The organism is Halorubellus litoreus, from assembly GCF_037081675.1.
Classification (GTDB): Archaea; Halobacteriota; Halobacteria; order Halobacteriales; family Natrialbaceae; genus Halorubellus; species Halorubellus litoreus.
In genome coordinates, this window is sequence record NZ_JAZAQL010000002.1 from 1064280 (window position 1) to 1117329 (window position 53050).

The following is a 53050-nucleotide window of genomic DNA, read 5'->3' on the forward strand; positions in this document are numbered from 1 at the left end:
GGTACGAGTCCCCATGACCGAATCACTGGAGTTGGAGACGATGCGGCCGAATCCCGCGTTCTCGCCCGGTGCGTACGAGGACACCGTCGCGACGTGGGAGGCGCTCGCTGACCGCGTGGTCGTGAAGGTGTGGGGCGGCGACTGGTGCGTCGACTGCCGCCAGCAGCTCCCCGACTTCGGGGCGCTCCTCGACGCGGCCGGCGTGGACGCCGTCGAGCACTATCCCGTCGAGCGCGAGGACGGCGAGAAGGTCGGCCCCGGCGTCGACGAGTACGGCATCGAGTTCATCCCGACGGTCGTCGTCGAGGACCGCGAGACCGGCGAGGAGCTCGCTCGGTTCGTCGAGGAAGCCGCCGTCCCCGTCGGCGTTGCACTCGCCGAGGACCTCGAAGCACACGTCTGAACGGGCACTTTCGGGACGAGGGCTGCGAGTTTCTCCCAGTCGGTCAGGGCTGCGCGCAGCGCCCGGGTTCCTCGTCGGTCGAGAGGTAGACGTCCTCGGACTCGACGGAGAATCGGAGGTTGATGTCGCCGGAGCACTCGCGGAAGTACGCGGGGCGGTCGACGGTCACGGTCGTCGAATCACCGGCCGTGGAGACGACGAGCGTGAACTCGCCGGTGCCCTGGAGGCGGAGGACGCGCTCGAAGGACGCGTTCGCCGCGAGCGACCGCTCCATGACCGTGCGGTCGTTCCGGAGGAGCGTCACGGAGACCTGGGTCGCGTCCTCGCCGAGCGCTCGCACCTGGACGTCGTGCGTGCGCGGCGGCTCGTCGGTGGGCGTCGGCGTCAGGTCGACGGCGGCGCCCGAGAGGAAGACGTACCCGAGGAGGCAGCCGACGAGGACCGCTCCGAGGAACGTTCGCTTCACTGCCACGAGATGCGTCGTGTCGACGCAAAACCGTTGTGGCTGAATCGAGCGTCGATTTCTGTGACGGCGTCGTGAACGGCACCGTTCCGGCGCCCCGGGCGCGCCGGGTTAGTCGTCGAAGAACGCGATGGCGTCGGCGAGCGCGTCCGCCGGTGGCGAGCACGCGAACGACCGGCACGCGTACGCGGTCGGGCCGTCGCGGGCGTCGCGACCCGCCCAGATGGGTGGTGCCTCGTCGAGTCCGAGTTCGTCGAGCCACGCGTCGAGGCGGTCTGCGCTCGCGGGGCGTTGCGCGACGACGCGACGCGGGAGGAAGGTTTCGGCGAGCGTCTCGCGGAACTCCGGGGGGCGGTCGTCGCACGCGAGTGTGAGTTCAGCGTCGCCGCGCCGGTAGCGGTCGGCGACGAGCGCGAGCGTCGGGTGCTCGACGGGGCTGGCTTCGATGCGGGCGCCGTGGCGTTCCAGGACGGTCTCGACGACGGACTCGTAGCGGTCGTCGGTCGCGAAGTGGTCGAGGCTCAGGAGGACGTCGCACGCGACGCCGAGGCTGGAGGGCGTGGACTGGTCGCGGACCTCCTGCGGACGGACGACGAGGGATTCGCCGGACGCGGGCGTGAAGAAGACGCTCCCGGCGTCGGCGTCGTAGAACTCCTCACGGACGACGTCCGCGAGGTCGAGCGCGAACGCGAGCGACTCGACGGCACCAGTTGCCTGGTAGTGGTCGAACGCGCCGCGAGCGAGGAACGCGTAGTCCTCCAGGTAGCCCTCGCCCTGGACGTCCAGCCCGCCCTCGGCGTCCTCCATTGGAACTGCACGTCGCGAGAGCCGCTCCTCGGCGTCGTCCCAGAGGTACTCGCGGACGAACGCGAGCGCGTCACCCGCGAGTTCGGCGTGCCCGTCGTCCTCGAGGACGATGGCGCTCTCGGCGAGCGCGCTGACGGCGAGGCCGTTCCAGCCGGCGAGCACCTTCCCGTCGCGCCGCGGTCGCGGGCGCTCGTCGCGAGCGGCGAAGACGGCCTCGCGAGCGCGTTCGAGACGCTCCCGGACCGGGGCCGCGTCCAGGTCGTGGTCGTCGGCGAGGTCGTCGACGGACGCCGAGATGGTGAGCACCGTCTGGTCGTCCTCGAAGTTCCCCGAGTCGGTGACGCCGAAGCGCTCGCAGAACAGGTCCGCGTCCGCGGGCTCGCACGATTCGCTCGCCGCGACCGCGTCGGCGACCGATTCGGGCGTCCACACGTAGAACGCGCCCTCCTCGTGGTCGCCCTCGGCCGTCTCGCTCTGCGCGTCGAGCGTCGCGTACAGCCCGCCGTCGGGGTGGCGGAGTTCGCGCTCGATGAAGTCGACGGTCTCGCGGACGACGTCGGCGTACCGCTCCTCGCCCGTGACCTGGTAGCCCGCGAGGAAGACCCGGGGGAGTTCGGCGTTGTCGTACAGCATCTTCTCGAAGTGCGGAACCGTCCAGTCGCGGTCCGTACAGTACCGGTGGAAGCCACCGCCGACGTGGTCGTAGAGCCCGCCGTCCGCCATCGCGTCGAGCGTCTCCCGGACGACGTCGCGGGGCGCCTCGCGGGCGCTCTCGTGGTGCGCGGCCAGGAGGACGTGGAGGCGAGCGGCCTGCGGGAACTTCGGGCCCTGGTTCCCGAACCCGCCGTACTCGCGGTCGGCGCCGCGAACGATCGCCGCGGCGGCGTCCGCGAGCACGTCGTCGTCCGGCGCGTCCGCGCCCGCCGACGGCACGTCCTCGAGGCGGTCCTTCGCCGCGGCCGTCCACTGGTCCGCGCGATTCTCCATCTCCCGGCGGTCGTCGTCGTTCCCCCAGGAGTCAGCGATGCGCTCCAGGAGGTTCTCGAACCCGGGCATGTTCCGCTGGGGTTCCTTCGGGAAGTACGTCCCGACGTAGAACGGCTTCCCCTCGGGCGTCAGCCACGCTGACAGCGGCCAGCCGCCCCGTCCCGTGACGGTCTGGCAGACGGTCATGTAGATGGAGTCGACGTCCGGGCGTTCCTCGCGGTCGACCTTGATGGGGACGAAGTGCTCGTTCAGGAGTTCCGCGACGTCGTCGTCCTGGAAGCTCTCGTCCTCCATGACGTGACACCAGTGGCACGCCGAGTACCCGATGGAGAGGAAGATGGGTTTGTCCTGCTCGCGCGCCGCGTCGAGCGCCGCGTCGTCCCAGGGCTGCCAGTTCACGGGGTTGTCGGCGTGCTGTCGGAGGTACGGCGACGCCTCCTCGTCGAGGCGATTCCGGTCCGTGGGCTCGGTCATACTCGCTGGTTGGAGGCGATGGCGGGTAAAGGCGTTCGTCGCGGTCGCCTCGCCCGCGACCGAGTCACGACCGAGGTCCGTGGTCGGAAGAGGACCGGAATCCCCGTGCAGGACAGGGCCGAAATCCCCGTGCAGGACGGGACCGGGATCTCCGGGCGGGCTTCGACCCCTGGAAACGCAGGCTCTTTGAGGAGTGGCGGCGATGCTGGGGTCGTGAACGACGACCTCCTCCCATTGAAGCTGTTCCTCGTCGGGTGCACCGTCCTCGTCGTCGCGCTCGGTGTGCTCGCACCCGACCTCGCGAACGGGTTGACGGACGTCGGCCCCGTCGCCATCGTCGTCGGCGCGGCCGTCGTCACGTTCGTCGTCGCGAAGCGTCGCGGCGACGACGATGACGGCGAGCGCTCGCTCGCTGAACTCCGCCGCGAGTACGCTCGCGGGAACGTCGACGAGGACGAGGTCGACGCTCGCCTCGACGAACTGACCGACGGCGACGGCGGACGATAATCACGCGGTCATCGCGCGCCCAGACCCATTCGGTACGCACGTCCGTGGATACTCTCGGCGCGTGGAAGGGCAAACTTTACAGCGTCGTGCGTACCGGTTTCGCGTATGACAGAGACCGTCCTGCTCGTCGGCGGCGGTGGCCGCGAGCACGCCATCGCCCGAGCGGTCGACGAAGCCGATGAGCCCGCCGACCTCTACGCGTGCGCGAGCAACCGCAACCCCGGCATCGCGCGGCTCGCCGAGGACTTCGAGACGCTCGACGAGAACGACCCCGACGCAGTCGTCGACTACGCGCTCGAAGTGGGCGCGACCATCGCCGCCATCGGCCCGGAGTCCCCGCTGCAGGCCGGCGTCGTCGACGCGCTCGAGGACGCCGACGTGTACGCGTTCGCACCACGCGAGGCCGACGCGCGCATCGAGACGGACAAGGCGTTCCAGCGAGAGTTCATGGAGCGCCACGAGATCCCTGGCCGCATCGACTACGCGACGTTCGAGGACGTCGACGAGGCGTGCGACTACGTCGAGGAGTACGACGGCGACGTCGCCGTCAAACCCGTCGGCCTCACGGGCGGGAAGGGCGTGCGCGTCACCGGCGACCAACTGACCAAGAGCGAAGCGGTCGACTACATGCGCGACAGCGACTGGGACGACTGGGTCGTCGAGGAGCGTCTCGTCGGCGAGGAGTTCACCATCCAGGCGTTCGTCGCCGGCGACGACGTCCTCGTCACGCCAGCGGTGCAGGACCACAAGCGCGCCTACGAGGGCGACGAAGGCCCGAACACGGGCGGCATGGGGAGCTACACCGCCCCCGAGTTCCAGTTGCCGTTCATGACGGAGGCGGACAGCTTCGAGGCGCTCCAGGTCCTCGAAGCGACCGTGGACGCGCTCGACGACTACCGCGGCATCCTCTACGGGCAGTTCATGCTCACGGCGGACGGTATCAAGGTCGTCGAGTTCAACGCGCGCTTCGGTGACCCGGAAGCGATGAACACCCTCCCCGTCCTCGAGACGGACTACGTCGAGGTCATGCAGGCCGCGCGCGACGGCCGCCCGCTCCCCGAGCTCGAGTTCCAGAACCGGGCGACGGTCTGCAAGTACGCCGCTCCCGAAGGCTACCCCGTCGACCCCGAGGCCGGGACGAAGGTCACCGTCGACGAAGCCGGTGCGCGCGAGGTCGCCGCCGACTACGACGGTGACGCACTCCTCTTCTACGCGAGCGTCGACGAACGCGACGACGGCATCTACACCACCACGAGCCGCGCGTTCGCCGTCGTCGGCATCGCCGACACCATCAGCGACGCCGAAGCCGTCGCCGAAGCCGTCCTCGACGAAGCCGGCGACGAAGGCCTCCACGTCCGCCACGACGTCGGGAAAGCCGACCTCGTCCAGTCCCGGATCGACCACGTCGAGGAACTCCGCGGCGACTGAGGGACGAACCCGCGCTCGTCGGTCGCTTTCGCGCCACGCGCGATATCGGGCACTGCCCGGGATGGATTCAAGACCCAGCGTCGGCTACGAGGTAGCGTGAGCGACGAGGAACGTGCGGGCGACGACGACCAGGACAGCGCGGGCGACGCCGAACCACGACACGACCGCGTGCGGAGCTATCCGACGCAGGGGCCGCTGAACTCGCTCCAGCACTGGACGAGCGCGAAGTCGCCGCTGCGCGTCGCACTGAACTACGTCGTCGTCTGGCTCGTCAGGATATCACCGAGCCTGAAGTTGAAGACGTGGCTGTTGCGACGCATCGGTGTCACCGTCGGGGACGGCGTCTCGTGGGGGCTGGAGGCGACGCCCGACGTGTTCTGGCCCGAGCACATCACCATCGGGGACCACGCCATCATCGGATACGACGCGACCCTGCTCTGTCACGAGTTCCTCCAGGAGGAGTACCGCGTCGGCGACGTCGTCGTCGGAGAGCGGGCGATGATCGGGGCCGGCGCCATCGTCCTCCCCGGCGTCGAGATCGGCGACGGCGCGCAGGTCGCCGCGAACTCGCTCGTGACTCGGGACGTCCCACCCGGCACAACCGTCGCCGGCGTTCCCGCGCAACCGATGACCGAGGACGACCTCTCGGAGGACTGAGTACGGACGCAGTCGGCCGCGGAAGCCGTCGGTCCCGCCCGGTCAGCGCTCGCGGGCGACGCCCTCGCGGAGGACCTTCCGGTTCGGGACGACGTACTCCATGTCGTCGTCCTCGACGCGCGTCACGAACAGGTCGACCTCCTGGACGACGCCCTCGCTCTCCCCGATGCGGACGCGGTCGCCGATACTGTACGGCTGCTCGAGGAGGAGGTAGACGCCGGCGGCGCCCGACCGCAGGAAGTCCCAGAGCGCGACGACGCCGAACACGACGATACCGAAGAAGTACACGAACAGGAGCACGATGAGGGCCTCGGTCGCGACGCCGAGTTGACTGAGCGAGATGAGCGCCGCGACGTAGAGGACGCTGTACTTCACGACGCGCGGGATGAACGCGACCTCGGGGAGTTTCACCCCCCGCAAGCGCTCGCTGACGACGAGTTCGGCCTTGTCCGCGACGACGAACCCGACGACCAGCACGAGCACCGCGACGAACAACTGCGGTACCATCTCGACGATGACCGCCCAGAACAACGCCGCGTTCAACCCGGCGACGTACACCGCAACGAGTATCGCGAACCCGTACACGAACCACGAACTCAGCCGCGAGATGATGTCGACCGTCGACGTGCCGAGACTCTGCGCGGTGCGCTCGAACGACGTTCCCTCGACGGCGTCGTCGACGTCCGCCGCGTTGAGCGCCCGACGACTGAGCTTCCCGATGAGGAATCCGACGAGGAAGCCGATGACGACGACGACGCTCGCGAGCACGAACCGGTTCGAGACCGCGTTCTCGAGCCACCGGACCGCGTCACCGACCTGTAGGAGCACCATCAGTAGTCCTCCGGGTCGATCTCCAGGACGAGTTCACCACCCTTGAACGCGCGAACGAGACCGTCGCTTTCGGAGAGCACGATCGCGGTCGCGTTCGTGTCCCGCGTCACCGCACCCGCCGCCATGTGACGCGTCCCCAAGCCTTTCGGGATGTCGACGCCCTCCGCCGACGGCTCCAGGTACCGGTACGCGCTCACGATCTTCCCGGAGTCGGAGATGACGAACGCACCATCAAGTCGCGAGAACTCCTTCAGCATCACGTTCACGATCGGGTCGCCGACGTGGACGTGACTCTTCTCGAAGGGATTGTACGAGAGCGGCCGGGACTTGTTCATGACCTTCCCCGCATCACCGACGACGAACAGCGCGCCGACGGGTTCGCCCTTCTGGCCTTTCTTCCCGAGTTCCACGACGAGCTCGAGGACGTTCTTGATGACGGCGGCCTCGGCGCGCGAGTTCGCGAACAGGTCGTAGACGCCCGAGCGAACGTCCTCGTCGGCGCGAACGCGCGAGACCGTGTCGGCGGTCCCGTCGAACACGCTCGTCGCACACACGACCATGTCACCGCCGTCGATGAAGCCCTGTTCGAGCGCGCCCTCGAGGCCGAACTTCACGCGCTGAGAGACCTCGTCGAAGTCCAACGGCAGTTCCACGAACGAATCCGCACCAACCGAGTTCTCCGTCGCGATGACGACGACGTCCGTCTCCTCCAGGTCGTCGAACCGCTCGAAGTACGAGCCGCTCGGCGAGAACAACACTACGGCGTCGACGTCAGCGAACAACCCGTCGAACAACTCGCCGATATCCTCCATGACCGAGACAGAATCGCCCACGCGTCAAAAAGCCTTGTGCAGCGTCCGACGGGAGTCAGACGACTGTCACCCGCCACCTGTCACGTCGAGAGATTGTCCGACCGACGAGTGGCTCGCGGTCAGTCGATACCGTACACCGTCGTGTCGGGGTGGAACTGGAGCCACGCCGCCCAGTAGAGCTGACTGCCGTCGGCGGCCGACGCCAATCGCTTGCCTGCGTAGGGACCATCGAGCGCGTCGCCGGTCGCGACGCGCCACCGCGACCCGCCGGCGCGCACCACGCCGTCCTCGGGCGTCTGCCGGAACCGTAGCGTCCGGCCGGCGATACGCCGGTCGTACGCGTACAGCGTCCGGTCGCGACCGACCGCGACGACGACCGTGCGCCGCCGTCGTCGATGGAACGCCCGTCGACTCACCACCCGACTCACGCCCGAACGACACACACCCCGCTACCGACCCCAACACACCACCGACTGCCGCCCCAACGAACGAACGACGTCGCATACCCCGACAAACGACAACACCACCCAAAAACACGCCCCCGTCTGGCACACCCCACGCACAGCAGCCCACAACACCCCACAGGAACACGCCAGACCAGATTCGAACCACGGTCACCCGACGGTGGAATCCCATCAGGGACCGGATTTGAACCACGGTCGCTCACTTCGTTCGCTCCCTGATTCAAATCCGCTCGTCGCGATGCCTCCCCTCACGTTCGTCCGAAGGTGGAATCCCATCAGGGACCGGATTCGAACCACGGTCGCTCACTTCGTTCGCTCCCTGATTCAAATCCGCTCGTCGAGATTCCCGCGGCTCACGGTGTGTTCGCCGCGGGAATGCGCGGGACCGGATTTGAACCGGCGGACTCCTACGAGACAGCGTCCTAAGCGCGCGGGAGCGCAAATCGGTGGCTTGAAGGCCTGTCGCGCCGGTTTGCGGCTTCTCTCGGGTGTCGTTTAAGTAGTACGGAAGCGAAGTATATAAAGAATCGGCCATACAGCGCGTACCGCTGTTTTGGTTTTGCCGGGAATATCACCGAGTTGCCGGCGTTATTTGCCTGTTTATTCGTCAGCACACTGGAACAACCGCGCCGCCTGCGGGAGCGTCACTATCTTATCACCCTTCTGAAACCACTCCGCATCAACCGGCAGGAGACACTCACACCGCGAACAGGACACACCAAGCGCGTTCTCTCGCGTGTGAAACTCCGAGGGCGGAGCGAGACACCACGGACACCCATGCTCGGGGTCAAGCGGTCGACCGCTGTAGCCCGGCGGTATCGGTGGCTCCGGGTTCCCTGGGTCGTGTGGGTGTCGGGGTCCGGGTTCCTGCGGGAAGGGTGGGTCACCGGCTTCTCGCGGATTCCCAGTGATGTCGTCCCACGTCAGTTGCGTCATTGGCGTGGGTCACCCGGCGCGAACACGAACTTGTGGTCGGTCCCGTTGTGTTCCGGTGGGTACAACCAGTAGACTTCTGACGCTGCGAGGTTCGCCAACGACGACACACTCGCGGCCTCGACCGTCCAGATGTTCTTGTACGCCGTCGTCTCCAAGTTCCGAGCGCACCGTATCTTCGCGCCTGGAATCAGGGGCTTCTCGTTGGCAATCGGTATGCGGTTCTCCTCTCCAAGTTTCACAATCTCGAATTTCATTTTCACTTACTCCTGTTCTGATAACCACTCTCGCGCCAGGGCGAGACTGACGTGCTTCGATAGCCGCGACTTACATGGATCGCACTTGTAGACGGCGAACCCAATGCGAGTGTACTCCTGAAACTCCATGGACTTCGCGCACCGACCACAGGTTTCCTTAGGGGCCAATTCGCTCATCAGTAATACTCCACGTAGTAATCGCTCTCGGGGTTGAGCTGGTGCGGGCGTACCCAGTAGCCCATCGCCTCGAAGAACGCCTTCACTTCCGGCGTCGGTTCCCAGTAGAACGTCGCCGTAACCTGCTGTCGTTCGTAGTCGAATACCTCCCAGTCAGTGCTTCCCATTATTCTGATTCCTCCTGTTGTTGAAAGTCGATGTTACACTCGCAGAACGGACAGACGAACAGGCCTATCGCGTTCTTCACATGGTAGAGGCCATGTTCCTCGCAATACTTCGCTCGTGTCTGCGGGGGCAGGTCGTCGACGTTGACGCTCATAGGAACGCCCCCAGGCCGGTCTGCGTCTGCCCGCGGATAGCCGCGTGAACGTCGATGTCGGCGGCGTCCAGAATATCCTCCATCGGGCTGATGATTGCCGCGCCGGTCATGCGCTGGACGTCAACGCGGACATCATCGGGAAGCTCGTGTGCCTCCTCGAACGCGAGAACGTCAACCTCCGTCCCGACCCCCTCATTGAACTTCGGCTGGAGGTACACCCGCTTGGGCTTACTCCCCTTGCCGAACTCGGTCCCGATGAGGTGGTTACTGAACCAGGCCGCCCGCGGGTGGGCGTCGGTCGGGTGGTTGTTCTCATGGTTCCAGCGGTAGCAGTCGTCACACGACGGCGTAGTGCAGTCCGGGTTAATCTCTTTCCCGAGGCCACCCGGAATCCCGATTATGTCAGCGTCAGCGGGGTCTGACGTAATCTTCGCCGCGGCCTCCTGAACCATCGTCCCGATCTTCGCCTGGTCGCCGCCGTGCCGAACGATGTTCCAGAGAACGTCGTTAATCAACTCCTGGGTGAGCGGCGAGACGTCCGACCGCTGGTAGCCCGTGATCTTCTCCTTGTCGACGTCCTTGCCCTCGTCCCACGTAATCCGCATGGCGTACTTCTTCTTCTTGCCGTGCTGGAAGTACGTCACCGCGTAGGATTCAACCTGAATCTCCCAGCGGTTCATCTCCGGGGGGACACCGAAGGTCTTCCCGAACTCGGGGTACAGCTCGTCGTTGAGGTAGTCAGCGGCGGCCATGGCCGCGTCAAGCACCTGGTCCTTGAGCCACTCCTTCGGCCACGCGACGTAGTTCGAATCGGTGTCGCCGTATATCACTCGCCCGTCAGTTTCCTCGGAGATGTACCGGGCCGTTTCTTTGATGCAAGCGACCCCAGCACTGGTGATTGCGAGTGCGACGTCCCTGTCGTACAGGAAGAAGTGTCGCCATCCCAACACGCCGTAGAGCGAGTTAGTAACAGCCTTTGCCGCCGCGTATTTTACGGATAGAGCGTCTCTCTCCGCACCTGACGCCTTATCCTTCGCTTCGCCATAGCCTTCCTTGAGTCCAATCGCCTTGTCAACGAGGCCCGCGAAGATACCCGGCTTGTCCAGATTGAACCACGTCCCGTTCGGGGCGCGAGCGAGATTCATCCCGAGCATCGACCCAACCGCAGACGGGTCAGCGTCCTGCATCGCCTCAGGAACCTCGACCTTCGTCTCGGGACTCATGTTGAACATCGCCATCGTATTCGGGTACAGCGAAGCCAAGTCCATCCCCGTCACGTTCTTCGTGAGGCCCTTGAACGGCTCAAAGACGTGCGCGCCATCGTACTCGTCGACGTCCTCGTGGCGGGCGTCCGGGGCAACCAACCCACGCTCGAACAGCTCGCGCCGTGCGAACATCTCGATCATCGTGTGGTTGTCCCGCGTCTCCCCCAGCGAGATACCGACCTCATGGCGGAGGGCCTGCTTGAAGTCGAAGACACCAGCCTTCCCGTCGATGCCCACCGCGAGTTGCACGTCCATCACGTTGTAGCGGACGAACAGCTCCGGGTCGTCGCGGTACATCTCGTAGTAGCCCATCCCCGAGTGGTCGACCTTCTCATGACCCAACTCAGCCTGAGCGACCGAGTTGAGCGAGTACGACGGAAGTTCGTTGAGTTGGGACTTCTTGTACGCATACAGCAAGTCGAAGCACTCCCGGCCCAGGATACGCGCCTCACCGGACTTCAGCAGGAACGACCGCCCGTTGCGGGCCAGCCGCCCCGAGTCCACGCCGATAGCGTCCATCCGCCCGACGAGCTGTGACGCGTCGAAGTCGATGTTCCACGCCGTCAGAACGTCCGGGTCAACCTCCTGTATGTACTCCGCGAACCGCTTCAGCATCGACGCTTCGTCGCGCTCGAACAGGAACCCGTCAACGTCACCGATGTCCAGGTCAAGGTCCGAGAGCTTCTCCGGTACGTCACACCCGAAGCGATCCTCAAAGGAGTCACCGTCCAGGTCGTAGAACGCAACCGTCTCGTCGGTGTAGTTGTCGTGTGCGACCAACCCGAGGATGTGTGCCTCCCCAGGTTCGGGGAAGTCACCGCGGTCGTCCGTCTCGATGTCGAACGTCACGATACGCAGGTCAGCCGTGAAGTCCACCGCCGTTACTTCGTCGTAGAAGACGTCACGCGACGGTACCTGCATCCCCGTCTTGATACCCATGTCAATCAGGAACCGGTTCGTGTAGGAGACGTCCGACTCGTACACGGTCCCCTCGGGGAACAGCGTCTTCAGTTCGCGAGCGGTCGACGGCCACGGCGTCTTGTAGTACACCTTATCGAGCGTGTCGCCGAACAGCGACTCCCCGACGCCGTGTTCAATCGCGTGAAGCTCCGAGTGCTGGGACGCCGTAACGCCGTGTCCTGGCTCAACGTAGAAGTACGGGTAGAACCCGCGGACCTTGATGTGTTCAGCGTAGTTGCCCTCGGTGCGGCCCCACACCTGCACAATCGGTTCGATGGGGTTTCCCGCTCGGTCGTACTCGCAATCCGGCTCCGTCTTGGTGATGTATAGTGTAATGTCGTCACTCATGGTTTGGTTGTCAGCCCCACTGGGGCGGGTTAGTTCAGCCAGCGGTCGCCGTACCCTGGCTGGGTCGTCGGTTCCTCTCGCTCGCGGTCGGGTGCATCATCGAACGTCGGTCCCGGTCCACCACGGCACCCCCACCGACTCGAACAGATACGGTAGAAGTCGCACTCGTTGTCCTTGCCGGGCTTCCACTTGCACAACGGCTGTTCCTCGATGGGGAAGTCCGCCATCTTCCGACTCCCAATCATCATCTCCACGGCGGCATTGATGACCTCGCGCCGGGCGTCGTCCAACGGCGCGACAATGAAGTCGTCGTTCATCGGGTAGTAGCCCGCGACCGCCGCGATCTCCAGCTCGTCTTCGAACAGGCACGCGTAGAACTCGCCCTCAAGGAAGATGCCTTCCTCGCGGTACTTCGGGTCGGGCGTCTTCCCGGTCTTGTAGTCGAGGATAACGTACCCCTCGTCGCGGTCAACATCGGGAACCGACGCCGCGTGAAGGACCGCATCCGCGTATCCCATCCATGGCGGGGAGTCCGCGACCGGCGGTTCGTCCAGCCAGCCCTCGGCCTCAACCTCCTGGGGGAGCCACAGTCGCGCGGGGTTCTCCGAGTGCTTGCAGGCTTCGTGCCAGCGGCGTTCCTCGAACCTGATGAAGTTCACCACGAACGGGTCAACCCAATCCAGCCACAACCCCACCTCGTCGTAGGGCAGGTATTGCTCCAGGTAGCTCGCGTCGAACGTCCCAGCGTCAATCGCGGCTTCGGCGTTCTCGTGGAACAACTCGTAGGTCTTGTGCAGACGGGTCCCGCGCTTCGTGTAGAACGTGTCGCCGGTTCGGTACCCGAAGATGTACTGGAACCAGAACTTCCGGGGGCAGGTCTTCCAGGTCTTGACTCGCGACTTGGAGATGTGCGGGAGCTGTTCGTCGCTGTTCTCGATCTCGTCAACGAATCCCATTAGTCGTTCACCAACCGCTCCAATTCCGCTACGTGGTCCGTGATCTCCATGGCGAACACCTGGTCGCCGCGCCGCGAGAACTCGATGACCGTCCGCTCTTGCTCTTGGGCGAGCATCAGCAGGTCAATCACCTGGTCGCGGGGCGAGAACTTCGCGGGTTCCCGCGGTTGTTCACCGGGTGGCATAGTACCCCTCGTGTAAGTACGTCGCCCGCTGGAAGTCCGTGTCTTCGTCGTGGTTCACCACCCGGAGCGCCTGGTCGTTGGCGTCAATCATAGCGTCCAGGCGTTCTTCGATGTCGGCGAGCTGGGCGTCCAGGCGGACCAAACGCTCAAGTTCATCATCGGGAAGCTCGTGGCACATCAGTCCACAATCTCCTCGGCGTTCTGGTTCTCGTAGACCGCGCCCTCCTGTCGGTAGTTCCGTAGCGCGTCAAGGGACTCGTCGCCGTCGTCCATGTAGCCCGGAACGTAGAGGGCCGCAATCGCCGCGTACCCAATGGTATCCCGGTAGTGGTCCAGGTCCATCCCCCCGACGTGCTTGCGGGAGAGCTTCAGGAGAATCATCAGGTCCGCCACCTCGTGACCCTCCAGGGGGCGAGCCAGGAGGTTGTGGGCCGTCGAGTCTCCCTCCTGTCCGACCCCGAGATACGCCGACCACAGGTCTGCTATGTGGTCGTGGTTGTCAACGGGGTCGCCGTGGGTGCCGTTGCGCTCGCCGATAACTTCGCCGATCTCCTTGGGGAGCTGTGCCGCTTTCTCTGCGTTGGTGATTTCAGTCATATGTATTGTCGCTTGATTCGCCTGATGTCGCCCCCGGCGAACGGGGCTTTCACGGGTGTCACGGTGTCGTCGTAGAAGGCCAGGATTCGACCGTCGTGGAGTCGCATGACCTTCCCGATGTGTTCCTCTTTGCGGGTTTCACCACCAGTGGTGACCCACACCTTCAGGCACCCGGTTGCCTGTACGATGGTGCCAGCGTGACCGTGCTGGACACCACCCATGTCGATACGTTGCAGGGACCCATCGGGAAGGACGAGTAACTCCGCGAAGTCGTCCTGTCCGAAGGTAACGAACTCGCCGCTGGGGTCCCGAATCGTTACTTTGTATGCCGCTTGCGCGGCTTGAAATGCTTCAGCGAACATGATTGGTAGGGTGGCCGCCCGGCTGGGCGTTTCATGAATTTTCAGACTACCACCGAGTTGCGTGCTACGTCAACAGAGCGTCTATGTCGTCGTCGAGCGTCTCGCTGAACGAGTTGACGGCCTTGTCATCGACGTAGACGTGTGCGCCGCCCTTCTGCATCTTCAGGCCATTGAACGGGACCTCCCACATCGTGAGAAGCCCGGCAACGTGGCTCGCGTGACTCCAGGGCCGCGCGGTCCAGATGATGATGTCGTGTTGGCCCTTCTCCTTGAGGGCGCGGACACGCTCGATCATCTCCCAGTTGGGTTCCTCGCCGCCCGTCTTGTACGGGTTCGGTGAGCCAGCCGTGAGCGTCATGTCGAAGTCGACCGCGACCGTCCAGGTTCGCTTGTCGGTCATCGTTCCTCAACGGCCACCGGTTCGCACGTCAAGCGCGCGGTCCCATCAGGGCCGTCGAAGACGAGTTGGAGGCCGTCCCAGGCGTCGTAGCGGTCGATGGTGTAGCGGTCGGGGTCGAACGTCACCTCGACGAAGACGCCCTCTCCGAGTCGAACGTAGCGGTGTTCACTCGGCATCGTCTTCCTCCGGGTGTTGCCAGCATCGGTCACCAACGTCGTCGACCTCGCGCGTACACCGGGAACCGTCGCCCTTCATCCCGATGCAGTAGTGGGTGTCCTCCGCCTTCCCGTCGTCTTCCACGGGGTCGGCCAGCACTGCCTGATCCACGTCCACCCGCAACAACACAGTCATACGACTCTGGTTGTGGTTGGTGTGGAGAACCGCCAGGACTTCGCCGGGAACCTCGAACGGCTCCGTGCCGTCGTAGGTGATAGTCTCAACGCGGACGAGGCTCATGCGTCCACCTCCTCTCGGAGTGCGGCGTCACCGTGTTCGACGCGCTCGTAGACGAGTGACGCCAGGTCGCGCGTGTCCATGATAAGGCCGTACTGTTCGTTGAGTAGTTCCGCTTCGGTCGTCTCGTCTTCAACCGCCAAACGAGTCGCGGATACTGCATCGAGGTTGTGGTTCAGTCGGTCCACGATGTTCGCCGCGTCTTGTTTGAGTTCGGTCAACAGCTCGTGCGTCTGTCGGACGTCCGCTCGGAGGTCCGCAAGTTCAGTGAGAGTTAGGTCTTCAGTCATAGTTGTGTAAGGATTGTCTTAGGTCAGCAGTATCGGCCAGCGGACGACCGGGAGTAATCCAGGGGCCGCCCCTGGGGTTCGGCGATGCCACCACAGTCGTTGAGACAGGCTTGCATGGCGCGGTGGTCGTAGCGGGTATCACCGCCACACTCGGGGCACTTCGACGTGTAGAACGTGACCTTCTTGTGGATGTGCTTCTCGTGCCAGCGCCCATCGGACGTCGTGTATGCGACGAAGACGGGTTGCCCGCTGTCGAAGTAGAGTTCGTCAGGGTGGGCGTTTTCGAGAGCGTAGTGATCGCACCGCTTGCCGACTTTAGAGTGGTTCGTTGCCATTAGAGTTTGTGTAAGGGTTGTCTTAGCTATGCAGACTATGCAGGTCGTTTAGAGTTCTTCCAAATCCAGGTCTTTCAGCACGCTTCGCGGCGCTCCGAGACGGTCAACCGCGACCAGGAGCTTGTTCCAGGCGCACTCCCGGTCGGGAGCCGCGACGTGGATACCAACGGGCACACACCCGTTTCCGGTGTCAAGATTGACCTGATAGGCCGTGACATCAAGTTGGTCAACAACGTCTGATAACCGAACTGGTTCTGCATCTACCTCAAGTGTGTTGGAGGACACATCTATAGGATTCGTCATACTTAGTATATATCTGTATGGGTGCTTGTTAGCTGTCTGTAGCGGCGCTTGCTTGCGATTAGCGTGTCACGCTGAGACAGGATATGACACCCACTCCTTGAACGCGAGCGGCTGTTCGTCGGTCGACCCGAACACGACCCCAAGCGGGACACCGTAGATGCCCAACTTGGCTTCGTACTCGCCCGTGTCCTTGATACTCGGCAGGAGATGCACGGGCACACCGTTCACGCGTTCCTCCTTCGACTCGTGGTAGTGACACCGGAAGGCGAAGTCGAAGTCCCACCGGTTGACCTGCGCCTGCCACCACTGGAGCGGTGACTTCGTACCAATGTGGTACGGGACGTCTTCACCGTGAACACCGAAGCCCGTCCACTTCCCGTTGCGAGTCGTGAACAGGATATGGTCGTCGATGTCCGACCGGATGAACGTCACGTTCTCCAGGCCCATCGCCTGAACCGCTAACTCCAGGCGGTCGTAGAGAAGGTCGTCGGCGTTGGCGTGGTGTGACTGCCCGCCCTGTCGGAACTCGCCATGGTTCCCGTGGAAGCACGGCACGACAACACTCGGGAAGCGAGCGGACGCCCTGGCGATCTCATACGTGTAGACGTCCGTCGCAACCTTGAGTTGCTCTCGGATGTGCATACGTGGCTCCAGGTGCCACTTCTGTTGCTCGTAGATGGCTTCGTTCGTAACGTGGTCACCGAGCATCGGAACCACGAACGCATCAATCGTGTGTCCCATGGCCTCGCGAGCGTCCGCCACCTGGTGTGCGTGGTCGAACTTCGCGTGGATACGTTCGGACGCGATCTCCGCGTCGAACAACGGCTGGGACTCATACGGGTTCGGTTGCGTGGGGTCAGCAACGAGGTCGCCGTAGTGGTCGTCCGAACACGGGACGATAATATCCATCCCACCAGGGGTGTACGTGACACCACCATCGGCGATAACGGGACCAACCTCCTGGCGGTAGGCCCGAATCTCGTGTTCTAATTCCGCGAGAAACGCCTTCGTCTTGCGACTAACGGCGGCTTTCTGAGCGGCGGTTGTGCGAACGGGCGCGGAGACGTTGATGACGTCGTTTTCCACGCGACCGCCGCCGGGTTCGTAGTATTCGCCCGCATCGTTCTGCGCGAGATGTACCCCGCGCTTCTCGATGTCGGACAGGTGGTCGTAGACCGTAGACTCCGTGATGCCCAGCGAGAGCGCAAGGGCGGGAACGGTCTTCGGAAGCTCCGCGAGAACATCCAGTTGTCGCGGCGTGAGTTTCGCATACGCTGTATTCTTCATTGATAGATGATAGCTGAATAGCTGTAGGTTACGCAATCGGGTGCTGAGGGTCGTAGAGGCCGCAGACCTCCCCGAGACAGAACATCGGCGCTTCTGCCCATATCGTCTCGCAGTTGAATCGCCGTGCCCAATTCGCGGCGATCACATCAGCAATCCGTGACCGGGTTTCGTCTTCATTAAACCCCGGAATCTCACGAAAGAGGTCAACGATGACCTCAACCGGAACGTGCGCGTCAACCAGCTCGTCGATGACGAACACTTCGAACTTATGCGAAGCGTGGCCGTACTCGAACTGGTCACCGTCGCGCTCAAAGTACGCGAACACACAGGGCTTGTGTGCCGTGACGAACGCGACGTCTTCTTTCGTTTTTATCTTGTGATTGGCTACCTCGTTCTCGTACTCGTTGAGCGAGAGCGTCCGCGTCGACGACATTGACGGTCGACCGCTCGACCCACCAACACTCGCCGTGCGAACGTACTGGGTGATTATCTGTCCCGCGCGCTCGGACTCAACTCGATGGTATTCATCGGGAAGGGGGCGCGGTTCAGATGTGAGTTTCTCATACTCGTCGGGCGTGATGGTCGCAAGTTCTCTGAGCGACACGGGAACGCAGTATCGCTCGTCATTGAAGAACGCCGTTGCCCCAGTGTGAACCGTGTTCGGGTGCCGGGTGAGCCGCCCCAGGTCGGACGAGTCAACGTCAACCCAGTCACGAATCGACACACTGGTTTCACTCTCTAAGAACGCAAGGAACTCGTCGGCGTACCGACCCAACCCTGCCTTGAATTGGTTGTATGAGCCTTCATCGGGGTTAATCGCCGGGAAGTCCAGGTAGAGATGGACGCCCTTGAACCCCGAGAGTGACCCACGCCAATACTGGTCCGCGCCCGCGTCGATCAGGAAGCGAGCTATCATACGGACCCGAGCCAGCAGGTTCGATTGGTCGCGCCGCCACGCCGCAACGTCACCAGGGCGGTACTCCTTGGCGTCGGGAACATCCAGGTCGAACATCAGTGTGTTCACCTCGGGGATGTTCCTATCGCGTGAGTGCCCTCGTGGGAAGCTGTACACGGAGACGAACCCCGCGTTCTTCCCGTTGACCGCCACCAGCGCGTCAACCAATTCGTCGCGAGTGTTCACGGCGAACTGTCGTTTGGACGCGTCAACGGTTTGGCGCGGGAAGTCGGGTGCCCACACCTCGGACGCTTGCCGAATCAAGTCGCGGTCGGTCATGGCCTACAGGTACCGCTCGATGAGTTCTTCGATGGTTGCCTTGTGGGAATACCCACGACCGCCTGCGTGTTCGCGGAAGTTGATTGGGTCGCCGTCTTCGGTCGCGGGGAACGCCAGGCACTCCCAGCCCGAATACGGGGCGTGGACACCGGAGACGACGAAGAACCGCGTGGTTGTCTCGTCTCCAGCCTTCAGCACGGGAACGTCCTGGTCGATCTCCACGAGCCAGGCGTCACCAGTGAAGCCCTCGATGTGTTCGGTTATCCCCACAACTCCGGGGATGTCCATGCAACTCTCTACGGTGGTTTCGATACTCATTATCTCATGTTCGGGTGTTTCCTCCGGGTGGTAGGTCGCGAGTGTATGCGTGTTCCGTCGCTTACTCTCCAGCGCCGCTACTACCCAGGAAACCACTAAGTCCGCTGTTCTCGTCATTAGATTCGGTAGATGCACCAGCGTACACGGGTTCATCGAAGACGTCCGCCATGTCCGACTCCGCGTCGGCCAGGGTTTCTTCGAACTCGTCGCTGCCCTGTTCCACGAGGTTCAGGACTTCACCCGTGAACGGGTGGGTCACCAAGAGGCCGTCACCCCGGCAGAACCGGGCGACGTACTCCTCGGCGTCTTCTTCGTTGAGGATGTCACGAACAACGACTTCGGCGTCGTCCACGATCTCCTGCCAGTCGAAGTGCGACTTGTGTTCCGCTCGTGCTGCGAACGGGCCAGCCGACCACTCGTTGAGGCCGCTGTCGCCCTTCTGGACGTTCGCGTAGCCCTTGTGCTTCATGGACTTCAGGGACTTCTTCACGTCGCGGTCACTGACGTTCTCACCGCTCTCACGGAGTGCCTGCTGAAGTTCGTTCACCGTGAACGCCTCCTCGGAGTTATCGCGAAGGTACTGCAAGAGAATCATGTCGCGGTCGGTGAGGTTGAGTGCCGACAGGACCATCTTCTCGCCGAAGACCTTCATGCCGTACCAGCAGTCCGCAGGCGCGTTCAGGAGAACGGGGTTCCCGTTCTTGTCCACGGTCTGCATCCGGTCGGGGTGGTGGTACAGAGTCACCGCGTCGATGAACTTGTACAACCGCGGGAAGTCCCGCCGCGCCTCAGGGAAGTGCTGGGGGAGGGGCTTCATCCGGTCGATGGCTTCGATGCACGGATTCAGAATCTCGCCCATCGAGTCCTTCCGACCGAAGCGACCAACCACCGGGCGAATCGTCCCGATGTGTTCGCGAATCTCCGCCGCTTCCTCGTAGGTCGTCTTACGGATGTACCGCCCGGACTTCTCCAACGCTTGCCGGGTGTTGACCCGTTCGGTCTGCTCCATGGACCCATCGACCTCAAGGATCAGCGCGCGGTTCCGGTACTCGGCGTGGTCATTGATGTCGAAGCTGTCGTTGTTCCGTGCCCACGGATAGATGATGCAATCCGGGGGTAACAGACTCCGACCCTCCAGGTGCCGACCACCCGCGACCTCGGTCCACTCGTGCGTGAACGGCTCGCCCTCTGCGTGAGCTTTGATGAGGCCCTCGATGTGTTCGGGGAGGTTCGTGGAGTCGGGGTAGACGTAGATACTCGCGGCGTTCGCGGTTTCGGCCTTCTCGAACAGGACCGTAGGCGACGAGCTGTTCGGAACCGTGAACACTTCGCCTGCGCCCTCGTTCGGATAGCACGCCAGGACTGCGTTCGCCGTCTCGTCTTTCCCGGCGGACGAGTCACCATACATGATGATGAACCCGCCCATGAACGTCCCCAGGAGGACGGACAGGCTGGTTTCTTCCTCTCCCTCCAGGCCGTTGTCCTGAATCAGTTGCCGGACCTGGAACAACGTGGGGATGCTTGTTTCACTCGTCATACCACACCTCGTCGTCACAGGAATTGTCGATCCAGGGTGCCCACCCAAGGTCTTCTTCTCGATTCAACGACGCAACGCCAAGATGGTCTAATGCACCAGAGATTAACTCGTAGTTTCGCTCGCTGAGTGTATGATGCTCTATGAGGAACATCAAATGGTCATACGCTGTCTCTATGAGCCACATCTGCTGATCTTCCCGAAACGACATTGATTAGTCACCCCGTTCGATTGCGTCCGCCATCTCGCTCTCCTTGAGGCGGCGGGTCATTTCGATACCGACGACGTTCTTCGCGTGACGCGCAAGTTCCTCGTAGGCGTCCACGGGGTCGTCGTCGCCCTCAAGTTCAGCGGTGAGTGTACACCCGAACTCGATGGGTTCGTACTGTTTCCGTTGGCGACGGTCGCTGTAGCTGGCCGTGATAGTGGTTAGTTTCATCTTCAGGTGCCTCTTGGGATGGTAAACCGCGGGAAGTCCCGCGCCCCACCCCGTACTAAAAAATTGTTCTCGTGCCTATACCAGCAGGAATCCCAACAGCGCAACGACGCCGAGGGCAATGATGACAGTTGCCGCGCCCACGTAGAACGCGAACTTCACCAACCCAAGGACTTCATCGAGGAAGTCGTCGTCAATGCTGTCGTGCCGGAGTCTCACGCCTGGACCGCCGCCACGATGTCGTCCTGGCGGCCCTCAACCATCGCCTCGTCGACGCTGGACTCGGGGTTCGCAACCATCGTGTCGAGGGTGCGAAGAACCGACTCGGGGTCAACGATCTGCTGGTCGCGGCAGAAGCCGATGAACTCCTGAATCTGTGCCGGGAAGCCACCATCGGTCGCGGCGGCCTGAACCTCGGGTTCGGCTTCGGGTTCGGTTTCCTCGGTTGCCTTCGCCGTGGTCGTCCCGGTTTCGTTCTTGATGGTCACTTCCTCGTCGAGCGCGAGGTTGATGAAGACCGGCGTGTAGAACGTGTATTCTTCGCCCTCACGCTCGACCTTGAAGAACCGAACGCGGAGTCCCTCCAGCTCGGGGCGGAGGGAGACGTCGGTTGCGAGCCACGCGTGAACGTCGTCTTCGGTCAGAACCGCACCGCGTCCGTGCGTGGTGAGCTTCCGGGCGCAGGTCTTCGCGGACGACGACGGGCCGTGTTCGCCACCGGACTCCCACATGATGATGTTCCCGACTTCGGGCTGGTCGGCGTCGGGGTCGGCTTCGTCGTAGCGGGCGGCCACCAGCTCGTACTGGTAGGTCCGTCCACCGAACGTCTCGGAGTAGACCTTGGGCGCGTCGTTCCCGTCGAAGTCCATCTCGTCGTCGAAGCCGAGTGCCTGCCACGAGAACACCTTGTGGGTGTCGTCGCCCTTGCGCTTGTAGAGTGCGCCGTCGACGAGGGTCACGTCGTTCATCTTGATGGCGAGCGACTGCCCGTACTTGCCTTCGACACTGAACGCGGAGTCGAGATCGCCGTCGATGGCCGCGTAGGGAGTTACCTTCAGGGTGAACTCGTTGTTCTCGTCGCTGTCGTTCTGGTTGCTGGTCGTGCTACTGCTACCGAAGTTGTTGTAGTCCATGTATGGATTGTTTTCTAAGGGTTGTCTTACGCGCGATACCTCAAGGGGCGGTTCTCGGACTTGACGTCTGTTGCCCCAGTGGGAACGACCGGAGTCGAACCGGCAACGACGGCTTCTTCAAAGCCGCGCTCTCCCGTTGAGCTACGTTCCCTTACAGCCCCGGTGGTGAGTCGGGGCTGGCAATGCACCACAGGCACCGGCTGTGGCTCATGCGACCTACGATAGCGTAGTACCAAAGCGCCCTCTCGGGCGTGCATTACATTAAGGAGAGTTGTTCAGGCGGACCCTCACCGCCACGTCTCGACCAGGACTCGAACCTGGGACGACGTGATTAACAGTCACGCGTTCTACCAACTGAACTATCGAGACACAACCGCCCTCGTTACCGAAGGCGGTCGATCACACTACTGATAGGAACCCCGGCACTGAGGCCGGGAGGGGACAGGTGGGAGTTGAACCCACGGCTGTCCTTCGTTGTCTGTTGTCGGCGTAGAAAATGACAGGGGAGCCACCCCCGTCTGTCTGTGTGCCCCAATCGGCAACCAGAACCAACCAACAACCAGTATCCGCAAATTGTCCCGGTGTTCGCCTAACCGGGAGTGGCACACCACCGCCCGTGGGGGCGAGGTATAAAGGCCGGGAATCGAACCCGGAGCGCACAGTACGCTCTACGCCAGTAGCCTGCCAAGAACCGCCATGAGAACGGAGTCGTCTGACTCACTGCCCTCAGTAGTATAACGCGCCGCATAGACTTAAAGTTTTCTATGGGTTTTCAAAGGATTGTCTATGCGGCCAAAGCACTGCCTCTCTAAAGCAATATCATGAGGACCCAGCCCAGCGGGGCCGTTTTCCTCACAAGTATATTCGCGGCTGACGTATTAAGTCTATCGCTTGAACACCCTTTGAAGACCTACCCAAAACCCAGGAATAGGCTTACAATACAGTAATCGTTATATCGTGCCGGACTGTATGAGCGATTGAGTGATCTAAGTATCCATGACTCAGTATCAAGCGCACACGAATCTTGAATCGGTGCGTGAGTGCCCGTTCTGTGAGGAAGAAGTTCTCTCACGGGGACTCTACGTCCACGTCTACAACTCCGACGACGACGCCCACGGACCCCGTGGGGAGGTTCCCGACGACTTCAGTGTCGACGACGCCGAGATAACCGGTCGGCGCGAAGTCACCGTCAACACGCCCACGAAGTACCGGGTCGACCACCGCCGCTTCGTGTGTGACTACTGCGGGAAGACGTTCAAGGGACAGCTCGGACTCAACGTCCACCTGGGTCGCCGCTCCGGTGCGGACGACCTCCACCCAGCGGACGCCGAAGATCGCGACATCTCCACGTTCGAATCCTATCCCGCGACCGAGGACGGCAAGCTCATCGTCACCGACCCATCGGACGCCGAAGGCATCCACCACGAGGAGGGTATCATCGTCGCGGACCAGGAGACGGTCGACGACATGGAACGCGAGCGCGACGGTATCCAGCACGGTACGATGGTTCCGCTACAGGAGCTTGAGCGGCTCTACCTCAAGTTCATAGACGACGCGGAGAACGACCGTGACATCACGCCGTACCACGCCGCGGAACGCGTCGACAACATCATCGAGCGGTATCGCGGCCAGGACAACAGCGGGAAGGCGGGGGAATCCGAGTCCGCTACGCCGTCGAACTAAACTCTTTCTCGAAGAACTCGCGGGTGTACTTGCGGTCCTTGGTGCTGTATTCACCAGCTAAGTCTGCCAGCTCCAGCAGGTCGTCTTCACTTTCGATCCCGTCATCGAACATCGGTAGGATTCGCTCGTAGTAGTGCTGGAACTTTTCATGTTGCAGGAGGAGATACGGGAATAGTTCCTCGATGATTCGTGCAATGTCATCAGCGCCCTCCACGAGCCACTCGTGCCGCCCCTCCTGGACGTTCTTGTGTATCTTGGCCTGCACACCGAGTGAGTGCGAAAACGCGTCCAGTAGGCCCACAATGGCCTCTGATTCGGTGCGGACCAGGAGGGACGGCCACGCCTGGAAGCCGAGGGTGTATTCTGGTCGCGTTCTGAAGTTCACAGTCAACGACCCCTTCACGTCGATGATTCCCGCGACGTACCCCACCGGTATCTCTGGTTCCGCCTGCTGGTCGTTCATTACCGTCACTATGCTCCTGCGTGTTATTGACAGTATCGCTGTCGTGTACTGCTGTTCTTTGAACATCCTTTGAATACCCTCCGAAACGTTTAAGTATCTACATGACTATTATACTATTGAGGACACGTAGAGAGGTATCACATTACCTCTGTACCTGTTTTACTGTACACTCCTATTGTACACTCATAGTCAATGTACACCCCTTCCCGATGTTGTACATGGATTAGAGTACACGTTCTTACTTACATGGGACACCCAGTGGTATCCCAGTAGGACTACCAGTAGTAGAGTGAGACACTGATAGCATACTTCGCTGATCCAAGGTGAACTATGACCTGATAGGCTAAGACAATACTAAGACAATGTTTGACGAAGACGACGAACCCATAACGAGTAGCGACACTGAAAACGCAACGACCTTTCACCCAGCCGAAGCCCCGCACGAACTGCGAGCGCGGTACGAACGGCTGTACAAGTACAACATCGGTGATACTCGCACCTGGAGCGACCAGGAGGCGCTACGGAACCGCGACAACCTCGCGCTCTACGACGCCATCTCCAGCCAGGTCGACCTCACCAAAGCCCAGCGCCGACGAGGGCGCGAGCTATTTGATGAACTCAACATCAGGCAAATCGGCTACGGCGCAGAACTAATCGCGTACTGTGTCTGTATCCACGTCGCCGAACAGGACGGACGCCGCCATGTCTTCAACGGAGGCGAACTCAACGACGACCCGTTCCTGGTTCTCGCTGGACACCAGGGCTACAGCACGACGCGCATCTTCGCGTGCCTCGCCGCGGTCAAGGAGGCACTCCGCCATGAGTGACCACGACTTCGTAATCCTCCACGACGACCGCGAGAAGCAACCGTTCGACTTCTCCGCGATCCCCAACGTCACGCTCGAAACCACCCGGTTGGAAACGGGCGACTACACGACGCCAGCCCTGGAAGGCATCGCCGCCGTCGAGCGCAAGTCACTCAACGACCTCGCAACGTCACTTGGGTCCGACCGCAAACGGTTCGAGGCCGAAGTCAAGCGAGCTGACCGCGACCTCCAAGAGTTCGTGGTTATCGTAGAGGAACCACGACACCTCGTACAAAAATACGCCGACGCAGGCGCGAAGTCCTGCCCACACTACTTCTGTCGAACCTACCCGCGGACCATCACCAGCACGGTCGACGGCTGGCCGAAGCGGTACAACGTTCGGTTCGAGTTCTATCCTGATCGGGCCTACGCGACCCAAGCAACGTACACGTTGCTCCAGTCCTGGGAACAAGAGTACGGACCCTACTGAGCGTCCGTCCCTCGCTTCCCCAGGCGCACCAACCCAACGACCACGAGAACCAGGACGACCGCGACCATGAGGTTCATCGTCCCGGTCTTGATGTCCTGAAACATCACGATGTTCGCCACGCCACCTATCGTGAACAGCAGGACAACGAACCCGACCACCAGTAAGATGACACTCCCGGTGATGAGCCGCCCACCGCGATAGAACGCCTCGATGGTGTCCTGATAGCTCATAGGTAGTGGTGCCACTCCCACTCGTACTTCGGTTCCTGAGCGGGGGATGGGGAAACGGGCGCTTCCCGCGGTTGTTCACTGGTCTGCGTCACTTCGGGTTCCGGCTTCGGGTTCTGATACTTACTGTAGTCCATTAGTTTGCCTCGCCCAGTTGCTCGTCCCCTGGTAATTCCAGGTCAGCAACCGAGATAGTGTTATCGTCGCCATCGAACAGCCGGACGTGAATCCGACCGCCGCGTTCGTTGACGTCTATGTACAGCTCCCGGTCGTGGTCACGTACCAGAACGTCAATCGTTGCCTCCTGTGAGAAGTTGCAGGTGTCAATCATCGGAATCACCACACCTCTATCTCGCCCTCAGCGTAGCCTTCATCGGCGAGCGTGAACCGAACCAGCCACAGTACCTCGGCATCGCGGGTTACCCACTCCGGGGGCTGATAGTAGTCGCCAGGAATCCGCTTGATGTACTCCTGCGCGGTTCCTTCGCCCTCTATTTGAATCACGCCGTCACCCTCAACGTGAACGGCGGTGACGTTCCGCGCTCGAACCGTATCGAACACCTCGTCGGTGTTGTAGGATTCGTCGTCGATGCTCGCGTTCCACGTCCCGATCTCTTGCATCAGGAACAGGCCGTATCGCACAAGGTCACAGGTCGGTACTTCAGTCCACTCGTCAGCTATGTTTTGTAATGCCATTATGTCTCAACTCGTTCTGTAAGTCCGCTCTCAGGCCACCAGCGAACGCGCCCGTGGACCCGGCAATCGTACTCGTGATACTCGTCCGTCGAACCCAGGTCCCGAACGGTGTGTGACGTACACCCAGGGACAGGGCACGCTGGACGCGGTGCTAATGGGTTTGAGTTACTCATGTTCTACTCAACCGCAGTCGGGTGATTACCGAACTTTCAACGCAAGTTCGTTGAGTGCTTCCGCGAGTCGGTCACACTCCTCGACCACATCTTCAGGCCACCAATCGGTCGCCCACTCCTTGCGGTCGTAGTCGTTCATGGCCGCCCGAAGGTCAGCCTCGATGTTATTCGGGAGGGGCGTGCCGTTCTCGTCGACGCACATATCGCCGGAGTGCGCGCAATCGAACCCGACCCAGCCGTCTTCGTCCGGGCCGTAGGTCAGTCCACCGTGGACATCGACCATCGACTCAAGCGAACGGACATCGTACACACCGTCGTCAGCGGGCGCAGGATACGCCTCAATGAGCGCGTCCGGGGCCTTCACGTAGCCAACGTAGTGTGAGTCACGAACCCGGAACACGACCGTCTGAAGCCCCTCGTGGGTGTGTCCATTGATGAACGTGAGCTGGTGTTCGCCGTTCGGTGCATCCAATATCTCTGTGATTGTCATGATTCCCTTGGTTGGTTGTGGATTCGCATTTCGCATTTCCTATCAGGTGTGTTATTCGCCTACTCAAACTTGTCGCGTAAGTAGTCGCCGTAGTTCTCGTAGTTCGCTTCGCGATCTTCGCGCCGAACCCGGTCCAAGCACTCGTTGCACAAGTCACCGGGAGCCGGAGGAACGTTCGGGCAGGCCGTATTCCAACAGCCCTTATTCTGTGTCGCGAGCGCCTCGGCAAACGTCTGTTGCACGACGGGCATCGCTCAGATGTTACATTTCGACCACCCACACAACGGGCAGGTCGCACAGGCTCCTTCTCTCACAAGCTGTTCGTTTCCGCAGTCTCGGCAGTTCGGTACCATTTCTGAATCAGTCTCGTCAGTCGGTTTCTCACTATCACACCAGCGTACACCATCGGGAAGGCCGTGATTCCCAACAGGACGCGGGCCAGTAATCGCGCGTTCATCGCTCCAGTTTGAAGATGTGCTTGCAGTCAACGCACTGTACACGGGGCCGCATCATGTCGAACAGTCGGCGGCCACGCATCGCACTCGGGTTCAGGACCTCCGTAGCCCCGCCGCACTTCCGGCAGGTGTACTCGGTCATGCGAGTTGCCCCGCTTCTTCCGCGAGTTTGTACGGTGGCGCGCACCCATACGGGTGTTCGTTCATCCAGGCTTCGGCCTTCACGATGGCTTTGAGTCGCCCGAACTCGTCGCCGCCGCAGTTCCCGATGATTCGATAGGACGCCCCATTGAACCACGACGTGAACCGCGCCTCGTAGTGGCCGCGTCCGTTCTTGTGGACGACCACCCGGTACGGCGAGTCCTTGTACTGCCACTTCACGATGTCAGGGAACTCCGCGATCTTGTGCCAACCCCGCTCGCCGGTTGGGGGAACCGCGTCTTCGTGACGCATCAGTCCTCCCTCCAGTATTGAACGACCACTTCGCCTTGCCCCAGGTCGTCGACGTCGTAAGCGAACCCCTCGGGGAGCGGGATTCGCATGAGCATCTCACCCTCACCGTCGTCCTCCCAGTAGCGGTCGTGGACGATGATGAGCGACTTGATGAGCCGGGAACGTTCACTCATTAGTTCCCTCCGCTGGGGAGAATCGTGACCCCAAGGTGCGACTCCAGGGCGCTCAGCGGTTCGGAGTTGTAGTATTCTCCGGTGTAGGCAACGTCGATGTTCGATGAGAACACGAACTTTCGCTGTTCCTTCAAGTCCCTCAGCGTGATGTCAATGTGCCCGGTATCGGGGTCATGGTGAACGCGGGTTGCCACCATCGCGTGATAGTTAATCAACTCGCTATCATCGTAGACGCCAGGCGTCCCCCGGAGGTTCGCCTTCACGATGTTCGCTGGTGCGCCGTTCACAACCTCGGGGTAGTCCGCGACCAGGACTTGCGCGATCTCCTCGAACACGTCGTCGGGGTCCTGCTCGGTGAGGGTCCTGTTGTACGTTCGGAGTGCCGCGTACCGCCACAGGTTCATGCCTTCCTCCAGCTCGACGCCGTTGATGGTGAGGGTCATGCCTCCCTCCGGTGGTACAGCTCCTCGTCAACGTCGGCGTGCTGTTCCTCCAGTGACTCCAGGTGTGACTCGGCCTCGTACATCTGTTCGTTCGTGACGGTCGGGAGGTCCAACCCCAGGCCGTAGGAGCTGTTCCGTCGTTCCGCGCTATACAACAGGGATTGGGCGTGCCGCAGGTCGCTAACGACGCCCTCGGTTACTTCGATGCGTTCCCAAAGGGACTGCTCGCGCTGTTCTAACTCGTCAATATCCATCATGGTATAATCACTCATGGTGCTGATTGGTTGGAGCCTGAAACCGCACCGCGCCGCTGGCTCCGTACTGAAAAACCGCGGGAAGGGGTCGCCCTACTTACCTTCGGTGCGAGGGGCGATAATCAGCAACCGGTCTTCGGCGTAGTTGTCGATGAACACCGGGTACATCTCATCGGGGTGGGTTCGCATCCGGCTCGGTTCATCGAATACATCGAACCCGAACAGGTGTTCGGCCACCGAGAGTTGGTTGGTCGTCAAGAACGTCGAGTTAGTCTCGGTTTCCGCAGACACAACGATTCTCGTCTTGTAGTCCGTGTCGAACTTCTGGACGGGTTGGGTGATCTCGGCGGGCCAGTCCTTGAAGTCGGCGTACTCGTAGAACGTCTCGGTATCCCACACGTAGGCCACGATGTTGTTCGCGCACATGAGGCCGCCCTTACTGAAGTCGACCTCAGTCGGGCGGATTCGAGCCTTGTGTCGCGGACTCAGCGTTGCCTCGTCGTCGAAGTTACGGGACAACCCGAACGCGCGGATGAACACCATGGCCTCCAGGCCGTGTCCATCAGCGTCCACACCCAGGTCGTCGTCGGTCAGCCCGGAATCCAACAGCGCATAGTGGAACCGGGCGCGCTGTTGCTCTTGGATGTCGTCGTAGAGACGGCGGGCGTCCGTCGTCAGATAGGTTCGGGCCAGGTCTTCGCCGGATTCAATCCCGTGGTCGAGGGTGAGCTTGTCGGCGGTGACGGTGCCGATGCCGGGGAAGTCGGTCGTGAAGTTGTACGAGCTGTTGAAGTTGCTGGTAGTTGCGTTGCTCATAGTTGATTGGGGGCCTTGAAGCCGTGACCCCGTACTGAAAAACCGCAGGAAGGGGGTGCCTCGCCCTACGTGGGCAGGCAGTTCGGGCAGGTCGGAACTTCGATCTCGCTCCCGTTCGGGAACCGCATGGTCGCCACTTCCATGGCGCTACGCGGTTCGATGGGTTCGATGCAGACGAAACACCGAACCATTAGCGTTCCTCGAAGTAACTGGGGACGCCGAACAGGTGGTCGTACTCCAGATAGTAGACCTCGATTGCTTCCTCGGCGAGTTGGTTCACGATGTCGTACACATCCTCGTCAATGTACTCGTCGATGAACGACTTGTCCAGGTAGAGCGCCGCGCCCTCCCGGTTCTCGACGACGATCACCGGGTTGTCTTCGTCTCCGTCGACTCGCGAGCTGAACCACTCAGTTGGGTCGTCGTAGGTGACTCTCATGCGGCGGGTGCCTCGCCGTCGTCGCCGTCCATCGTTGCGAGAACACGTTCCATGCGGTTCTCGAACTCGCCGTACTCGGCGCGCTTCTCGTGGATGCTCGTCTCCAGGCGCTCAATGGCGGCGCGACCGGAGTTCTCGGGGTTCCCGAGTTCGTCCGCTTCGTCGCCCTCCAGGGAACGCTCGTAGCTCGTGGTTGCCCGGCGGACCATCGAATCGGGGTTCATCAGCAGGTCGTTCGCCGTCTGAACGTACCCAACCAGTGACCCGGACTCGCCACCCCGGAAGGAGTGCGTGAGCGCGTAGGTCAGCCCGGAGTGAACGTCCCACAGGCTGATTGCGAAGGGGTCTTCGGAACGAGCGCGGGCGTCACGAGCCGCGGACTCCGCCAGGTAACTCGGAATCCCGAGGTTCTCGTAGAACTCGCCGAGCGTGAACGGGAGGTCGGTGAAGTCCATCGTGGTTGCTTCCGCGAACCGGATGATCTCGGTTAGGTGGTCGGTCATCACATCTATCTGGAGGAGGATGTCCGTCCACCACTCGCTGAAGTCCTGGGGTTCGCCAACGTGCTTGCGCGTCTTCTCGTCGGTGAGGTCCCGCATACTGTTCTTGCAGCCGGTGTCCTGGGCGTACCCAACGGCGTAGAGGGTGGTTTGCCCGAAGAAGTCGTAGCCGGTGGTGATACCAGCAAGGACGCGCGAGTCCTGGTAGTCGATGTACTTCTCGGGGAACAGGATGTCGATGTGAACCTCGCCACCACCGCGGTAGAGGCGGGCTTCACCGAACATCGACCCACTTAGGTCGTTCTCGTCGAGCGCGGTTTCGAGGGGCGCGTAGGCGTCCATCGGGTTGATGATGGTGTAGTTGTCGGTGGGGATGTGCCACAGGGGGTCGACATCCTCGCCGTTCGCCATCTTCATCATGCGCTCGGGATCGACGATTGCGGAGAACCGCTCGGTTGCCTCGTAGTCGTTCGTGACTTCGTTCAGCCACGCAACGTCGGCGTGCATGGCGCGGGGGAGCGCCCGTATCACGTCACCGAAGGACCGTTCGGGCTTGTCTCCGTATTGGTCGTCCCACTCCATCCAGAAGTTGTCCATGCTGTCCACGCCTGCGAACTTGATAGTCGTGTCTGCTCTCATGATTGTGGTGGTCCGCATTACCCAGCGGACGATTGGGGCAACCCGCGGTGGGTTACACGACACGGGAGGGAGTCGAACCCTCCTGCCGCCGCTCGTGCCACCGGGAAACCAAAGGTTGTCTTAGGTTTCTCTATGCCGCCCGTGTTCAGCGAAGTACGCCGAACACTCCGGGCAGTAGTTCCCGACGAACCGCTTCGACGGGGCCGCGAAGGTTATTCTACAGTTCAAGCACCGGCAGTCGCCGGGGATGTCGTTGTTCGTACTCATGATTGTTCTTGGTTGTCAGGGCCACAGTTGGTGGACACGACGCTGGTTGTAGTCGTTCCACGTCAACACGAGCCACTCGTTTTCGTTCTCGGGGTTCGCCAAGCTCGCCTTCCACTCCTTATCGTAGAGACTCCGCCACTCGGCAAACTCCAGGGGAACACCAGGACGGCACAGGTCAAGGACGTGTAACCGCGTGGATTCCTCGCTCGTACTCATAGTGCCTTCACCCGAACGATGCTCCAATCACCGGGTTCGGTGTCGCGTAGAAGATCGGCGAACTCAACCGCGTCGTCCCAGGAGTCCAAGAGGTCGGTTCCCTCGCTCGGGACCGCCTTGAACAACCCAGTTGACTTGTCCAGAAGTGCGTATTTGATAAACATAGGTTTCTCTCCGCTGTGTGACGGCTACCGCGCGGGTTTCAGGGGCCGTCCGCCCTGGTGGTCAATCAGGTCCAGTAGGTTCGTCGTGAAGTGAAGCGCCCAACTAAGCGCCGCCGCATGGGTCTTCGTGCGCTTCGACACGAGCAGACAGTCGTCAATCCACTCGTCGTTATCTTCGTCGTAGGTTCGGTACTCGTAGACGTTCGTGTAGAACTCCCGAACCGGTGTCTCGCCGTCGTCCATCCCGTTATACGGGCTAATCGCAATTTCGATGCGACCGGACTTGTGATAGAACCTATCCTCCGTAAATCCGGGGACACCGACGCTGTGCGACTCGACGGTCCAATCCGGGCCGGGCCTCACGACAGCGCCTCCAGGTTGGCTTCGTCGACGAGCCACCCCATCTTCTTCGCGTAAGCGATCACAACTTCGCCACCCTCGTCGTACTCGCGGTCCTGCAACCGGGCGTACCGAACCCAGTAGGGTTCCATCAGCGGCCTCCGTACACCGTCTGGTAGTAGCGCGATTGCCACTCCTTCGTCGGGTACAGCTGTTTGAAGGTCGCGTTCGTGACCGGGTAGAACCGCTTGTCCGTGCTACCTCGCCGGAGCGACTTGCCGCTGTTCTTGTTGACTAACTGCTTTACTTCCTTGCTTGCTTTGATTCCCATAATTGTAATTCCTCGTTCCGTGTTCCACATACCGCAGGTGGCCCTCCACCATGGGCCACGCCCTGCTGATGAATCGAACATCAGTAAAACCATACAGGGCAACCGCTGTCGATTTGTACTGTCCTACGACAGCGCCCCAAGCAACCAGAGACAGAGAGTGAGAAGCACCAGACCGGACCCAACGACCTCGATGGCGTGGAGTCGGTCGGGGTCAATCGTGACCCTACTGTTCTTCCGCATCCTCCTCGTCGTCGGTCGGGACGAGTTCGAGCGTCTCGTTGCCCTCAACCATCTCAATGGAGTCGTTCTGGACGTACTCGATGATGGTTTGGTACTTGGCGTGGATGTCGGGGTTCTCGTCTTCGATACTGGAGAGGAACATGAGGGTGTTGATGGCCTTCTTGACGTCGCCCTGTTCCATCTCCAGCTCGGAGACTACCTCCAGCCCGGAGAGAAGCGCGTTGAACCCGTAGAGGGTCGTCGAGACGGTCATGGTGACGGGTTCGTTCAGGAGGCGAATCATTTCCTGGTTGGTGATGGTTTCGGTGGCGGTGCCGCTGTTGGTGTCGTTGCTACTGCTCATATGTAGATTAGTCCGTGTTACCGATGGTGCGTGGATTAGAGTGGCCGCCGCCACAGTCCGATGTTCGGGATCGAACCAAACTGTGAACGCCAGTATCGGATTTCGTCGGGAAGGGGGAGAACCAGTTTCGCCGCGTGCCGTTTGCCCTCAGTAGTATATTCGCGGGAGACGACTTAAGGTTTTCTATGGGTTTTCTTAGGGTTGTCTTTGAACGGGCGAACGATGTCGTGCCGTAACTCCCACGCGAACGATACCACCAGCAACACCGCCGCTGTCCCCAATGAGAAGGCCAGCATCGCGGTGAACCCCATCAGTCCGAGAGCGTCGACCGGTCGCCAATCACGGTCACCTCGCGGTCGTTCGTGAACACTTCGTGCCACGTCTCACCGAGGTTCAGCATCCGGTGTTCGCGCCGAAGGTGTCGAATCGTCCCTCGAACGAACCGCCGACCGTCCGTGAGCTGGATGTAGTCCCGAGGGATGTGCGACCCAAGGTCGTGGTGCGCCCGGTACCGGCGACCGTACCGGACCTTGTTCGTTTGAGGCTTCTCCAGCCCATCCGGGTTTGCTCGGTCGCCAACAACGGTGTCGGCGTACCGGTACTCGAAGTCGGGATACGGGACGAAGAAGTGTTCACCCTGTCGCATGATGGTTTCGCCGTCCGCCTTGTGGCCGTAGATGCGGGGGTTCTCGTTGAGCTTCACGCCGTCGTTCAGGAACCGCGCCACCTCAACCGGCATGAGGATGTCGTAGATACGGTCGGGTTCCCGGCGAACCATCTCTTGCTCGTCTTCGGTCAACAGGAACGCGAACTCACCGTTGCCCTGAGCCGCGGTTGCGTCGTAGCCGATGGCGACAACCTCGCGGCCCGAACCGAAGACCACCAGCTCGGCGTTCTTCCCCTCGATGACTTCCGTGATGTCGAACAGGTCGACGTCGGTTCCCCGAACGATCTCGCGGAGCGTCGTCAATGGGAGGTTCCCATCGGAGAACCGGTGCGGGACCGAATACAGGGTGACGCGACCGCTGGCGTAGTTCTGCTGGTTGTTGAACACCAACCCGGACTTCGTGCGAATCCCACAGATGGTGCTGTAGTGGTAGCAGATACCGGTGCCGTCCGTGTATTGATACGCCGTCTGGTTCTTGCTGGTGTTGCGAAGTTTGGATCGGAACACGCTGTCGTCCGAATCGGGGCACAGACTGACGGTGTGAACGGGGAACTTCTTCTGTGCCCAGCTCTCGACGACGCCCTGTTTGTCGTACACCGCTTTGGTCGTCGGGATGTACCACTCGGGGACGGTCAAGTCACCGACGTTCGTCTCAATGACTGTCAGGACCGCCGCCGGGGTTGTCTTGGCGTATTCTTCGGTGGTGATTTTGTCGCTCGTTTCGCTGATGGTTCTGGTGTTGAGGTTGGTACTCATTGTTTTCTGTCTCCGATTGTGGGGTACTCAAAAAACGGTACCCCGTACTGAAATTCCGTACCGCTAATGGACACTACTCCTAATGCACACCGACTTCCCGATGTTGAACATGGAATAGTGAACGTTCAATACTTACATGGGATACCCAGTGGGACACCACTAATGGGATACCAGTAGTAGTGCCATTGTGGGATTACCTTACTCCCAATCACTCAGCCAAATGAAATGGGTGGTGAGTATCCACCCATCCCCATCGGTGAGGCGGGCGGTTCCGTCGTCGAGGATGTCTATTCGCGTCTCTTGTGGCATGAGGGTCATGGGTATGGTTACATCAGGTCGCGTTCAGCGACGAGCATCCGAACCTCGTCGGTGAGCGTTTCGCTTCGCTTGGTTCGGATCGTGACTATCACGATGTGGTCCGGGCAACCGAGGCCCCAGTAGAAGTCGGCAACGTCGGCGATGTTACCGAACGTCGAGTGGCCGCGGGCGTCGGTGAGGATTCGGTTCAGGTCGGTGTTGAGCAGTGCGTATCGGGGTTCGGTGGTGTCGAGGTGCATGGTAATGTTGTGTAAGGGTTTTCTTATCCGCGGTACGGCTTGAGGCCAACCGCACAGGCGAAGCACGCACCGGGATACGAGTGGCGGCTATACCAGCCACCGCAACCCCGGCACTCTTGCACTTCGCCGTCGCCGTAGCGTTCTTCGGCCTGTTCTTTCGTCAGGGGTGGGGCGGCACGGCGTGGCATCACAACCCCCCAACCGGCATCATCATCGAGAGCGTCACGCCCGCCATACGGTCTTCGTCTTCGAGTTCAGCCCACCGCTGAACCTTGGCAAGCAACCGTTGCTTGTCCTGTTCGGACTTGCCCAACCAGTGTCGACCGGCGCTCTCCATGAGCGCGAGAAGGTCGCCGTCGAAGATTGCGTGGCCGCGTTCACAGTGAACGCCGGTTTCCCCATCGCGATAGTCGCGAACGTGGAAGGCGGCGTGGCGTGGACTTGCGTAACCGATACTGTCCGAGATGATAGCCGCTATCAGCTCGTCGTCGGTGAGGTTCGCTGGGTCGAACTCGTCCAACTGTTCGGCACAGGGCCGACACAACGCGTCGTATTCATCGGGAAGCTCCTTACGAGGGAAGCAGGAAACCCGCATGATACTCGTGTTGTATTCGTTCTTACCGCAGTGACCGCACTGTTGGGGTTGTCTGTCGGGGTTCATTGTTCTTCGACCAGGTTGAGTTCGATCCCGATGTCGTCACAACTGACGTCGTGGTTTTCGAGAAGGATGTTCGATAGGGCAATCGCGATTTGGGTTTGTTCGGTGTCGCTGATTATGCGGCTCGGGTTGTGGATGTGGAAACTGTATTCTATCATAGGTATTCACTCTCGGTCGTGGGTGCCAACGAACATCGCGGCGCGTCCGTCTTCGGTTGCCAGCACTTGCCATACGTATAGCCGGGGTTCTCGCTGAATCGTATGCAACAGGGAGAAGGGCATATCCCGGTTCGCCGACTCGATGTAGACCAGACCGGGGAAGTTCTCTGTTTGTTCGATGTGTTCGATTCGACTCCAATTACCGTACTTCTCGATGAGGTCCGGTGCCTTGAGTTGGGATCGCAATGTGGCGCTCATAGCAGGTCCTCCGCCCAGTAGTCAGGTTCGGGGTGGGAATCACTCGACGCCCAACCGAAGCCGTCGTGGTGGCTGAGTTGCCTGATTACGAGCAGGATGTCTTCCCACTCGCCGGTATCGTCGTGGGTTCGTGGGTAGTGTTCGACGTGATAGAGCGAACCGGGGTTCTCGTCGTAGAGGATTCGGGTTAGTTCGTTCGCTTGCTTCGCGCTGAAACAGGAGATGGTCAATGCGCCGTCCGGCATATCGGGGATGATTTGGGTTCGGCTGTGGCTCATGGGTTAGTTCTCAGTAGTATATTCGCGGCAGTCGTATTAAGGTTGTCTAAGGATTGTCTTAGCCGGGCTTACTGCCAATCGACTTCGGAATCGCACCCACAATCCGAACAGCGAACGTAGGTGATTCGGTCGCTACTGAAGTCGACGTGGTTGGTTCGGTTCGATGAACACACCGGGCAAAGGCCATCGGCGGGGTGTTCGGCGGCAATCTCGCTTCGGGTGAAACTGTAACTGTAGCTCATTGATGTTGGTTTGGTTCGGATCGCGATTCGGTCAGGGTTCGACAATGCGGTGTTCGTGGCGCTTCGTCTCGTGGAATAGGCACACCGGGCACTTCCGTTCGTAGAAGTCCGACCGGGTTTCGCCCGAGATAACCGTGTGCGTGCAATCGCACTTCGGGCACGGCGATTCGTCCAGATAGCGGTACGACAAGTGTTGCTTGACGCTAATTACGTCGCTCATTGGTTTGGTTTCGATTGGTTCGGGTTGGTTTGTTCGCGCGGCGATACAGCTCCGGGTTGCTTGGGGGCGTTCCCCACTCCTGTTGCTGGAGTCGAACCAGCGTCCGCCACTACAGGTTTGTCAAAGGATTGTGTAAGCCGCCGCGTATGGCTTACTGGAGCGCGATTAGGAGGTCGAGTGCGGCGTCGAGGTTGCCACCGGCAAGGGCCTTCGCCTTTTCGAGCTGGTCGGCGGTGAACGGAAGGTCCGCGGATTCCGTTTCGGGTTCGGATTCGACGAACTCGAAGCCACCTTCGGTTTGGCGGGCTTCGCGGCCTTCGGCCTTGATTGCCTCATAGCCCTCCTCACCGAAGTTGCGCTTGCAGGCATTTGCGACCGCCGTACCGGAGATGTTGAACTTGGCTCCAACGTCGTCGTTCGATAGGTGCGGGTGGTCCTTCTTGTACTGTGCGGCCTTGTCTCCGGCGTTCGCGGGCTTCCCGCTGGATTCCGGTTCGGGTTCAGATTCGGTTTCTTCGACCGCTTCGCTTTCCTCCAGCTCCGGGGGAACTTGGTAGACACCCATCCCTTCGAACTCGGGAAGGTAGATTGGGTCTTGCTTGTCCTTGGTGTAATCTATCCCGTAGGTGTTCATGGCAACGTCTTGGGGAACCTTGTGGATACCCGTTAGCTTGAACGAATCACCGAAGGTCCGAGCGAAGAAATCCCGCCACATATCCGCATCGGGTTCGGGGAACTGGTTGCGGTATTCGCGAAGGCCGGGCAAGTTGTCCGACTTGTCACTACGGAAGGCTTTGCTCAGGTCCTTTGATATCTCCATGACCAAATCGTATTCCCGCAGTAGGGGGCTACGGTTGCGGTCGGCGGTCATCGTCGAACCGTCTTTCTCCTTGGCGCGTACCTTGTCAGAGCGAAGGACACTTGCCCCAACTATGCGCTTCAGGTCGATACCCGCCCAGTAATCCTCGCGAGATTGGATGCGTCCGGGGAACGGTCCCTCGGTCGTGGTTTCGCTGGTGTTGGTTTCGGTCGTGGTCGTTGCTACGTCGGCCTTGGGTTCTTGTGCGAACATTGGCTGTTTGGTTGGTTGGTTTGGTCGTCGGGCGATACGGGTTACTTGGGCTTGCTTAAATACCGCGCAAGCCGCACGGAAATTCGATAGTACCCACCGGGTTTGTTCCAATCAAGTAGTGTGTGCTACAAGCCTGCCTATATGTCTGCGAATCACGCTTTCAGCTAACTGTGGCGTAGCCACGAATCGGCCTACGGCGCACACTTATATCCCATAGAAATGTCAAAACAAACCCAGCGTATGTGGGATTTATCGTTCGATACCCCGCCCGTTGCGGGTTCCCTATGGGTAACAAGTTATCTTGCCAGTAGACCTAACTGTCGCGTTTTCCGAACACAATTTTCAGCAGGCAACACTTCCGAGAAAGTATCTCAACAGCTCTTTGGTTGAGTCACTACCAACCACCGTCAGCTTGGTGTCACATGACTTGGCGCGGTAAATCGCTTTCACTAACGAAACCATACGCGCTATCGCTTTCCCGGTTCGGAGGGAGTCGGTACCGACGAGTTTCCCCACTACGTAGTAGTGGTGCTGTATCTCCAACCCGACAACTTGCCTTGAGGCTAATCACCGGGCGGTTCCCAAAGCTCGCGCTATTGGGATCGCCGTTCCCTACCCTTCCCGTTCCCCGCAGGTTCCCGAGGTAGCCCGTGCAACGGGTTGGCCTTTTCCTACCGAACAAAAGTGTCTTTTATTTTACGAGACTCTCACTCCTACAGATGTCGTAGGGCTAACCAACCCCTTAACACGCACCACTCTCAGATGCGGGAAGGTCCGTTACCTTCGGTTTCAGGTGGTTGGGGGTTAACTTCGGGTGCCATACCCGCGCCTTAGTCTACAGAGTCGTAGCCCTATAGTGTGATTCTCTTAGCACTTTACCTTAGGTCCGTTAAGACGGTCGTTGCCATGCCAAGGTCACAACCCGGACAGTCCATGAGTCGGAAGTGTCGGAACACTCAACCTAAGCCTGTAAGACCGTGGGTTGGCCCCATGGTTGGGTCCGGTGGCGCTTACCTGCCACCCTCGGGTGGGTGGGAGTCTTGAACGTTCAGAGGCCGTTTCGGGCTTGGTTCTTCGACATCTACAGAGATACCTGCCACCGTATTAAGCATTGTGGTACCGGTAACGTATATAAAGAAACCCCTGAGACGCAAGGATTCGGGCGTTTGGAGGGTTGACTTGTGTCTGTGGGATTGGACAACGTATGGACACAAGTGGTCCGTGGGACGGTCGACCGCGGTTGGCCGTCGTTTCGCAACGCTCCTAACGCGCGTGGGGCGTGGGCTACGTCGGGAAGGCCGCGCCGTCTATCGGTTTTGCTGGTGCGCGCGGTCGGTGGCCGTCCGTCCGCGGTCGGTCGTCGAACCTTCCCGATACGAAGGATTGGATAATCGTCATCTCAGGAGCTTCCCGAAACGGGTAGGACTCAAGTCCGAGTAACAAGCCGCCGTCTATCGGTTTTGATTGGTTGGAGGATTGGACTTATCCACAATCCCGACCTGTCCACACTCCCGAGGTGTTGGTGGGCCGACACTCTGCCGGTCGACCGCGGTGGTGGTGGCTATCACCAACGGCCACCCAACCCCCGGCGTTCGGTGGTGGTGGTGCGTACCAACGGTATCCAACCCAAGTGGGGTAACACCGCAAGTTGGGTTGCGACACCACCGGACGCACTCGCCCGTGGATCATTGTTAGTTCGTGCGAAAATTTTTGGTAATTTTGGGCTGGTGCCAATGGAGTTTTTCAAATGACATAACCGATAGCCATATAATGCGGAACCGTTGATTCGTAAACGCGGTGCGGAACGGGGGTCGGGGAAGTGGTTGTAACTCGCTTACTGGTTTCAGTAAAGTGAGTCAGCCCTGCCCCCTTGTGTCCTCCAACACGGAGGGGCCTGGCCGACTCAGGTGGCTCTAAGTCGTCCGAGATTAAATAGACTTGACATCGTACAATGACCGATGCTTTTTATATCAAGCAACACGCTCATGTCCTGGGTGGGCTGGCACGGCATACTGGCACTCCGATAGCGCCGATGTATGCTACTGGGTGCCAGCCGTAGACGAGGGATAGAGGGCGTGTACCCACGGGGGTATATAAAGTATAAGTACCCATTGTATATTACTACTATTGAAGAACGCTCCCTGGCAACCACGCCTGGGAGAACACAGTAGCAGTTTCACATGAGAGACTCATGTGGACACGAACACTGTTCTTGAGGATTGTATTGACTCACTGTAATTGAGAGAGGGTTGAACGGACCTTCCCGATGAATTACGGGTGAAATAGACTCATTGGAAGATCGAACATGGGTGTCCCACTGGGATACCACCCCGGAAACTCACTCACGTAATGGCATTTGGGGAAATAACTGGGGCGTCGACCGCTGAATTAGGCCAACTCAAGCAAGAGTACCTGGATTCACCCCTGTATCTGGAGACTGAGCGCCCCTTCGAGGAGGCGTTCTGTCTCATGCCCATCGGGAAGCAACCCGAGGAGTACGACGGCCCCCAGCGGTACTGCCAGAACCGGGCGAAGACGAACGACGACGGGTCGAAAGCCCCGTTTTGTCGGTTCCACGGCGGCAGTTTCAGTTCGAATCCGAACCTCGACAACCTGGACCCACTTGCTAACATGAGCCACGGATTTTTCCTTAATCGAAAGCACCTGATGGAGAACTTTCGCGACTACGAGCGCGAGTTCTACGAGGAGGTGATGTACGAGTGGCCCGAGAAGTACGGGATTGACTTCGACGAGGACCCGAGCGCGATGGAGGATATGCACGCGCTCGCCCTGGCGATCATCCGCGACGGACGGGCCAACGACGTCATCAACGCGAATCGCGATTTGACCACCACGAAGGGCAATTACGGCCCGGATGGCTCTCTCCTTGAGCGCGAGGAGCAGGCTCACTACCTCATCAGTGAGGAACAGGCCCAGCGGCGTCTCGTCATGAAGATGAAGGACGAGCTGGGTATCTCCCGCAAGCACCGCGACGAGATCGGGCAGGCCGAAGACGCCTCTCGAACGGTCGCGGGCTTGGTTGAGGGGATGGCTGACGCCCTTGATAAGAGCGAACACGAGTATGACCCGGCGGCGTTCGAGGAATCTGAGCCTGAGAACGCTGACGAGTCAGAGAACTAACGATGTACCTGGAGCCGTTCAGTTCCGGGTACTATCTCGGGACCTGTACGGTCACGGAACACGGCGGCGACGGTGTGTTGCTTGCGGCTGACGAGTACGAAGACGTCGAAGCGCAGGTGTACGACCGCTATTCGGCGTTCGGATTGCCGGTTTTCGTGAAGATGGGACGCTCGCACTACGAAGTGCGCCCCGATGCGGCGGTTCCGGCGGATACGCTGGCGGTTTCGGCGGACATCCGCGGGAAGGCGGCGATTCGGGCGCATGAGTTCCGCGAGGTCCTCGTGGCGAACGAGATTAGCGCGAAGATGCTGGTTCAGTGGGACGAGTTCCTCGACCAGCGGCTCGCGTGAGTGTAGATTGGGTGAGTTCCCCGGCTTCCCGTTGTTGCTCACCTATTACGAACGACGATAACCCGGCTGACGTCCAGATTTTCAATTTCCGAGAGGGGTCCGAGCGCACCGCTATCGCGTTTTGGTGGACTGGTGGCGTTTACGGACACTCGGATTGCTGGATCAGGGCCGGGAAGGGGGATTTTGTGTCTCTTGACGCGTCCCTCTAAGAAAACCCTAAGAAAAACCTATAAATTAGACAAATGACGAGCATTTACAACAACTTCAAGACCCTCCTGTTCAACGGTAGCATCGACCTCGACGCGGACACCCTCAAGGTCGCTCTCGTTGCAGACGACATCGCGTACACCCCCGACATCGACACCGAAGTCTACGTCAACGACGTTCTCGACGACGTGACCGCGAGCGAGCTGAACGCGACCAACTACGCTCGCAAGACGCTCGCCCCGAGCATCAGCCAGGACAACGTTGACAACGAGGCCGTCATGGACGCGACGAACCTCACCTGGAGCGCCCTCGGCGGCTCCACGGACGACACGATTCAGGGCGCGCTCATCTACAAGGAGGTCACGAACGACGCCGACAGCCCCGTTCTCGCGTACATGACGAGCGCGGACTTCCCGCTCCCGACGAACGGCGGTGACGTCTCTATCGAGTGGGACGTCGCTGGCGTGCTGACCCTCGGGTGAGGTGACTGATGCCCGTTGAATCAATCGACTCCTGGGAAGACGGGAACTTCAATGGGTGGACCCAATCCTATGGCAACGGCACGATCACCACGAACTTCGCGACTGACGGAACGAGTGGTGTCGAAGCCTCCAACGGCCTCAAGGAGAGGCTGGAGAGCCAGCCTGGGGATGGTCTTCCGACCTACCCCGTCAAGGGAGACACCATCTACCTGGACATGGAGTCCAGCATCGGTGACGCAACCGCGGCCACGACCCAGGTCCAAGTTCACTTTGGGTGGGACGGCGTGGACGACGAGTACCGCCTGGACGTCGACGTTCAGGGTGGCGCACTCGAACTATGGGAACTTGGCTCCCAGCAGGCCCGAATCGGCGTTGATTGGGGCCTCACTGTCAATGCGAACACCCACTACGAGATAAAGATCGTATGGGACGACGGCACGCTCGGTGGCGCGGACGGTGACATAACCGCCACGCTCCGTGATGTGGCCGCTGACACGGTTACCGCGAGTGTTTCCGCGAACAGCACGTACCGGAGCGATGGCGGCGTCAAGATTTTCCAGACACCTGATACCGGCGAGCGCGTCAACGTGGACTACTTCCGCGTCGAGCGCCCCGCGTCATCCAGCCCACAGACGGCTGTCATTGACGGTCCCGCGGGCCTGAACATTACCGGCTACAACGTTCAGACCACGGGCGGTGTCGTCACTGAAACCACGACCATCGTGGATTCCTGGGAAGACGGGAACACGAACAACTGGACTGTTATCTACGGCGATGGCAGTATCACGACGAACTTCGCGACCGAGGGCACCAGCGGCTACGAAGTCTCCGGTGGCCTCAAGGAGCGCCTGGAGAGTACCTCCGGCCTCCCGATCTACCCCGAGAAGGGCACGAAGTTCTACCTGGACTTCGAGACGACGGTCGGCTCCGCGACCGCGACCACTGGTGAAGTCCATCTCTACTTCGGGTGGGATGGCGTCGACGACGAATACCGCGTTGACTGTGACATCCAGAGCGGGAATCTGGAGATGTGGGAGCTTGGAAGTTCCCAACAGCGAATCGCCGTCGACTTCGGGGCATCTTACGCCGCGAACACCGCATACCAGCTCGAAATCGTTTGGGACGACGGTACGATAAGTGGTGCTGACGGCGACATTACCGCGACCGTCACGGAGATTGGGAGCGGGACCGTCGTGTCCACGATTACGGCAAACTCGGCGTACCGCATCAACGGCGGCGTCAAGATATTCCAGCAGAGCGACACGGGTGGACGAGTCAACGTTGACAACTTCCACGTCGTCGAGCCTGGAAACGCGGCTCCGACGAACACCACGTCACAGACGAACATTGGTGGCGGAACCGGATACGGACACACCGTCGACCCGAGTGAAGCAACGGTCACGGTCAGTACGCTCTCGGGAATCACGAGCGCACTATCCTCGGCCTCGGCTGGGGACATCGTGTACATCGACGGCAGTGCGAGCATCGACGCGGGGTCGACGCACATCAACGTCCCACCGGACGTCACGCTGGCTTCTGACCGAGGCATCAACGACGCACCGGGCGCACACATCTACACGGCGGCTGAACCTGGTGAGGTTATCCAGGTCAACGACGGTGCCCGGCTGACGGGTATCCGACTTGAGGGGCCGCACCCCGGCTCCGATACCACGGGTAGCTCCAGTGCGAGTGGCGTGGAGATGTTCCACACCGCGGAAGTGGATAACTGCGAGATTTGGGGGTTCAGCTTCGCAGGCATCGACATTGAACCCAGCACGGTCGACGCGCACATACACCACAATGTAATTCGCGAGTGTAACAAGGACGGCCTCGGCTACGGTGTCTCCGTGGACGGCGGGAACCCGATAATTGAGTACAACTACTTCAATTACAACCGCCATGACGTCGCCACGACGGGCGACAACTACGGCTACAGGTTCCGGTACAACCACTGTGGCCCCTTGCAGGTTCTCCACAACATCGACGCGCACTCCCCCGCAGGGACGCGCTACGAGATTCACAACAACGTTGTGGAGACGATCTTCCGAACGTGGGACGACCTTCACAACCACATCGTTGTGATTCGGGATGTCCCGAACGACGAGTGTGTGATTTGGGATAACTGGTTCTTCGCGGACGAAGCTATCCCGAGTCTGTCTGGACCAACTGACACCTACGGACAGGTCATCATCCAGACCACCTCGACGTGGCAGAACATGAACTTCTACGGGAACCACTACGGGACCGACCCTGGTATCACGTATGAAGACATCATCCCTGGGTACAACGGGTACCGAACGACGGGCGAAAACCCGCCAAGCGCCGGTTCGCAGGCGGCGACCATCAATCGAGGGACGCTGACGGCTTCTGCGTTCTCTCCCACGGCAACCATCGGGAAGGTTGTGAGTATGTCGGTTGCGGGCTTGAGCCTCAGTGGTGGCTCTCCCACGACGGCCACGGGGTCGGTAAGTGCAACGCCAACGCCGTCTTCGATGGCGGTGGGCGCGTTCTCGCCGCTGGCCGGTGTCTACACGAAGGTTGCGGCTGACCGCGGTCGGCTCCGCTTCAAGGACACCACGCCGACGATGAGTGTCGGACCCCGGTCGGTCCCGGCGAACCCATCGAGTCTCGCGCTCGCGTCATCGAACCCGCGGGCGATTCCCGGTGTGTCGATTGCCACGCCCGCACTCGGTGGCCTCTCGGTCATCGGGTACGACGCAACGATTGACCTTGCACGGCGAGCGGTTCCGGGTGAGACGGCACACCTGTCGCTCACCGCCCTGGACGTCGACAAGAACGTCGGGGCAGTCTCCGCGATTGGAGACACGGGATTCCTGACCGTGGGCGGTATTGAACCCGCTGTAACGTGGATTCTCGACCTTGCGGCGGTCGCGGACACTGGCGAACTGGTCTTCACGGGACTCGACCCCACGAAGTCGACCGGTCCAGTGAGTGCGACCACCGACAGCGAGTCCATGGCCCTCGGGTTCGTGGCTCCGCTGGTTACGTGGTCGCAGATCGCGGTCACCGACGCCACGCCGACGCTCTCGCTTACGAGTACGGACATCGTGTCCGCGACTCCTGGCGAGTCTATCTCGGTGCCAGACGTCGGTGAACTACTGGTCGGCGTTCCAGTTGACCCGAGTGTGAGTAACACCGTCTTCGCGGTGATGCTTCCGGGGAGGCTCGAACTGGATTCGGTTGACCCTGCTGTCTTCAACCGACTGTTCGATTGGGACCGCGTGTCTCGAACCGGGACGCGCCGCATTGACATCTTCAAAGACCGAAAATGACCGTTTTCACGCTAACACAGAACGACACGTCACCGCCCATCGGCGGGAACGTCACGGGCGAGCGCGGTGAGATGATCGACGTCACCGGGTGTGACGTCCGCTTCATGATGAAGCCCATCGGGGGCGACACCCTGACCGTCGACGACGACGGACAGGTGGTCGATGGACCGCGCGGCGTGGTTGGATACGGCTGGAAGGCCGCCGATACCGCCGAACATGGCACGTTCCAGGCCGAGTTTGAGCTGACGTACCCCGATGGGACGGTCGAAACGTTCCCCTCGGAGTCGTTGACGGTCATCATCAAGCCGGACCTCGGATGAACGACCAGGACGTAATCGAGGCGATTGACCGCTTTCTCGCGTTCAATTTCCCGCAGATTGCGATGCACGGTGGCGAATCATACGTCGAAGCCGTGGATTTGGACGCTGGACACGCGGTTCTCGCCCTGGACGGGGCGTGTGACGGTTGTGGGTTGTCTCCCATGACGACCGCCGCTATCCAGCAACGCCTTCCCGCGGAAATCCCCGAAATCGCGACCATCGAGGTACGCGTCGGAACCGACCAGACCGCCCAGGCGGGCGCTGGCGACGTTCCGTTTTAGGAAACATCTCATATGACTCGTGAAATAGCCGAACGTCTCTCCGAGGAAACTGGGGCGTCTGTCGCCGCTCTCCTTGAGCGGTGGGACGGACACCCCGAGCTTCTCGCCGAAGACCTGTTCCGAGTCAAGAGCCAGGAGTCGCACAAGATTGAAGACCTGGAGTTGTTCTGGCCGTATCAGCCCCAACTCCTCCACGCGTACTTCTACTCTGACGGCAAGATTCTCAACGTCTACAAGGGTCGCCGAATCGGGGTGTCCTTCATTTTCATGTTGGCACTCCTCATCGACGGGATTCAGACGCCAGGAGCGTTCTTCCCGATTGTCAGCACGCGGAAGTCGTCGTCCGAGTCTCGGGTGAACGACATCCGTAAGCTGATTCAGGAGGCGAAGGTCGAGATACCCGTCCAGAAGGACAACAAGGGCGAGATCGTGCTGTGGAACGGCGCGACCTTCCGCGCGTACACGGGGAACCCCGAGGGTGCGCGTGGTGACGACTCCGCGAAGGCCGTCTTCGTGGACGAGATGGCTTTCCTTGAGAACCAGGAGGATACGATGCGGGCGTTCATGCCGTTCGTATCGCTCGGTGACGCGAAGATGATCCAGGTCAGTACGCCGAAGGTGGCGAACGACCTGTTCATGACGACGCACCGCCGCGGGAACACCCGTGGGCTGGACGAGGAGGGCCACCCGGTCCCCATCTGTATCAAGCAACCGTCGTTCAAGAACCCGGACGCGATTGACATTGAGACGTCGCTGTTCAAGCAGGACGTCGAGCCGGTGCGCCCGGACATGGACATCGAGGCGGTCGAACAGGAGCGCGCACAGGACCCACAAGGGTTCGCCCAGGAGTACCTGTGCCGTCCTATCAGCGACGAGTACCGGTTCTTCTCCGTGGCGTCGATTCAGGCCGCCATGGAAGCTGGCGGGAAGGAGGTGTTCGGACCCTCCGTGTCCCCACAGTACGGCGGGACGATGGTTGCGGGTGTGGACTTCGGGATGACCGACGACGAGACGGTTATCTCGGTGTTCGAACACACCGGGAAGAAGCGCCACCTGCGCTACCAGGAGGTACTGGATCGGCGCGCGCTCGAACTATCCGGCATTGAGAACCCCGACCGCGCGAACCCGAATCATATCGCCAAGCGCCTCAAGCAACTGAAGGCCCAGCTCGGCGTCGAACACTTCGTGATGGACGCGACCTCGTTCGGGAAGTCGTTCAAGACCATCATCGAAGACGCAATCGGGTACGGCGTTCACGGCTTCGACTTCAATGACCGTGACGGCGTGAAGCAGATGATGGGTGACCTGAACTACGGCCTGCGGAACGGCCTGGTCACCCTCCACGACGACGACCGGATGTTCGACCAGTTGTCGTCGATTGTGAAGGTCCAGAAGGAAGACCATCAGAAGCCGAAGTTCACCGGGAAGGAGCAGTCCAAGGACGGCAAGGACGACATTGCCATGTCCGTCATGTTGGGCGCGTACCCGGTGATGTTGGATACGTCGCGGTCGACGCAAATGCACGCAAAGGAGCGTGAGGTGGAGTCGTTCGGTGAAGGAGTTACGCCGTCTGCCGCCCGGTCGCGGGCTGGTGAGGCGTATCGACCCGAGGAGACGCACCCGGTTGCGTTTGGGGCGACGAACGTGAAGCGGGGGAACAGGAAGACGTACAGCGCCCGGTACCGGCGGTAAGACAACCCTTTCAATACTTTATGGGAGAAACCAGAGATTTCCTTGAGCGACAACTACGCGACGGGAACCTTGAGTTCGCACTTGAGGCCCCGATTGGCGTAGTCAAGCAGAAGGGACCGGGTGGCAACGTTCGACCAACGGACCCTCCGGTTCAACAGATAACGGAGAACCGTCTGATTGCGGACACCGACCCCCATGTGGGCGAGGGCGTGCAGACGCTCGTCGACTACCTCGTGGGGTCCGGGTTCGTCATCAAGCCGAAGAACATCCCGTTCACCGACGAGGAACAGACCCACCAGGACATCGCGGAGTTGAAGCGACTCATTGAGTCCAGCAACTTCGAGGAAGTCCTACAGTTGTGGGTGTGGCACGCGCTCGTCGACGGCACCGGATACATCGAGATTGTGTGGGAAGACGAGGTGTTCTCCCCGCGATTGCTCCCGAGTGAGAAGATCAAGATTCTCACCGACGAGTTCGGGCGCGTCACCGGCTACGAGATGGAGGTTCCCGGCGACGACCCCGTGGAATACGGCCCCTACGACGTGGCCCACCTCAAGTTCCACTACCACCCCGGCGAGGATTACGGTCGCTCACTCATCGAGCGGTTCGGTGAACAGGCCGATATGCTCCGTGACATGGAGATCGACATGGCGCGCTTCGTCGCGACCAAGGCCTACCCGCCCGTGTTGTGGAAGCTCGGCACGGACGACCGACACTACACGCCCACGCAAATCGACGAGTGGCTGGATACCGTCGAAGCCATCGAACCGGATTCGATGCTCGCGGTCGGCCACGACGTTGACTTCGACGTGGTTGGCACGACGTCGACCAGCTCCCAGGGCGGCGTCTTGAACCTGGAGGGCACGTTCACGCACCTCCTGGGTCGCATGAGTGCCGGGCTGGGTGTCCCGATGCACTTGATGCTTGATACGGAGGGCAGTCAGAATCAGGCGCTCTCGACGATGCCGAAGTTCGACCGACGCATCAAGCGATACCAGCGTATCATCAAGACTACCGTCGAACAGGTGGTGTTCCGGTCCATCATGGGCCACCCGACGCCCGAGGATTACCAGGAGGTTCTCCCCGAGTTTGAGTTCGGGGAACACTCCAGCGACGAAGAACGCCTGGAAACCCAGGAGGCACTTGACCTGTTCTTCGCGGGGTTCCTGACCCGTGAAGCGTTCGCGACTCGCGTCGGGATTGACCCCGAGGTCGAGATGCCGACCGAGGAACAGCTACGGAGTGAGATCGTCCCGGTTATCCAAGACCTGCAAGGCGCGGGTGATAACGTGATGAACCCGGACGGCGGACACCCGACGAACAATGGCACGGGCGGCGAGGATTCCTCTCGTGCGGCGAAGACCCGACAGAACCCCGAACGACAATCTGACGACTCCCGTCCAAAGCGGGACGTCCACAATGAGTAAGGAATCTCATCCATGGAAGACGACGAGAAGAACAAGTATCTCAGAGACATTGCCACCCGAACGGCCAGGATAGACGAACGAACGAATCACATCAGTAACGAACTACAATCACTTCGCGAGAACGACGCCCGGCACGACGAGCGGCTTGATTCCTTGGACTCCCGCGTCCAGCGGAACACCATGATTACGAGTGGTGTGCTGTTCAGTCTCGGCTCGGCTATCACGGCGATTTTCGCGAAGCTGGGCGGGCTAATTCGATGGTAGAAACATGAGTGACATCCAAGCAAACATCGACCAGGACCTAACGTTCAGTACGCGCTTCAGTGCGCCGTCTGACCCGAACGCCCTGGCGGACGGTTACAACGAGTACGGCGTGAAGGAGGTTCACGACCAGGACGGGAACCTGGAGCGAGTCGAGTTCATCTTCGAGGCGATGCAGCCGGGTGACCCCGAAGACCGCAACGGCTTCGACATCGGCCCGGAGTTCCTGGCGAACGTCGCCGGGCACGACTACTCGTCGGAAGTTCCGTTCCAGATGTCCCATGACAAGGACCAGCGTTCGAACGCGGGCTACATCGACCAGGTGTGGTTCAGCGACGACGCACTCCGCGTTCACGGCTACGTTCCGAACACGGGCAACGCGCTCCGGTCAGACGTAATTGCGGATTTGACCCACCGTCCCCCGGCGCTCCGTGATGGGAGTGTTGGGTTCGGTCGGTCGTTCGACTACGAGATCACGGACGACGGCGTTATTCGTCCGACTGATGGTGTCCTTCAGGAGTTCTCCGCCACGCCGTTCCCCGGTGGGTACGACAACGGCGGGGGCCTGAAGGCCCAGTTTATGCAGGCGGCACAGGACGCAGGCGTTCTCGATGAAGCTCCCAGCGACGTAAGTGGGGCAGAGGGTACGCGGGCAGAGTTCTCTCGCCTGTCGGTACACACGGTAGAATACGAGATTTAAACATGGAATTTCACAATCTGAGTTTCGAGACGGCAATCGACGAGATGGACGAGGACGAACTGCGCGCGACCCTCACGGAGTTCGCGGAGAAGCACGAGGCGAACCAGGCAGCGTTCAACGACCTCGTTGAAGCCCTTGACGGCGTGGGCAACGACGGGAAGGAGGCGGAGTTTGAGGCGCTTCAGGAGGAGGTTTCGGCGTTCAAGGCACAGTTCGCGGAGGCGCTCGCCGAGCGCGTTCCCCTGACTGTTGAGGAGCTGGCGGAGTTCTCGCTGTCGCGTCTCTACGAGATGGACGAGCAGACCGAGGAAGCGCCTGCGGACCTTCCCGCGGACGACGACCCAGTGGACGACCCGGCGGACGACGACACGCCGTCGTTCATGAAGGAGTCCAAGCCGTCGAAGGCTGGCGACTTCTCCGCTGACGACTACGACTCGGCGGTCGAGAAGGCACGCGGTTCCCTCCAGGGTATCCCCGGCCTCTCGTTCGACTGAATCCCAAGAAAACCCTAACACAACTTTACTACACACATGGTACACGCACGCATCGCAACTTCTGCGGAACAGCCCGTTAACCGTCACGCCGGACTCGCCCAGTACGCTGGGGAGGAGGCAGAGCTTGTTGGCGTCGACGCCAACGGCGACATCGTGAAGGCCGACGCGGACTCCGGTGTCGCGGTCAAGGCACGCGGCGTCCTCATGTCGCCCGTCACTGACCTCTCGGCAGTCACCGAGGAGGCGGTTTCCCTCGTGACCGAGGCGAACCGGACCCTCATGGGCACCCACCGGGTGTCCTACATCGAGTACGGCGTCGTCGTTGAGAACAGCGACGAAGACTGGGGCTTCACTCCGGGTGACGACGTTTACCTGGCGGCTGGTGGCGGCTACACGCAGACGATGCCCGCCGCAGTTGGCGACCTCCAGCAGATCGTCGGCTACGCGATTGACGACGGTGAGGCAATCGTTCTCCGCGTCTCGCAACAGCACGACGTGGCAGCCTGATCGTTTCTAAGACAACCCTAACAAAACCCTTTCAACATTTCAAATGGCAGACTACCGTAAGCGCGACCTGACGACGAAGGACGACGTATCGCTGACTGAACTTCTCATCGACGGCATGGCGACTGTTGACGCGTTCAACGACGCCGCCCGTCCGTTCCGCGAGATGCTCGCGACCACCGTGAGTGACCGCGTGTTCACGACCGCCGCCCATGGCGACATGACGTGGCACGAACTCGCTGAGGGCGAACACGCTCGCACGGGTGACGTCACCAACGAGCAGGTTGCGTTCAGCATCGCGAAGTACGGGCGCTCGCTCGGCTTCACCCAGGAGTTCATCGAAGACAACCCGGCGGACGAGGTTCTCAAGCGGTTCCGCGTTCTCGTCGAGGGCGCACTCAAGAAGGAACACGAAGTCATCTTCGGCACCATCCAGAACGGTGTCGCAGACGGCTCCGCGCTCTGGTACGACGTTCCCGACTACGGGGCGTACACCTTCAGCAACACCCACGACCACACCTTCGCGGACACCAACGAGCTGTTCGGGGACGCCAACCCCCGCAGCGCGACGGCCCACATCCGCGAAGCGAACAAGCAGCTTCGGCACCACGGCAAGCGCCCGTCCTACGCGCTCATCTCCAGCGAGTTCGCGGCAGAGTTCGTTGACGAGCTGGCCTGGGACGCGACCTTCCACATCCCCGACGCGACCAGCCTGCGCTCGCAGGCGCTCCCCGAGAACCGCATCATCATCGACGGCGTGACGCTCATGCAGACGCCGTGGATCGCGGACACGGGTGGCTCCTACGAGTTCTACGTGGTTTCCGACGAGAAGCCCGTCGCGTTCCACGAGGCCCGCCCCGTCACGCTCACCCAGGGCGCGAACGGCGGCCCCGTTGGAGAGCCGGGTGCGCTCATCGGCGCATACGGCAGTGCCCGCTACGGGACCTTCATGGCCGACCCGCTCGCGGCGGTCAAGGTCAACGCAGACAACCTCGCCTGAGGGCCTAACCACACATGGTTAGTTCTGACGAGGAACTGTTGTCACTCGTCCGCGGCTCTATCGGTGCGACCAACGCAGTTGACGTTCGGACGGACGTTCTTCGGGAGGAACTTGCTGAAGCAAAGGCCGAGATTTCTCGCGAAGTGAACGAACGCCTCACGAACGGAGAGAACCTGAACTTCTACCAGGCTGATGCCGCAGAGAAGGCGCTTGTCTCGCTGATGCTGATTCGTGGGAAGGCGGTCCTCCGCGGGAAGCGGCGGAACACCCCCAAGCGACTTGGGGCGCTCCGACGCCACACGTTCGAAGACGACGACGAACGCTTCTGGAGAGACGAGCTGGTTCGGAACCTGAATCGGCTCAACGAGATGAACGATGGCAACTAACGACTACGAGTTGGTCCTTGAGGTGCAGAACCTCACGGAGTACGACGACGAAATCATCGAGATTCCGGTGATGCTGGAGCTTGTGGAGCTGGCGAAGCGTGAGATTCGGGCGAAGGCGGGTATCATTGACCTGGAGTTCTTCGGGACCAATGACCTCTACGCCGAACGCGCGCTGTTCTGGTTGACCTGCTTGTTCGCGAAGATCAAGATGGGTGAACTGGAGAACGTCCACATGAGCATCGGCGACATCGAGCAACGGACGCTCCGCGCCGATGAAGACGGTGAAGACGCCGTGGTCTGGAAGCAGGAGTTTCAGGACTACATGGCGCGTGTTCAGCCCTCCGAGAACCTCTTTGGGATTCGTTCTGTTGGGCGGTCAGACCGGACTTACAGTTACGAATAAATGAGGGGTATTTCCACGTACATCAAGCGGGAGGGTGAACACTGCGACGTTCTTCGGAACAACGGCTCCGGTAAGGACGTCTTGAACAATCCCGTGAAGGACTTCGACCGGGTTGGTGAGACGCGGGCGATTCGCTACTACGGTCGGCGAGTCCAGCGCAACCGCCAGGTTGATACCCAGTACGGGAACTTCGAGATGGACACCCCGCGGTTCGCGTTCCCCACCGAC

General features: G+C 60.8%; 74 protein-coding genes and 2 tRNA genes (1 of these 76 running past the window's edge). 23 read left to right on the top strand and 53 right to left on the bottom strand.

The window, feature by feature from the left end; translation table 11 throughout:
* Positions 1-13 precede the first annotated feature (13 nt).
* Positions 14-403: a TlpA family protein disulfide reductase gene (locus tag VYJ16_RS12605; RefSeq protein ID WP_336350658.1), complete on the top strand. Its 390-nt coding sequence runs from the start codon at positions 14-16 to the stop codon at positions 401-403.
* A gap of 43 nt (positions 404-446) precedes the next feature.
* On the opposite strand, the gene VYJ16_RS12610 is transcribed toward VYJ16_RS12605, so the two are convergent.
* On the bottom strand, positions 447-869 hold the full coding sequence (locus tag VYJ16_RS12610) for a hypothetical protein (protein ID WP_336350659.1): 423 nt from the start codon (positions 867-869) through the stop codon (positions 447-449).
* A 108-nt stretch (positions 870-977) separates the two neighbouring features.
* A complete protein-coding gene (locus VYJ16_RS12615) occupies positions 978-3134 on the bottom strand; it encodes a thioredoxin domain-containing protein (RefSeq protein ID WP_336350660.1) in 2157 nt (718 codons plus the stop codon).
* A 213-nt stretch (positions 3135-3347) separates the two neighbouring features.
* Here VYJ16_RS12615 and VYJ16_RS12620 point away from each other — a divergent pair, with 213 nt between their 5' ends.
* The 3 genes from VYJ16_RS12620 (at position 3348) to VYJ16_RS12630 (ending at position 5726) form a co-directional block, all read left to right on the top strand.
* Positions 3348-3641 carry a hypothetical protein gene (locus VYJ16_RS12620; protein WP_336350661.1) on the top strand — a complete coding sequence of 98 codons (294 nt, stop codon included), beginning with the start codon at positions 3348-3350 and terminating at the stop codon, positions 3639-3641.
* 105 nt (positions 3642-3746) lie between these two features.
* Positions 3747-5069: a phosphoribosylamine--glycine ligase gene (purD, locus tag VYJ16_RS12625; protein ID WP_336350662.1), complete on the top strand. Its 1323-nt coding sequence runs from the start codon at positions 3747-3749 to the stop codon at positions 5067-5069.
* Positions 5070-5165: 96 nt separating this feature from the next.
* Complete coding sequence (locus VYJ16_RS12630; protein ID WP_336350663.1) at positions 5166-5726, top strand: acyltransferase; 561 nt, start codon at positions 5166-5168, stop codon at positions 5724-5726.
* 42 nt (positions 5727-5768) lie between these two features.
* Here VYJ16_RS12630 and VYJ16_RS12635 read toward each other — a convergent pair whose 3' ends face one another.
* The 26 genes from VYJ16_RS12635 to VYJ16_RS12760 form a co-directional block, all read right to left on the bottom strand.
* Complete coding sequence (locus VYJ16_RS12635; protein ID WP_336350664.1) at positions 5769-6557, bottom strand: mechanosensitive ion channel domain-containing protein; 789 nt, start codon at positions 6555-6557, stop codon at positions 5769-5771.
* The gene (dacZ, locus tag VYJ16_RS12640; RefSeq protein WP_336350665.1) at positions 6557-7369 is read right to left on the bottom strand and encodes a diadenylate cyclase DacZ; all 813 of its coding nucleotides are present in this window, start codon (positions 7367-7369) and stop codon (positions 6557-6559) included. Before dacZ ends, VYJ16_RS12635 begins: the two co-directional genes overlap by 1 nt.
* A gap of 119 nt (positions 7370-7488) precedes the next feature.
* The gene (locus tag VYJ16_RS12645; RefSeq protein WP_336350666.1) at positions 7489-7785 is read right to left on the bottom strand and encodes a hypothetical protein; all 297 of its coding nucleotides are present in this window, start codon (positions 7783-7785) and stop codon (positions 7489-7491) included.
* A gap of 980 nt (positions 7786-8765) precedes the next feature.
* Entirely contained in the window at positions 8766-9023 is a 258-nt protein-coding gene (locus tag VYJ16_RS12650) for a hypothetical protein (protein WP_336350667.1), read from the bottom strand.
* 176 nt (positions 9024-9199) lie between these two features.
* Positions 9200-9367 (bottom strand): hypothetical protein, encoded by a 168-nt coding sequence (locus VYJ16_RS12655; RefSeq protein WP_336350668.1) that lies wholly within the window; start codon positions 9365-9367, stop codon positions 9200-9202.
* A gap of 148 nt (positions 9368-9515) precedes the next feature.
* Positions 9516-12092, bottom strand: coding sequence for a DNA-directed DNA polymerase (locus tag VYJ16_RS12660; protein ID WP_336350669.1), 2577 nt, complete (start codon positions 12090-12092; stop codon positions 9516-9518).
* Between the two features lie 29 nt (positions 12093-12121).
* Complete coding sequence (locus VYJ16_RS12665; RefSeq protein WP_336350670.1) at positions 12122-13048, bottom strand: RecB family exonuclease; 927 nt, start codon at positions 13046-13048, stop codon at positions 12122-12124.
* The gene (locus VYJ16_RS12670) at positions 13048-13233 is read right to left on the bottom strand and encodes a hypothetical protein (protein WP_336350671.1); all 186 of its coding nucleotides are present in this window, start codon (positions 13231-13233) and stop codon (positions 13048-13050) included. The genes VYJ16_RS12665 and VYJ16_RS12670 overlap by 1 nt, the downstream gene beginning before the upstream one ends.
* A complete protein-coding gene (locus VYJ16_RS12675; protein ID WP_336350672.1) occupies positions 13220-13411 on the bottom strand; it encodes a hypothetical protein in 192 nt (63 codons plus the stop codon). Before VYJ16_RS12675 ends, VYJ16_RS12670 begins: the two co-directional genes overlap by 14 nt.
* Positions 13411-13830: a DUF6378 domain-containing protein gene (locus VYJ16_RS12680; protein WP_336350673.1), complete on the bottom strand. Its 420-nt coding sequence runs from the start codon at positions 13828-13830 to the stop codon at positions 13411-13413. The genes VYJ16_RS12675 and VYJ16_RS12680 overlap by 1 nt, the downstream gene beginning before the upstream one ends.
* Positions 13827-14192 (bottom strand): hypothetical protein, encoded by a 366-nt coding sequence (locus VYJ16_RS12685; protein ID WP_336350674.1) that lies wholly within the window; start codon positions 14190-14192, stop codon positions 13827-13829. The genes VYJ16_RS12680 and VYJ16_RS12685 overlap by 4 nt, the downstream gene beginning before the upstream one ends.
* Before the next feature lie 64 nt (positions 14193-14256).
* On the bottom strand, positions 14257-14592 hold the full coding sequence (locus VYJ16_RS12690; protein WP_336350675.1) for a hypothetical protein: 336 nt from the start codon (positions 14590-14592) through the stop codon (positions 14257-14259).
* Complete coding sequence (locus VYJ16_RS12695) at positions 14589-14768, bottom strand: hypothetical protein (RefSeq protein WP_336350676.1); 180 nt, start codon at positions 14766-14768, stop codon at positions 14589-14591. Before VYJ16_RS12695 ends, VYJ16_RS12690 begins: the two co-directional genes overlap by 4 nt.
* Positions 14758-15048, bottom strand: coding sequence for a hypothetical protein (locus VYJ16_RS12700; protein ID WP_336350677.1), 291 nt, complete (start codon positions 15046-15048; stop codon positions 14758-14760). The genes VYJ16_RS12695 and VYJ16_RS12700 overlap by 11 nt, the downstream gene beginning before the upstream one ends.
* Positions 15045-15335, bottom strand: a complete 291-nt coding sequence (locus VYJ16_RS12705; RefSeq protein WP_336350678.1) for a hypothetical protein — start codon at positions 15333-15335, stop codon at positions 15045-15047. The genes VYJ16_RS12700 and VYJ16_RS12705 overlap by 4 nt, the downstream gene beginning before the upstream one ends.
* Positions 15336-15358: 23 nt before the next feature.
* Complete coding sequence (locus tag VYJ16_RS12710) at positions 15359-15670, bottom strand: SH3 domain-containing protein (protein WP_336350679.1); 312 nt, start codon at positions 15668-15670, stop codon at positions 15359-15361.
* A 48-nt stretch (positions 15671-15718) separates the two neighbouring features.
* Complete coding sequence (locus VYJ16_RS12715) at positions 15719-15955, bottom strand: hypothetical protein (RefSeq protein ID WP_336350680.1); 237 nt, start codon at positions 15953-15955, stop codon at positions 15719-15721.
* Between the two features lie 84 nt (positions 15956-16039).
* Positions 16040-17260 carry a hypothetical protein gene (locus tag VYJ16_RS12720; protein WP_336350681.1) on the bottom strand — a complete coding sequence of 407 codons (1221 nt, stop codon included), beginning with the start codon at positions 17258-17260 and terminating at the stop codon, positions 16040-16042.
* A gap of 28 nt (positions 17261-17288) precedes the next feature.
* On the bottom strand, positions 17289-18494 hold the full coding sequence (locus VYJ16_RS12725; protein ID WP_336350682.1) for a hypothetical protein: 1206 nt from the start codon (positions 18492-18494) through the stop codon (positions 17289-17291).
* Positions 18495-18497: 3 nt separating this feature from the next.
* Positions 18498-18929 (bottom strand): hypothetical protein, encoded by a 432-nt coding sequence (locus tag VYJ16_RS12730; protein WP_336350683.1) that lies wholly within the window; start codon positions 18927-18929, stop codon positions 18498-18500.
* Complete coding sequence (locus tag VYJ16_RS12735) at positions 18874-20349, bottom strand: hypothetical protein (RefSeq protein WP_336350684.1); 1476 nt, start codon at positions 20347-20349, stop codon at positions 18874-18876. The genes VYJ16_RS12730 and VYJ16_RS12735 overlap by 56 nt, the downstream gene beginning before the upstream one ends.
* A gap of 211 nt (positions 20350-20560) precedes the next feature.
* Positions 20561-20785: a hypothetical protein gene (locus VYJ16_RS12740; protein ID WP_336350685.1), complete on the bottom strand. Its 225-nt coding sequence runs from the start codon at positions 20783-20785 to the stop codon at positions 20561-20563.
* 75 nt (positions 20786-20860) lie between these two features.
* A complete protein-coding gene (locus VYJ16_RS12745) occupies positions 20861-21001 on the bottom strand; it encodes a hypothetical protein (RefSeq protein ID WP_336350686.1) in 141 nt (46 codons plus the stop codon).
* The gene (locus tag VYJ16_RS12750; RefSeq protein WP_336350687.1) at positions 20998-21915 is read right to left on the bottom strand and encodes a hypothetical protein; all 918 of its coding nucleotides are present in this window, start codon (positions 21913-21915) and stop codon (positions 20998-21000) included. Before VYJ16_RS12750 ends, VYJ16_RS12745 begins: the two co-directional genes overlap by 4 nt.
* A 79-nt stretch (positions 21916-21994) precedes the next feature.
* Positions 21995-22066, bottom strand: a tRNA-Phe gene (locus tag VYJ16_RS12755).
* 145 nt (positions 22067-22211) lie between these two features.
* Positions 22212-22284 (bottom strand) — tRNA-Asn (locus tag VYJ16_RS12760).
* Between the two features lie 627 nt (positions 22285-22911).
* Between VYJ16_RS12760 and VYJ16_RS12765 the strand changes: the two genes are divergently transcribed.
* The gene (locus tag VYJ16_RS12765) at positions 22912-23598 is read left to right on the top strand and encodes a hypothetical protein (protein WP_336350688.1); all 687 of its coding nucleotides are present in this window, start codon (positions 22912-22914) and stop codon (positions 23596-23598) included.
* On the opposite strand, the gene VYJ16_RS12770 is transcribed toward VYJ16_RS12765, so the two are convergent.
* Positions 23582-24127: a hypothetical protein gene (locus tag VYJ16_RS12770; protein ID WP_336350689.1), complete on the bottom strand. Its 546-nt coding sequence runs from the start codon at positions 24125-24127 to the stop codon at positions 23582-23584. The two genes, VYJ16_RS12765 and VYJ16_RS12770, sit on opposite strands and share 17 nt — an antisense overlap.
* Before the next feature lie 296 nt (positions 24128-24423).
* Here VYJ16_RS12770 and VYJ16_RS12775 point away from each other — a divergent pair, with 296 nt between their 5' ends.
* Positions 24424-24888, top strand: coding sequence for a hypothetical protein (locus tag VYJ16_RS12775; RefSeq protein WP_336350690.1), 465 nt, complete (start codon positions 24424-24426; stop codon positions 24886-24888).
* On the top strand, positions 24881-25357 hold the full coding sequence (locus VYJ16_RS12780; RefSeq protein WP_336350691.1) for an ERCC4 domain-containing protein: 477 nt from the start codon (positions 24881-24883) through the stop codon (positions 25355-25357). Before VYJ16_RS12775 ends, VYJ16_RS12780 begins: the two co-directional genes overlap by 8 nt.
* Here the strand turns inward: VYJ16_RS12780 and VYJ16_RS12785 are convergent.
* The 24 genes from VYJ16_RS12785 to VYJ16_RS12900 form a co-directional block, all read right to left on the bottom strand.
* On the bottom strand, positions 25351-25587 hold the full coding sequence (locus tag VYJ16_RS12785) for a hypothetical protein (protein WP_336350692.1): 237 nt from the start codon (positions 25585-25587) through the stop codon (positions 25351-25353). The two genes, VYJ16_RS12780 and VYJ16_RS12785, sit on opposite strands and share 7 nt — an antisense overlap.
* Positions 25588-25720: 133 nt before the next feature.
* Positions 25721-25915 carry a hypothetical protein gene (locus tag VYJ16_RS12790; protein ID WP_336350693.1) on the bottom strand — a complete coding sequence of 65 codons (195 nt, stop codon included), beginning with the start codon at positions 25913-25915 and terminating at the stop codon, positions 25721-25723.
* Positions 25916-25920: 5 nt separating this feature from the next.
* On the bottom strand, positions 25921-26205 hold the full coding sequence (locus VYJ16_RS12795; RefSeq protein ID WP_336350694.1) for a hypothetical protein: 285 nt from the start codon (positions 26203-26205) through the stop codon (positions 25921-25923).
* Between the two features lie 273 nt (positions 26206-26478).
* The gene (locus tag VYJ16_RS12800) at positions 26479-26943 is read right to left on the bottom strand and encodes a hypothetical protein (RefSeq protein WP_336350695.1); all 465 of its coding nucleotides are present in this window, start codon (positions 26941-26943) and stop codon (positions 26479-26481) included.
* Positions 26944-27536: 593 nt separating this feature from the next.
* Positions 27537-27851, bottom strand: coding sequence for a hypothetical protein (locus VYJ16_RS12805; protein WP_336350696.1), 315 nt, complete (start codon positions 27849-27851; stop codon positions 27537-27539).
* Positions 27851-28024, bottom strand: a complete 174-nt coding sequence (locus tag VYJ16_RS12810; protein ID WP_336350697.1) for a hypothetical protein — start codon at positions 28022-28024, stop codon at positions 27851-27853. Before VYJ16_RS12810 ends, VYJ16_RS12805 begins: the two co-directional genes overlap by 1 nt.
* Positions 28024-28467, bottom strand: coding sequence for a hypothetical protein (locus VYJ16_RS12815; RefSeq protein WP_336350698.1), 444 nt, complete (start codon positions 28465-28467; stop codon positions 28024-28026). Before VYJ16_RS12815 ends, VYJ16_RS12810 begins: the two co-directional genes overlap by 1 nt.
* The gene (locus tag VYJ16_RS12820) at positions 28464-28724 is read right to left on the bottom strand and encodes a hypothetical protein (RefSeq protein WP_336350699.1); all 261 of its coding nucleotides are present in this window, start codon (positions 28722-28724) and stop codon (positions 28464-28466) included. Before VYJ16_RS12820 ends, VYJ16_RS12815 begins: the two co-directional genes overlap by 4 nt.
* A gap of 90 nt (positions 28725-28814) precedes the next feature.
* A complete protein-coding gene (locus VYJ16_RS12825; RefSeq protein ID WP_336350700.1) occupies positions 28815-29537 on the bottom strand; it encodes a hypothetical protein in 723 nt (240 codons plus the stop codon).
* A gap of 190 nt (positions 29538-29727) precedes the next feature.
* The gene (locus VYJ16_RS12830; protein WP_336350701.1) at positions 29728-29976 is read right to left on the bottom strand and encodes a hypothetical protein; all 249 of its coding nucleotides are present in this window, start codon (positions 29974-29976) and stop codon (positions 29728-29730) included.
* Positions 29973-31115, bottom strand: a complete 1143-nt coding sequence (locus tag VYJ16_RS12835) for a hypothetical protein (RefSeq protein ID WP_336350702.1) — start codon at positions 31113-31115, stop codon at positions 29973-29975. The genes VYJ16_RS12830 and VYJ16_RS12835 overlap by 4 nt, the downstream gene beginning before the upstream one ends.
* A 282-nt stretch (positions 31116-31397) precedes the next feature.
* Positions 31398-31598 carry a hypothetical protein gene (locus VYJ16_RS12840; RefSeq protein WP_336350703.1) on the bottom strand — a complete coding sequence of 67 codons (201 nt, stop codon included), beginning with the start codon at positions 31596-31598 and terminating at the stop codon, positions 31398-31400.
* Entirely contained in the window at positions 31595-31762 is a 168-nt protein-coding gene (locus VYJ16_RS12845; protein ID WP_336350704.1) for a hypothetical protein, read from the bottom strand. The genes VYJ16_RS12840 and VYJ16_RS12845 overlap by 4 nt, the downstream gene beginning before the upstream one ends.
* A gap of 24 nt (positions 31763-31786) precedes the next feature.
* Positions 31787-32125 carry a hypothetical protein gene (locus VYJ16_RS12850; RefSeq protein WP_336350705.1) on the bottom strand — a complete coding sequence of 113 codons (339 nt, stop codon included), beginning with the start codon at positions 32123-32125 and terminating at the stop codon, positions 31787-31789.
* Complete coding sequence (locus VYJ16_RS12855) at positions 32122-32253, bottom strand: hypothetical protein (protein WP_336350706.1); 132 nt, start codon at positions 32251-32253, stop codon at positions 32122-32124. The genes VYJ16_RS12850 and VYJ16_RS12855 overlap by 4 nt, the downstream gene beginning before the upstream one ends.
* Complete coding sequence (locus tag VYJ16_RS12860) at positions 32253-32432, bottom strand: hypothetical protein (protein ID WP_336350707.1); 180 nt, start codon at positions 32430-32432, stop codon at positions 32253-32255. The genes VYJ16_RS12855 and VYJ16_RS12860 overlap by 1 nt, the downstream gene beginning before the upstream one ends.
* Before the next feature lie 223 nt (positions 32433-32655).
* Positions 32656-33015, bottom strand: coding sequence for a hypothetical protein (locus VYJ16_RS12865; RefSeq protein ID WP_336350708.1), 360 nt, complete (start codon positions 33013-33015; stop codon positions 32656-32658).
* 310 nt (positions 33016-33325) lie between these two features.
* On the bottom strand, positions 33326-34438 hold the full coding sequence (locus tag VYJ16_RS12870) for a hypothetical protein (protein ID WP_336350709.1): 1113 nt from the start codon (positions 34436-34438) through the stop codon (positions 33326-33328).
* Between the two features lie 326 nt (positions 34439-34764).
* Positions 34765-34995 (bottom strand): hypothetical protein, encoded by a 231-nt coding sequence (locus VYJ16_RS12875; RefSeq protein ID WP_336350710.1) that lies wholly within the window; start codon positions 34993-34995, stop codon positions 34765-34767.
* Between the two features lie 187 nt (positions 34996-35182).
* On the bottom strand, positions 35183-35515 hold the full coding sequence (locus tag VYJ16_RS12880) for a hypothetical protein (protein ID WP_336350711.1): 333 nt from the start codon (positions 35513-35515) through the stop codon (positions 35183-35185).
* A 137-nt stretch (positions 35516-35652) separates the two neighbouring features.
* On the bottom strand, positions 35653-35811 hold the full coding sequence (locus tag VYJ16_RS12885) for a hypothetical protein (RefSeq protein WP_336350712.1): 159 nt from the start codon (positions 35809-35811) through the stop codon (positions 35653-35655).
* Between the two features lie 6 nt (positions 35812-35817).
* Positions 35818-36069, bottom strand: coding sequence for a hypothetical protein (locus VYJ16_RS12890; RefSeq protein ID WP_336350713.1), 252 nt, complete (start codon positions 36067-36069; stop codon positions 35818-35820).
* Complete coding sequence (locus VYJ16_RS12895) at positions 36066-36314, bottom strand: hypothetical protein (protein ID WP_336350714.1); 249 nt, start codon at positions 36312-36314, stop codon at positions 36066-36068. Before VYJ16_RS12895 ends, VYJ16_RS12890 begins: the two co-directional genes overlap by 4 nt.
* 646 nt (positions 36315-36960) lie before the next feature.
* Entirely contained in the window at positions 36961-37881 is a 921-nt protein-coding gene (locus tag VYJ16_RS12900) for a hypothetical protein (protein WP_336350715.1), read from the bottom strand.
* 2349 nt (positions 37882-40230) lie between these two features.
* On the opposite strand from VYJ16_RS12900, the gene VYJ16_RS12905 reads away from it, so the two are divergent.
* From VYJ16_RS12905 to VYJ16_RS12980, 16 genes are all read left to right on the top strand, one after another.
* Positions 40231-41022, top strand: coding sequence for a hypothetical protein (locus VYJ16_RS12905; RefSeq protein WP_336350716.1), 792 nt, complete (start codon positions 40231-40233; stop codon positions 41020-41022).
* A 2-nt stretch (positions 41023-41024) separates the two neighbouring features.
* On the top strand, positions 41025-41372 hold the full coding sequence (locus VYJ16_RS12910) for a DUF5802 family protein (protein WP_336350717.1): 348 nt from the start codon (positions 41025-41027) through the stop codon (positions 41370-41372).
* Positions 41373-41614: 242 nt separating this feature from the next.
* The gene (locus VYJ16_RS12915) at positions 41615-42061 is read left to right on the top strand and encodes a hypothetical protein (protein ID WP_336350718.1); all 447 of its coding nucleotides are present in this window, start codon (positions 41615-41617) and stop codon (positions 42059-42061) included.
* Positions 42062-42069: 8 nt separating this feature from the next.
* Positions 42070-45354: a hypothetical protein gene (locus VYJ16_RS12920; protein WP_336350719.1), complete on the top strand. Its 3285-nt coding sequence runs from the start codon at positions 42070-42072 to the stop codon at positions 45352-45354.
* Complete coding sequence (locus tag VYJ16_RS12925) at positions 45351-45674, top strand: hypothetical protein (protein WP_336350720.1); 324 nt, start codon at positions 45351-45353, stop codon at positions 45672-45674. The genes VYJ16_RS12920 and VYJ16_RS12925 overlap by 4 nt, the downstream gene beginning before the upstream one ends.
* Positions 45671-45955 carry a NifU family protein gene (locus VYJ16_RS12930; protein ID WP_336350721.1) on the top strand — a complete coding sequence of 95 codons (285 nt, stop codon included), beginning with the start codon at positions 45671-45673 and terminating at the stop codon, positions 45953-45955. The genes VYJ16_RS12925 and VYJ16_RS12930 overlap by 4 nt, the downstream gene beginning before the upstream one ends.
* A 12-nt stretch (positions 45956-45967) precedes the next feature.
* Positions 45968-47647: a terminase large subunit domain-containing protein gene (locus VYJ16_RS12935; RefSeq protein ID WP_336350722.1), complete on the top strand. Its 1680-nt coding sequence runs from the start codon at positions 45968-45970 to the stop codon at positions 47645-47647.
* A 20-nt stretch (positions 47648-47667) separates the two neighbouring features.
* Positions 47668-49074 (top strand): phage portal protein family protein, encoded by a 1407-nt coding sequence (locus VYJ16_RS12940; protein WP_336350723.1) that lies wholly within the window; start codon positions 47668-47670, stop codon positions 49072-49074.
* Positions 49075-49086: 12 nt separating this feature from the next.
* Positions 49087-49338, top strand: coding sequence for a p24 family protein (locus VYJ16_RS12945; protein ID WP_336350724.1), 252 nt, complete (start codon positions 49087-49089; stop codon positions 49336-49338).
* A 4-nt stretch (positions 49339-49342) separates the two neighbouring features.
* Positions 49343-50035, top strand: a complete 693-nt coding sequence (locus VYJ16_RS12950) for a hypothetical protein (RefSeq protein ID WP_336350725.1) — start codon at positions 49343-49345, stop codon at positions 50033-50035.
* A gap of 2 nt (positions 50036-50037) precedes the next feature.
* Complete coding sequence (locus VYJ16_RS12955) at positions 50038-50529, top strand: hypothetical protein (RefSeq protein WP_336350726.1); 492 nt, start codon at positions 50038-50040, stop codon at positions 50527-50529.
* 36 nt (positions 50530-50565) lie between these two features.
* Positions 50566-51036, top strand: coding sequence for a hypothetical protein (locus tag VYJ16_RS12960; RefSeq protein ID WP_336350727.1), 471 nt, complete (start codon positions 50566-50568; stop codon positions 51034-51036).
* Positions 51037-51079: 43 nt separating this feature from the next.
* The gene (locus VYJ16_RS12965; protein WP_336350728.1) at positions 51080-52033 is read left to right on the top strand and encodes a phage major capsid protein; all 954 of its coding nucleotides are present in this window, start codon (positions 51080-51082) and stop codon (positions 52031-52033) included.
* Positions 52034-52047: 14 nt separating this feature from the next.
* The gene (locus tag VYJ16_RS12970; RefSeq protein ID WP_336350729.1) at positions 52048-52419 is read left to right on the top strand and encodes a hypothetical protein; all 372 of its coding nucleotides are present in this window, start codon (positions 52048-52050) and stop codon (positions 52417-52419) included.
* Positions 52409-52822, top strand: a complete 414-nt coding sequence (locus tag VYJ16_RS12975) for a hypothetical protein (RefSeq protein WP_336350730.1) — start codon at positions 52409-52411, stop codon at positions 52820-52822. The genes VYJ16_RS12970 and VYJ16_RS12975 overlap by 11 nt, the downstream gene beginning before the upstream one ends.
* A protein-coding gene (locus VYJ16_RS12980; protein WP_336350731.1) for a hypothetical protein crosses the window boundary here: on the top strand, positions 52823-53050 show its 5' portion. 111 nt of this gene lie beyond the right edge of the window; the window shows 228 of its 339 coding nt (coding positions 1-228); the start codon lies at positions 52823-52825; its stop codon lies beyond the right edge, outside the window.

Bases quoted from the DNA above. Each gene is read 5' to 3' on its own strand.
- VYJ16_RS12865 (WP_336350708.1), bottom strand. From the start codon at position 33,015: ATGAGCAGTAGCAACGACACCAACAGCGGCACCGCCACCGAAACCATC.
- VYJ16_RS12720 (WP_336350681.1), bottom strand. From the start codon at position 17,260: ATGAAGAATACAGCGTATGCGAAACTCACGCCGCGACAACTGGATGTT.
- VYJ16_RS12615 (WP_336350660.1), bottom strand. From the start codon at position 3,134: ATGACCGAGCCCACGGACCGGAATCGCCTCGACGAGGAGGCGTCGCCG.
- VYJ16_RS12780 (WP_336350691.1), top strand. From the start codon at position 24,881: ATGAGTGACCACGACTTCGTAATCCTCCACGACGACCGCGAGAAGCAA.
- VYJ16_RS12935 (WP_336350722.1), top strand. From the start codon at position 45,968: ATGACTCGTGAAATAGCCGAACGTCTCTCCGAGGAAACTGGGGCGTCT.
- VYJ16_RS12910 (WP_336350717.1), top strand. From the start codon at position 41,025: ATGTACCTGGAGCCGTTCAGTTCCGGGTACTATCTCGGGACCTGTACG.
- VYJ16_RS12905 (WP_336350716.1), top strand. From the start codon at position 40,231: ATGGCATTTGGGGAAATAACTGGGGCGTCGACCGCTGAATTAGGCCAA.
- VYJ16_RS12785 (WP_336350692.1), bottom strand. From the start codon at position 25,587: ATGAGCTATCAGGACACCATCGAGGCGTTCTATCGCGGTGGGCGGCTC.
- VYJ16_RS12870 (WP_336350709.1), bottom strand. From the start codon at position 34,438: ATGAGTACCAACCTCAACACCAGAACCATCAGCGAAACGAGCGACAAA.
- VYJ16_RS12655 (WP_336350668.1), bottom strand. From the start codon at position 9,367: ATGGGAAGCACTGACTGGGAGGTATTCGACTACGAACGACAGCAGGTT.
- VYJ16_RS12855 (WP_336350706.1), bottom strand. From the start codon at position 32,253: ATGGAACCCTACTGGGTTCGGTACGCCCGGTTGCAGGACCGCGAGTAC.
- VYJ16_RS12805 (WP_336350696.1), bottom strand. From the start codon at position 27,851: ATGCGTCACGAAGACGCGGTTCCCCCAACCGGCGAGCGGGGTTGGCAC.
- VYJ16_RS12730 (WP_336350683.1), bottom strand. From the start codon at position 18,929: ATGACGAGAACAGCGGACTTAGTGGTTTCCTGGGTAGTAGCGGCGCTG.
- VYJ16_RS12930 (WP_336350721.1), top strand. From the start codon at position 45,671: ATGAACGACCAGGACGTAATCGAGGCGATTGACCGCTTTCTCGCGTTC.
- VYJ16_RS12830 (WP_336350701.1), bottom strand. From the start codon at position 29,976: ATGAGAGTCACCTACGACGACCCAACTGAGTGGTTCAGCTCGCGAGTC.
- VYJ16_RS12735 (WP_336350684.1), bottom strand. From the start codon at position 20,349: ATGACGAGTGAAACAAGCATCCCCACGTTGTTCCAGGTCCGGCAACTG.
- VYJ16_RS12710 (WP_336350679.1), bottom strand. From the start codon at position 15,670: ATGGCAACGAACCACTCTAAAGTCGGCAAGCGGTGCGATCACTACGCT.
- VYJ16_RS12685 (WP_336350674.1), bottom strand. From the start codon at position 14,192: ATGTTCGCTGAAGCATTTCAAGCCGCGCAAGCGGCATACAAAGTAACG.
- VYJ16_RS12960 (WP_336350727.1), top strand. From the start codon at position 50,566: ATGGTACACGCACGCATCGCAACTTCTGCGGAACAGCCCGTTAACCGT.
- VYJ16_RS12795 (WP_336350694.1), bottom strand. From the start codon at position 26,205: ATGCAAGAGATCGGGACGTGGAACGCGAGCATCGACGACGAATCCTAC.
- VYJ16_RS12945 (WP_336350724.1), top strand. From the start codon at position 49,087: ATGGAAGACGACGAGAAGAACAAGTATCTCAGAGACATTGCCACCCGA.
- VYJ16_RS12915 (WP_336350718.1), top strand. From the start codon at position 41,615: ATGACGAGCATTTACAACAACTTCAAGACCCTCCTGTTCAACGGTAGC.
- VYJ16_RS12725 (WP_336350682.1), bottom strand. From the start codon at position 18,494: ATGACCGACCGCGACTTGATTCGGCAAGCGTCCGAGGTGTGGGCACCC.
- VYJ16_RS12635 (WP_336350664.1), bottom strand. From the start codon at position 6,557: ATGGTGCTCCTACAGGTCGGTGACGCGGTCCGGTGGCTCGAGAACGCG.
- VYJ16_RS12660 (WP_336350669.1), bottom strand. From the start codon at position 12,092: ATGAGTGACGACATTACACTATACATCACCAAGACGGAGCCGGATTGC.
- VYJ16_RS12840 (WP_336350703.1), bottom strand. From the start codon at position 31,598: ATGAGTACGAGCGAGGAATCCACGCGGTTACACGTCCTTGACCTGTGC.
- VYJ16_RS12680 (WP_336350673.1), bottom strand. From the start codon at position 13,830: ATGACTGAAATCACCAACGCAGAGAAAGCGGCACAGCTCCCCAAGGAG.
- VYJ16_RS12605 (WP_336350658.1), top strand. From the start codon at position 14: ATGACCGAATCACTGGAGTTGGAGACGATGCGGCCGAATCCCGCGTTC.
- VYJ16_RS12650 (WP_336350667.1), bottom strand. From the start codon at position 9,023: ATGAAATTCGAGATTGTGAAACTTGGAGAGGAGAACCGCATACCGATT.
- VYJ16_RS12825 (WP_336350700.1), bottom strand. From the start codon at position 29,537: ATGAGCAACGCAACTACCAGCAACTTCAACAGCTCGTACAACTTCACG.
- VYJ16_RS12860 (WP_336350707.1), bottom strand. From the start codon at position 32,432: ATGGGAATCAAAGCAAGCAAGGAAGTAAAGCAGTTAGTCAACAAGAAC.
- VYJ16_RS12925 (WP_336350720.1), top strand. From the start codon at position 45,351: ATGACCGTTTTCACGCTAACACAGAACGACACGTCACCGCCCATCGGC.
- VYJ16_RS12700 (WP_336350677.1), bottom strand. From the start codon at position 15,048: ATGAGCCTCGTCCGCGTTGAGACTATCACCTACGACGGCACGGAGCCG.
- VYJ16_RS12955 (WP_336350726.1), top strand. From the start codon at position 50,038: ATGGAATTTCACAATCTGAGTTTCGAGACGGCAATCGACGAGATGGAC.
- VYJ16_RS12770 (WP_336350689.1), bottom strand. From the start codon at position 24,127: ATGTTCAAAGAACAGCAGTACACGACAGCGATACTGTCAATAACACGC.
- VYJ16_RS12940 (WP_336350723.1), top strand. From the start codon at position 47,668: ATGGGAGAAACCAGAGATTTCCTTGAGCGACAACTACGCGACGGGAAC.
- VYJ16_RS12845 (WP_336350704.1), bottom strand. From the start codon at position 31,762: ATGTTTATCAAATACGCACTTCTGGACAAGTCAACTGGGTTGTTCAAG.
- VYJ16_RS12885 (WP_336350712.1), bottom strand. From the start codon at position 35,811: ATGATAGAATACAGTTTCCACATCCACAACCCGAGCCGCATAATCAGC.
- VYJ16_RS12875 (WP_336350710.1), bottom strand. From the start codon at position 34,995: ATGCACCTCGACACCACCGAACCCCGATACGCACTGCTCAACACCGAC.
- VYJ16_RS12675 (WP_336350672.1), bottom strand. From the start codon at position 13,411: ATGTGCCACGAGCTTCCCGATGATGAACTTGAGCGTTTGGTCCGCCTG.
- VYJ16_RS12965 (WP_336350728.1), top strand. From the start codon at position 51,080: ATGGCAGACTACCGTAAGCGCGACCTGACGACGAAGGACGACGTATCG.
- VYJ16_RS12950 (WP_336350725.1), top strand. From the start codon at position 49,343: ATGAGTGACATCCAAGCAAACATCGACCAGGACCTAACGTTCAGTACG.
- VYJ16_RS12705 (WP_336350678.1), bottom strand. From the start codon at position 15,335: ATGACTGAAGACCTAACTCTCACTGAACTTGCGGACCTCCGAGCGGAC.
- VYJ16_RS12895 (WP_336350714.1), bottom strand. From the start codon at position 36,314: ATGCCGGACGGCGCATTGACCATCTCCTGTTTCAGCGCGAAGCAAGCG.
- VYJ16_RS12695 (WP_336350676.1), bottom strand. From the start codon at position 14,768: ATGCCGAGTGAACACCGCTACGTTCGACTCGGAGAGGGCGTCTTCGTC.
- VYJ16_RS12765 (WP_336350688.1), top strand. From the start codon at position 22,912: ATGACTCAGTATCAAGCGCACACGAATCTTGAATCGGTGCGTGAGTGC.
- VYJ16_RS12690 (WP_336350675.1), bottom strand. From the start codon at position 14,592: ATGACCGACAAGCGAACCTGGACGGTCGCGGTCGACTTCGACATGACG.
- VYJ16_RS12740 (WP_336350685.1), bottom strand. From the start codon at position 20,785: ATGAAACTAACCACTATCACGGCCAGCTACAGCGACCGTCGCCAACGG.
- VYJ16_RS12920 (WP_336350719.1), top strand. From the start codon at position 42,070: ATGCCCGTTGAATCAATCGACTCCTGGGAAGACGGGAACTTCAATGGG.
- VYJ16_RS12810 (WP_336350697.1), bottom strand. From the start codon at position 28,024: ATGAGTGAACGTTCCCGGCTCATCAAGTCGCTCATCATCGTCCACGAC.
- VYJ16_RS12750 (WP_336350687.1), bottom strand. From the start codon at position 21,915: ATGGACTACAACAACTTCGGTAGCAGTAGCACGACCAGCAACCAGAAC.
- dacZ (WP_336350665.1), bottom strand. From the start codon at position 7,369: ATGGAGGATATCGGCGAGTTGTTCGACGGGTTGTTCGCTGACGTCGAC.
- VYJ16_RS12970 (WP_336350729.1), top strand. From the start codon at position 52,048: ATGGTTAGTTCTGACGAGGAACTGTTGTCACTCGTCCGCGGCTCTATC.
- VYJ16_RS12975 (WP_336350730.1), top strand. From the start codon at position 52,409: ATGGCAACTAACGACTACGAGTTGGTCCTTGAGGTGCAGAACCTCACG.
- VYJ16_RS12820 (WP_336350699.1), bottom strand. From the start codon at position 28,724: ATGATGGATATTGACGAGTTAGAACAGCGCGAGCAGTCCCTTTGGGAA.
- VYJ16_RS12665 (WP_336350670.1), bottom strand. From the start codon at position 13,048: ATGGGATTCGTTGACGAGATCGAGAACAGCGACGAACAGCTCCCGCAC.
- VYJ16_RS12800 (WP_336350695.1), bottom strand. From the start codon at position 26,943: ATGACAATCACAGAGATATTGGATGCACCGAACGGCGAACACCAGCTC.
- VYJ16_RS12835 (WP_336350702.1), bottom strand. From the start codon at position 31,115: ATGAGAGCAGACACGACTATCAAGTTCGCAGGCGTGGACAGCATGGAC.
- VYJ16_RS12670 (WP_336350671.1), bottom strand. From the start codon at position 13,233: ATGCCACCCGGTGAACAACCGCGGGAACCCGCGAAGTTCTCGCCCCGC.
- VYJ16_RS12815 (WP_336350698.1), bottom strand. From the start codon at position 28,467: ATGACCCTCACCATCAACGGCGTCGAGCTGGAGGAAGGCATGAACCTG.
- VYJ16_RS12900 (WP_336350715.1), bottom strand. From the start codon at position 37,881: ATGTTCGCACAAGAACCCAAGGCCGACGTAGCAACGACCACGACCGAA.
- VYJ16_RS12890 (WP_336350713.1), bottom strand. From the start codon at position 36,069: ATGAGCGCCACATTGCGATCCCAACTCAAGGCACCGGACCTCATCGAG.
- VYJ16_RS12790 (WP_336350693.1), bottom strand. From the start codon at position 25,915: ATGATTGACACCTGCAACTTCTCACAGGAGGCAACGATTGACGTTCTG.
- purD (WP_336350662.1), top strand. From the start codon at position 3,747: ATGACAGAGACCGTCCTGCTCGTCGGCGGCGGTGGCCGCGAGCACGCC.
- VYJ16_RS12775 (WP_336350690.1), top strand. From the start codon at position 24,424: ATGTTTGACGAAGACGACGAACCCATAACGAGTAGCGACACTGAAAAC.